Source organism: Paenibacillus sp. GM1FR (genome assembly GCF_002803315.1).
Classification (GTDB): Bacteria; Bacillota; Bacilli; order Paenibacillales; family Paenibacillaceae; genus Paenibacillus; species Paenibacillus amylolyticus.
The window spans coordinates 1-57,671 of sequence record NZ_MKZL01000020.1 but is presented as its reverse complement, the minus strand read 5'-3'; the positions used below and the strand labels follow the sequence as shown (position 1 = coordinate 57,671).

Annotated in this window: 58 protein-coding genes, 2 rRNA genes and 1 riboswitch (1 of these 61 running past the window's edge); of the genes, 4 read left to right on the top strand and 56 right to left on the bottom strand. The window is 47.0% G+C overall.

Annotated elements, in window-relative coordinates; translation table 11 throughout:
• The 25 genes from PAEAM_RS15295 to mfd all read right to left on the bottom strand — a co-directional run.
• Positions 1-689, bottom strand: partial view of an anthranilate synthase component I family protein gene (locus PAEAM_RS15295; RefSeq protein WP_100528135.1) — the start only. The gene continues 919 nt to the left of window position 1, outside the view; 689 of the gene's 1,608 nt are visible here — the first part of the coding sequence; the start codon lies at positions 687-689; its stop codon lies beyond the left edge, outside the window.
• A gap of 140 nt (positions 690-829) precedes the next feature.
• Complete coding sequence (cysK, locus tag PAEAM_RS15290; RefSeq protein ID WP_036668448.1) at positions 830-1,768, bottom strand: cysteine synthase A; 939 nt, start codon at positions 1,766-1,768, stop codon at positions 830-832.
• Positions 1,769-2,112: 344 nt separating this feature from the next.
• Complete coding sequence (locus tag PAEAM_RS15285; RefSeq protein WP_100528134.1) at positions 2,113-3,063, bottom strand: peptidyl-prolyl cis-trans isomerase; 951 nt, start codon at positions 3,061-3,063, stop codon at positions 2,113-2,115.
• Positions 3,064-3,086: 23 nt separating this feature from the next.
• Positions 3,087-4,007 carry an Hsp33 family molecular chaperone HslO gene (gene hslO, locus PAEAM_RS15280; protein WP_047844508.1) on the bottom strand — a complete coding sequence of 307 codons (921 nt, stop codon included), beginning with the start codon at positions 4,005-4,007 and terminating at the stop codon, positions 3,087-3,089.
• Between the two features lie 73 nt (positions 4,008-4,080).
• On the bottom strand, positions 4,081-4,851 hold the full coding sequence (locus PAEAM_RS15275) for a type III pantothenate kinase (protein ID WP_026081372.1): 771 nt from the start codon (positions 4,849-4,851) through the stop codon (positions 4,081-4,083).
• Between the two features lie 6 nt (positions 4,852-4,857).
• A complete protein-coding gene (gene nadC, locus PAEAM_RS15270) occupies positions 4,858-5,724 on the bottom strand; it encodes a carboxylating nicotinate-nucleotide diphosphorylase (RefSeq protein ID WP_100528133.1) in 867 nt (288 codons plus the stop codon).
• The gene (gene nadB / locus PAEAM_RS15265; protein ID WP_100528132.1) at positions 5,721-7,361 is read right to left on the bottom strand and encodes an L-aspartate oxidase; all 1,641 of its coding nucleotides are present in this window, start codon (positions 7,359-7,361) and stop codon (positions 5,721-5,723) included. Before nadB ends, nadC begins: the two co-directional genes overlap by 4 nt.
• Before the next feature lie 35 nt (positions 7,362-7,396).
• A complete protein-coding gene (gene nadA, locus PAEAM_RS15260; RefSeq protein ID WP_036606114.1) occupies positions 7,397-8,335 on the bottom strand; it encodes a quinolinate synthase NadA in 939 nt (312 codons plus the stop codon).
• A gap of 299 nt (positions 8,336-8,634) precedes the next feature.
• Positions 8,635-10,680: an ATP-dependent zinc metalloprotease FtsH gene (gene ftsH, locus PAEAM_RS15255; protein WP_100528131.1), complete on the bottom strand. Its 2,046-nt coding sequence runs from the start codon at positions 10,678-10,680 to the stop codon at positions 8,635-8,637.
• Between the two features lie 100 nt (positions 10,681-10,780).
• Positions 10,781-11,320 (bottom strand): hypoxanthine phosphoribosyltransferase, encoded by a 540-nt coding sequence (gene hpt / locus PAEAM_RS15250; protein ID WP_017691352.1) that lies wholly within the window; start codon positions 11,318-11,320, stop codon positions 10,781-10,783.
• 52 nt (positions 11,321-11,372) lie between these two features.
• Positions 11,373-12,812, bottom strand: a complete 1,440-nt coding sequence (tilS, locus tag PAEAM_RS15245) for a tRNA lysidine(34) synthetase TilS (RefSeq protein ID WP_100528130.1) — start codon at positions 12,810-12,812, stop codon at positions 11,373-11,375.
• A gap of 44 nt (positions 12,813-12,856) precedes the next feature.
• Entirely contained in the window at positions 12,857-13,804 is a 948-nt protein-coding gene (locus tag PAEAM_RS15240; protein ID WP_100528129.1) for a serine/threonine protein kinase, read from the bottom strand.
• Positions 13,788-14,540 (bottom strand): VWA domain-containing protein, encoded by a 753-nt coding sequence (locus tag PAEAM_RS15235; protein ID WP_036668461.1) that lies wholly within the window; start codon positions 14,538-14,540, stop codon positions 13,788-13,790. The genes PAEAM_RS15240 and PAEAM_RS15235 overlap by 17 nt, the downstream gene beginning before the upstream one ends.
• 85 nt (positions 14,541-14,625) lie before the next feature.
• Positions 14,626-17,133, bottom strand: a complete 2,508-nt coding sequence (spoIIE, locus tag PAEAM_RS15230; RefSeq protein ID WP_179088724.1) for a stage II sporulation protein E — start codon at positions 17,131-17,133, stop codon at positions 14,626-14,628.
• 473 nt (positions 17,134-17,606) lie between these two features.
• A complete protein-coding gene (locus PAEAM_RS15225) occupies positions 17,607-18,137 on the bottom strand; it encodes a S1 domain-containing RNA-binding protein (RefSeq protein WP_017691357.1) in 531 nt (176 codons plus the stop codon).
• A gap of 198 nt (positions 18,138-18,335) precedes the next feature.
• Positions 18,336-18,671, bottom strand: coding sequence for an FtsB family cell division protein (locus tag PAEAM_RS15220; RefSeq protein ID WP_076254642.1), 336 nt, complete (start codon positions 18,669-18,671; stop codon positions 18,336-18,338).
• A gap of 11 nt (positions 18,672-18,682) precedes the next feature.
• The gene (gene yabQ, locus PAEAM_RS15215) at positions 18,683-19,252 is read right to left on the bottom strand and encodes a spore cortex biosynthesis protein YabQ (RefSeq protein ID WP_100528128.1); all 570 of its coding nucleotides are present in this window, start codon (positions 19,250-19,252) and stop codon (positions 18,683-18,685) included.
• The gene (gene yabP / locus PAEAM_RS15210; protein ID WP_036606119.1) at positions 19,249-19,533 is read right to left on the bottom strand and encodes a sporulation protein YabP; all 285 of its coding nucleotides are present in this window, start codon (positions 19,531-19,533) and stop codon (positions 19,249-19,251) included. The genes yabQ and yabP overlap by 4 nt, the downstream gene beginning before the upstream one ends.
• Before the next feature lie 172 nt (positions 19,534-19,705).
• Entirely contained in the window at positions 19,706-19,984 is a 279-nt protein-coding gene (locus PAEAM_RS15205; protein ID WP_036606120.1) for an RNA-binding S4 domain-containing protein, read from the bottom strand.
• Entirely contained in the window at positions 19,984-20,256 is a 273-nt protein-coding gene (locus PAEAM_RS15200; RefSeq protein ID WP_017691362.1) for an HU family DNA-binding protein, read from the bottom strand. Before PAEAM_RS15200 ends, PAEAM_RS15205 begins: the two co-directional genes overlap by 1 nt.
• Before the next feature lie 308 nt (positions 20,257-20,564).
• Positions 20,565-22,058, bottom strand: a complete 1,494-nt coding sequence (gene yabN, locus PAEAM_RS15195; protein ID WP_100528127.1) for a bifunctional methyltransferase/pyrophosphohydrolase YabN — start codon at positions 22,056-22,058, stop codon at positions 20,565-20,567.
• Positions 22,059-22,207: 149 nt separating this feature from the next.
• Positions 22,208-23,956: a putative polysaccharide biosynthesis protein gene (locus PAEAM_RS15190; protein WP_100528126.1), complete on the bottom strand. Its 1,749-nt coding sequence runs from the start codon at positions 23,954-23,956 to the stop codon at positions 22,208-22,210.
• 166 nt (positions 23,957-24,122) lie between these two features.
• Positions 24,123-24,665 (bottom strand): stage V sporulation protein T, encoded by a 543-nt coding sequence (spoVT, locus tag PAEAM_RS15185; protein WP_036606123.1) that lies wholly within the window; start codon positions 24,663-24,665, stop codon positions 24,123-24,125.
• 331 nt (positions 24,666-24,996) lie between these two features.
• Positions 24,997-26,157, bottom strand: coding sequence for a peptidylprolyl isomerase (locus PAEAM_RS15175; protein WP_036668467.1), 1,161 nt, complete (start codon positions 26,155-26,157; stop codon positions 24,997-24,999).
• Positions 26,141-29,668, bottom strand: a complete 3,528-nt coding sequence (mfd, locus tag PAEAM_RS15170; RefSeq protein ID WP_100528125.1) for a transcription-repair coupling factor — start codon at positions 29,666-29,668, stop codon at positions 26,141-26,143. Before mfd ends, PAEAM_RS15175 begins: the two co-directional genes overlap by 17 nt.
• A 169-nt stretch (positions 29,669-29,837) precedes the next feature.
• On the opposite strand from mfd, the gene PAEAM_RS32490 reads away from it, so the two are divergent.
• The gene (locus PAEAM_RS32490) at positions 29,838-29,969 is read left to right on the top strand and encodes a hypothetical protein (protein WP_279303092.1); all 132 of its coding nucleotides are present in this window, start codon (positions 29,838-29,840) and stop codon (positions 29,967-29,969) included.
• Here the strand turns inward: PAEAM_RS32490 and fin are convergent.
• Positions 29,941-30,171 carry an anti-sigma-F factor Fin gene (gene fin, locus PAEAM_RS15165; protein WP_017691368.1) on the bottom strand — a complete coding sequence of 77 codons (231 nt, stop codon included), beginning with the start codon at positions 30,169-30,171 and terminating at the stop codon, positions 29,941-29,943. The genes PAEAM_RS32490 and fin overlap by 29 nt on opposite strands.
• Before the next feature lie 97 nt (positions 30,172-30,268).
• Entirely contained in the window at positions 30,269-30,829 is a 561-nt protein-coding gene (gene pth, locus PAEAM_RS15160) for an aminoacyl-tRNA hydrolase (protein ID WP_036606126.1), read from the bottom strand.
• A gap of 139 nt (positions 30,830-30,968) precedes the next feature.
• Between pth and PAEAM_RS15155 the strand changes: the two genes are divergently transcribed.
• Entirely contained in the window at positions 30,969-31,169 is a 201-nt protein-coding gene (locus tag PAEAM_RS15155) for a hypothetical protein (RefSeq protein WP_024633712.1), read from the top strand.
• Between the two features lie 105 nt (positions 31,170-31,274).
• Here the strand turns inward: PAEAM_RS15155 and PAEAM_RS15150 are convergent, their stop codons facing one another.
• The 14 genes from PAEAM_RS15150 to PAEAM_RS15085 form a co-directional block, all read right to left on the bottom strand.
• Entirely contained in the window at positions 31,275-32,228 is a 954-nt protein-coding gene (locus tag PAEAM_RS15150) for a ribose-phosphate diphosphokinase (protein ID WP_017691370.1), read from the bottom strand.
• Between the two features lie 101 nt (positions 32,229-32,329).
• Positions 32,330-33,730 (bottom strand): bifunctional UDP-N-acetylglucosamine diphosphorylase/glucosamine-1-phosphate N-acetyltransferase GlmU, encoded by a 1,401-nt coding sequence (glmU, locus tag PAEAM_RS15145; protein WP_100528124.1) that lies wholly within the window; start codon positions 33,728-33,730, stop codon positions 32,330-32,332.
• Between the two features lie 68 nt (positions 33,731-33,798).
• Positions 33,799-33,993, bottom strand: a complete 195-nt coding sequence (locus PAEAM_RS15140) for a hypothetical protein (RefSeq protein ID WP_133120450.1) — start codon at positions 33,991-33,993, stop codon at positions 33,799-33,801.
• Between the two features lie 83 nt (positions 33,994-34,076).
• Entirely contained in the window at positions 34,077-34,361 is a 285-nt protein-coding gene (gene spoVG, locus PAEAM_RS15135; RefSeq protein ID WP_017691372.1) for a septation regulator SpoVG, read from the bottom strand.
• A gap of 188 nt (positions 34,362-34,549) precedes the next feature.
• Positions 34,550-35,377, bottom strand: a complete 828-nt coding sequence (purR, locus tag PAEAM_RS15130) for a pur operon repressor (protein ID WP_017691373.1) — start codon at positions 35,375-35,377, stop codon at positions 34,550-34,552.
• Positions 35,378-35,474: 97 nt separating this feature from the next.
• Positions 35,475-36,329: a 4-(cytidine 5'-diphospho)-2-C-methyl-D-erythritol kinase gene (gene ispE / locus PAEAM_RS15125; RefSeq protein WP_036668482.1), complete on the bottom strand. Its 855-nt coding sequence runs from the start codon at positions 36,327-36,329 to the stop codon at positions 35,475-35,477.
• Positions 36,330-36,478: 149 nt separating this feature from the next.
• Entirely contained in the window at positions 36,479-36,655 is a 177-nt protein-coding gene (locus PAEAM_RS15120) for a small, acid-soluble spore protein, alpha/beta type (RefSeq protein WP_017691375.1), read from the bottom strand.
• A 257-nt stretch (positions 36,656-36,912) separates the two neighbouring features.
• A complete protein-coding gene (gene veg / locus PAEAM_RS15115) occupies positions 36,913-37,188 on the bottom strand; it encodes a biofilm formation stimulator Veg (protein WP_017691376.1) in 276 nt (91 codons plus the stop codon).
• 153 nt (positions 37,189-37,341) lie between these two features.
• A complete protein-coding gene (gene yabG, locus PAEAM_RS15110; protein ID WP_017691377.1) occupies positions 37,342-38,238 on the bottom strand; it encodes a sporulation peptidase YabG in 897 nt (298 codons plus the stop codon).
• A 59-nt stretch (positions 38,239-38,297) separates the two neighbouring features.
• Positions 38,298-39,200, bottom strand: a complete 903-nt coding sequence (gene rsmA / locus PAEAM_RS15105; protein ID WP_100528122.1) for a 16S rRNA (adenine(1518)-N(6)/adenine(1519)-N(6))-dimethyltransferase RsmA — start codon at positions 39,198-39,200, stop codon at positions 38,298-38,300.
• A 4-nt stretch (positions 39,201-39,204) separates the two neighbouring features.
• Positions 39,205-39,750, bottom strand: coding sequence for a ribonuclease M5 (rnmV, locus tag PAEAM_RS15100; protein ID WP_017691379.1), 546 nt, complete (start codon positions 39,748-39,750; stop codon positions 39,205-39,207).
• 155 nt (positions 39,751-39,905) lie between these two features.
• Positions 39,906-41,090 carry a 3D domain-containing protein gene (locus PAEAM_RS15095; protein ID WP_074092915.1) on the bottom strand — a complete coding sequence of 395 codons (1,185 nt, stop codon included), beginning with the start codon at positions 41,088-41,090 and terminating at the stop codon, positions 39,906-39,908.
• Between the two features lie 273 nt (positions 41,091-41,363).
• A riboswitch (cyclic di-AMP (ydaO/yuaA leader) is annotated at positions 41,364-41,617 on the bottom strand.
• A gap of 241 nt (positions 41,618-41,858) precedes the next feature.
• Positions 41,859-42,629: a TatD family hydrolase gene (locus PAEAM_RS15090; RefSeq protein ID WP_179087975.1), complete on the bottom strand. Its 771-nt coding sequence runs from the start codon at positions 42,627-42,629 to the stop codon at positions 41,859-41,861.
• A 332-nt stretch (positions 42,630-42,961) separates the two neighbouring features.
• Positions 42,962-44,239 (bottom strand): HD domain-containing protein, encoded by a 1,278-nt coding sequence (locus PAEAM_RS15085; RefSeq protein ID WP_100528121.1) that lies wholly within the window; start codon positions 44,237-44,239, stop codon positions 42,962-42,964.
• 317 nt (positions 44,240-44,556) lie between these two features.
• Here PAEAM_RS15085 and PAEAM_RS15080 point away from each other — a divergent pair, with 317 nt between their 5' ends.
• A complete protein-coding gene (locus tag PAEAM_RS15080) occupies positions 44,557-44,811 on the top strand; it encodes an AbrB/MazE/SpoVT family DNA-binding domain-containing protein (RefSeq protein ID WP_024633700.1) in 255 nt (84 codons plus the stop codon).
• 282 nt (positions 44,812-45,093) lie between these two features.
• Here PAEAM_RS15080 and rsmI read toward each other — a convergent pair whose 3' ends face one another.
• From rsmI to PAEAM_RS15020, 12 genes are all read right to left on the bottom strand, one after another.
• Complete coding sequence (gene rsmI, locus PAEAM_RS15075) at positions 45,094-45,978, bottom strand: 16S rRNA (cytidine(1402)-2'-O)-methyltransferase (protein ID WP_036606130.1); 885 nt, start codon at positions 45,976-45,978, stop codon at positions 45,094-45,096.
• Entirely contained in the window at positions 45,979-46,758 is a 780-nt protein-coding gene (locus tag PAEAM_RS15070; protein ID WP_100528120.1) for a tRNA1(Val) (adenine(37)-N6)-methyltransferase, read from the bottom strand. It abuts the gene before it with no gap.
• A gap of 95 nt (positions 46,759-46,853) precedes the next feature.
• Positions 46,854-47,222, bottom strand: coding sequence for a DNA replication initiation control protein YabA (gene yabA, locus PAEAM_RS15065; RefSeq protein WP_017691386.1), 369 nt, complete (start codon positions 47,220-47,222; stop codon positions 46,854-46,856).
• Between the two features lie 28 nt (positions 47,223-47,250).
• Positions 47,251-48,051 (bottom strand): PSP1 domain-containing protein, encoded by an 801-nt coding sequence (locus PAEAM_RS15060; protein WP_017691387.1) that lies wholly within the window; start codon positions 48,049-48,051, stop codon positions 47,251-47,253.
• Between the two features lie 117 nt (positions 48,052-48,168).
• Entirely contained in the window at positions 48,169-49,140 is a 972-nt protein-coding gene (holB, locus tag PAEAM_RS15055; protein WP_100528119.1) for a DNA polymerase III subunit delta', read from the bottom strand.
• 9 nt (positions 49,141-49,149) lie between these two features.
• Positions 49,150-49,593: a YaaR family protein gene (locus PAEAM_RS15050; protein WP_017691389.1), complete on the bottom strand. Its 444-nt coding sequence runs from the start codon at positions 49,591-49,593 to the stop codon at positions 49,150-49,152.
• 343 nt (positions 49,594-49,936) lie between these two features.
• On the bottom strand, positions 49,937-50,266 hold the full coding sequence (locus PAEAM_RS15045; protein WP_017691391.1) for a cyclic-di-AMP receptor: 330 nt from the start codon (positions 50,264-50,266) through the stop codon (positions 49,937-49,939).
• Between the two features lie 61 nt (positions 50,267-50,327).
• Positions 50,328-50,975 (bottom strand): dTMP kinase, encoded by a 648-nt coding sequence (gene tmk, locus PAEAM_RS15040; protein WP_017691392.1) that lies wholly within the window; start codon positions 50,973-50,975, stop codon positions 50,328-50,330.
• Positions 50,976-51,192: 217 nt separating this feature from the next.
• A complete protein-coding gene (locus tag PAEAM_RS15035) occupies positions 51,193-51,885 on the bottom strand; it encodes an LrgB family protein (RefSeq protein WP_100528118.1) in 693 nt (230 codons plus the stop codon).
• On the bottom strand, positions 51,855-52,283 hold the full coding sequence (locus tag PAEAM_RS15030) for a CidA/LrgA family protein (RefSeq protein ID WP_053061686.1): 429 nt from the start codon (positions 52,281-52,283) through the stop codon (positions 51,855-51,857). The genes PAEAM_RS15035 and PAEAM_RS15030 overlap by 31 nt, the downstream gene beginning before the upstream one ends.
• A gap of 509 nt (positions 52,284-52,792) precedes the next feature.
• Positions 52,793-54,619, bottom strand: coding sequence for an aminotransferase class I/II-fold pyridoxal phosphate-dependent enzyme (locus PAEAM_RS15025; RefSeq protein ID WP_100528117.1), 1,827 nt, complete (start codon positions 54,617-54,619; stop codon positions 52,793-52,795).
• 257 nt (positions 54,620-54,876) lie between these two features.
• Positions 54,877-55,062 carry a sigma factor G inhibitor Gin gene (locus PAEAM_RS15020; RefSeq protein ID WP_017691396.1) on the bottom strand — a complete coding sequence of 62 codons (186 nt, stop codon included), beginning with the start codon at positions 55,060-55,062 and terminating at the stop codon, positions 54,877-54,879.
• Between the two features lie 501 nt (positions 55,063-55,563).
• Between PAEAM_RS15020 and PAEAM_RS15015 the strand changes: the two genes are divergently transcribed.
• The gene (locus tag PAEAM_RS15015; protein ID WP_036606136.1) at positions 55,564-56,088 is read left to right on the top strand and encodes a hypothetical protein; all 525 of its coding nucleotides are present in this window, start codon (positions 55,564-55,566) and stop codon (positions 56,086-56,088) included.
• A 654-nt stretch (positions 56,089-56,742) separates the two neighbouring features.
• On the opposite strand, the gene PAEAM_RS15010 is transcribed toward PAEAM_RS15015, so the two are convergent.
• From PAEAM_RS15010 to PAEAM_RS15000, 3 genes are all read right to left on the bottom strand, one after another.
• Positions 56,743-57,183, bottom strand: coding sequence for a hypothetical protein (locus PAEAM_RS15010; RefSeq protein ID WP_017691399.1), 441 nt, complete (start codon positions 57,181-57,183; stop codon positions 56,743-56,745).
• Between the two features lie 212 nt (positions 57,184-57,395).
• Positions 57,396-57,512, bottom strand: a 5S ribosomal RNA gene (gene rrf, locus PAEAM_RS15005).
• Positions 57,513-57,593: 81 nt separating this feature from the next.
• Positions 57,594-57,671: ribosomal RNA gene (locus PAEAM_RS15000) — 23S ribosomal RNA — on the bottom strand; the annotation flags it as partial.

The window sequence follows — 57,671 nt, the reverse complement described above, 5'->3', positions numbered from 1 at the left end:
CGATTGACCTGCTTGTTGCGGCGTTCCAGTGCCTGCTGTTGTTCCTCGGCCTGTGCAGCCCCCATAATATGAAGCCAACGTTTCTGCATCGCTGTCGCTCGTGCTTCTGCCGCTGAATATAGACTACGGATATCCGTTTCGTTCCGGTTAGGCTCTATAGCCAGATGAACCATGCAGAAAAGTGCCTGCTGCTCATGGTCATACGCCCATATTTCTTCAAAGCGCATCCACCAATAATCCGGCAGAGCCGGGTTATCCTCAGCCAAATCTGGGAGCTTCTCCAATGATCTTGCTACATCGTAGCTGAGATAACCTGCGTATCCACCCCCAAAGTCTGGAGCCCCATTAACCTTGGGTGCACTATACGGGGCAGTCCATCTCTTCAATACATCAAGCGGCTTGCCGCTGTCCGTCGAGGTGGCTCCTTGCGTCACATCATGAATAACCGCTTCTTGACCCTTGCCGGAAATAACGGATACGGGGTCTAACCCCAGAAATGTATATCTCCCGCCTTTGCCATTCTCCAGCACAATTGCGTATGGTGATGCCTGCTCCCAGGCTGCCTCCCACGATAACGGTAAACCGCCATGATACGGTCCCTCATCCGACTTCGTCATATAGGGCATCATGGTCCAGCCTTGTTCAGCCCACTCCATCCAGTCGGCGTATGTTGTCATCAGGTGTGTCATTGCGGTGTGCCGCCCTCCATCTGTCGCTAGTTCTATTGTCTGATAGTATACTAAAGCGCCGCCCCTTTTAAAAGCATTACGCCAAAAATCCTCCATACCCGTCATACGGGCAAGGAGGATTGGTTTTGTCATTTGTAGACTTAGCCTTCGAAGTTGTAAAGAGGTGTGCTGAGGTAACGTTCGCCGTTACTTGGCACGATTACGACCACGCGCTTGCCTTCACCCAACTGTTTCGCAACCTGAAGACCTGCACGGATCGCCGCACCGGAAGAAATACCAGACAGAATGCCCTCTTCCTTCGCTACCTGACGAGCCGTCTCGAATGCATCATCATTCTCAATGTGAATGATCTCATCATAGATTTCCTGATCCAGAATCTCAGGGATAAAGTTGGCACCAATCCCCTGGATCTTATGTGGTCCTGGTTTGCCGCCCGCCAGAATTGGCGAAGCTGCTGGCTCAACCGCAACAATTTTAATACCAGCAAAAGCTTCTTTCAGCACTTCGCCTGTACCTGTAATTGTTCCACCTGTACCGATTCCTGCAACGAAAGCATCCAACGTACCGCCTACAGATTGAATTGCTTCAACAATCTCAGGGCCAGTCGTTTCACGGTGGATCTTCACGTTGGCTTTATTTTTAAATTGCTCAGCCATGAAATAGGAAGGGTTTTCTTTCAGCAGTTCTTCGGCTTTTTTAACAGCACCATTCATACCTTCAGCTCCAGGTGTAAGCACAAGCTCAGCACCATACGCACGAAGCAAGTTGCGACGCTCCAAGCTCATCGTCTCAGGCATTACAATAACGGACTTGTAACCTTTGGCTGCAGCCACCATCGCGAGTCCAATTCCCGTGTTACCACTTGTTGCTTCGATAATGGTATCACCTGGTTTTAGCTTGCCTTCTTTTTCCGCTTCTTCCACAATGCTAATTGCGATACGGTCTTTCACGCTTGAACCTGGATTCTGGTACTCCAGCTTCACGAATACTTCAGCACTGCCTTCAGGTACGATACGGTTCAGACGAACAAGCGGAGTACCTCCGATGAGTTCTGTTACGTTATTAACTACTTTAGCCATATGAATGCCCTCCTTAGTGGATGAATAAAACTTGAGTCCTGTTAACCTATACTGTGCGGCCGATAGCCTCTAGCTGTTATAGAAGAACTGCGGAAATCCTGTTGATCCTATCCCTTACTGCCAAGATTTCTAGCAGGGCGGAGGTTTCCGAAAGTTTCTTTGTTCATAAATAAATCTTTTATATCCGAGTAAACGAGTAGGTATTTATTATTTTCATCTTATCAACGTTAACCCTTATTGTCAATATGAGTACTCAAAAAAAATACTCTGCCTTTGGCCCTAAGACCGCAGACAGAGTATTTTTATCAAGATGCAGCAGTACTATACAATCTTCTCCATTGAATTCAGGAGGCAGGAATCTCGGACAGGATTACGGCTTCATACTTGTTACGCAGCATTTGCTCTACCTGCGGCAACGGATCAGCCTTACTCAGAGCCAGTTGCATTCGAATCTCCTCATGGACCTCTTCGGCCGATTGCACCTGGCGTTCTTCTTTATCATTAAGTCTGATAATAACATAACCTTCTTCCACTCGAACCGGTCCGGCAATATCGCCTACATCCAGCCCGGCAGCAAGTTGAAGGATTTCTTCTGACTGGAATGGATCATTCCGCTCAATCCATCCCAGCCTGCCACCAGCATCACGAGAGAAGCTGTCCGTCGATTGACTGCGAGCAGCTTCTTCAAAGTCCTCCCCCTTCTCCAACGCATCCAGTAAGGAATCGGCTTCATCTTCTTCCTTCACTACGATGATGGACAAGTCATATTTCTCGGGGGAAACGTAATCCTCACGGTGTTCAGTCCAGTAATGCTCAATATCTGCATCCTTGATCTGTATGCCGATCGTTGCGATTTTCTCAAGCAGCAGCCTGTAGCCGGCTTCCAACTCAAGTTCCTGTTTCGTCAGGCCCAATTGAGACTTCATTTCGTCAAAATATGATTTCTCTGAATCGTACCCATCCATCGCGGCGGCAAGTTCTCTTGCAATCTCTTGGGGAGTGACGATCAGCTTGCGTTCAATTGCTTCGGCAAATACTGCTTTACGGTTTAACATCTGGAGTAATAACTCGCTGCCATAGCGTCTTTTCAGCGCATCGGTCCACTCTTTGTCCGTGATAACTTCTCCGTTGATCGTCGCTACGGTGCTTCCTTCTTCCGTATTAGCATCATGGGATGCATCTGCCTCGTCTTTGCCCTGTCTGAGACCATGCATAGCCATCACACTACCCATGACCAGCATACCTAGCGTCAAGACAATTACAGCCGTCCACAACCCTTTTTCCTGTCTTGTCATTCCGCATCCCGTCCCCGCATAGATCAGTTCTTGGCTTGCTCTAGGATGGTCTCAAGTTGTTCTTTGTTAAAGTCATAGGCTTCATTACAGAATTGGCAGACCACTTCAGCCTGGCCCTCTTCTTCAATTAATTGCTCCATCTCCGTTTGGCCCAGGCTGATTAGTGTCTTCTCTACCCGCTCACGTGAACACTCACAGCTAAAATGAATATCCAATCCTTCCATCACTTGTACATCTGGCAACAATCGGCGAAGCAACTCTTCCAATTCAAGTCCCTGCTCCAGCAACGTCGTCACTGGCGGCAACGTACTAATGGCGTTTTCGATCGCCGTGATCTCTGGATCTGTCAATCCCGGCAACAGCTGCATAATGAATCCACCTGAGACAATAACGGAATTATCCGTATCAACGAGCACACCAACGCCTACAGCAGAAGGGGTTTGCTCCGATTGCGCAAAGTAGTACGTGAAGTCTTCGCCCAGTTCTCCTGAAATAATAGGCACACTGCCACGATATGGTTCTTTCAGTCCCAAATCCTTCGTTATGTTGATGAAACCTTCCGTTCCAACCGCGCCTGCAACGTCCAGTTTACCCACACTATTGCTTGGCAAATGTACATGCGGATTAGAAACATATCCTCGTACTTCGCCTTTCGCATTGGCATCAGCTACAATCTGTCCAATGGGCCCATCACCGTTGACTTGTACCGTTAACTTCTCTTCACCTTTGAGCATTGCACCCATAATGGCTGCTGTTGTAACCGTACGCCCCATGGCAGCTGTAGCCGTGGGAAACGTATCGTGTCTTCTGCGTAGTTCCTCAACCAGTTCCGTAGTCTGGATAGCAAAGGCTCTTACCTTTCCATTCATTGCTGTACCACGAATTAACCGGTCATGCTTGTTGTTGTTTTCCAAGTCATTCAGCCTCCTTTGGCGTATCGCCATAATAGTCGTAACACAGAAAAAACGGCACAACACTTAAGCTGTAATCTCAGCCCGCTGTATGCCGTCACTATGCTCACCTTTCCCGGTTCCGCTCATATATAATACGCAGCCCTTCAAGCGTAAGCAGCGGATCAACTTCCTCTATACTACGGGTTTCTTCTGCGATAAGTGTAGCGAGACCACCCGTCGCGATAACTCGGGGCTTCGCCCCCATCTCCTCGCGAATACGTTCTACAATACCATCTACCTGCCCTGCATAGCCAAATATAATACCCGCTTGCATGGCATGAATAGTATTACGGCCAATGACCTTTTTAGGTTTCTCCAGCTCTATACGAGGCAACTTGGATGCCCGCTCATAGAGCGCTTCAGTGGCAATCTGAATGCCAGGTACAATAGCTCCCCCCAGGTAGTGACCTTTCTCGTCAATACAGTCAAAGGTCGTTGCAGTACCGAAATCGACCACGACGAGAGGGCCGCCATACTTCTCAACGGCTGCCACTGCATTAACAATACGATCTGCACCCACTTCACGAGGGTTCTCGTATCGCAGATTCAAACCAGTTTTGATACCAGGCCCAACGAGCAAAGCTTTTTTGCCTACATACTTCTCACACATCGCTTCGATTACATTCACCAGTGGCGGAACCACAGATGAGATGATGACACCTTCGATGTCACTTGCCCTGATGCCGGACATATGAAATAAATTATAAATCAATACGCCGTATTCATCCACTGTTGACTGACGTGATGTACTCAGACGAAAGTGGTGCAGCAATTCCCGGCCTTGATATACGCCGAGCACCATATTGCTGTTCCCCACGTCTACAACTAGAATCAAAGAGGTTCACCCCTCTTTCTTTTCATTTAAATCCAGACTAATATCCAGGCTCTCAAAGGAATAGGTTAACCTGCCAACCGAAATTACATCCACACCACTCTCTGCAATACCACGAATGGTCTGAAGAGACACGTTACCGGATGCTTCAACCTTCACATGAGGAGCCTGTTCACGAATAAGTTCAACCGCTTCACGCATCCGCTCTGGATGCATGTTATCCAGCATAATGATATCTGCCCCGGCTTGCAAGGCTTCTCTCACCTGCTCCAGATTTTCAATCTCCACTTCAATCGTCATCGTATGTGGGATAACGGTTCGCGCACGCTGTACCGCCTCGGTGATTCCGCCTGCACCCTTGATGTGGTTATCCTTAATCATAACGGCATCGTACAGTCCAAATCGATGATTCGCTCCGCCACCCACGCGCACTGCGTATTTCTCAAGTAGTCGGTGGCCCGGCGTTGTCTTACGTGTATCCACGAGCCTGGTCTCAAGACCATCCAGCACATCCACGTAGGCACGCGTACGCGTAGCTATTCCGGACATACGTTGCAGCAAGTTAAGTGCCAGTCGTTCCCCCGTAAGCAGTGAATGTGTACTTCCCTCTACCTCGGCCAAAATCGTGCCATGGGTAACCTTGTCTCCGTCTGTTACCTTCGGTGTAAATACAAGATCAGGATCAACGACTTGAAATACAAGTTTAGCTACGGTCATGCCTGCAATAACACCATTGTCTTTGGCGTGTATAATGGCCTTGGATTGGTTGCCTGCTGGAATCGTCACACTTGTTGTAACGTCACCTGCACCAACATCTTCACGAAGCCAGTTTTTGATTGATTCGATAAGCCCTTCATTATATCCATTCAGTATCATGACATCAATTCCTCCACAATCGCTTGTTCTCGCTGCTGCAGACTATGCTTCTGCCACACGATATCATCACGTGCCGGGAAATCCTCACGATAGTGAGCCCCCCGACTCTCCTCGCGATGTAATGCACCGCTAGTAACTAACCAGGCACAGGTCAGAAGGTTGGCATACTCCAGCTCTTCCTTGTGCGTGAGTGTCTGATCAAAAAATTGCAATTCCTGTTGCAGCTTGTCCATGGCCTTCTGCAGGTCCTCACCATTCCGGCGCAAACCTACCTGACGAACCATCATTTTCTGTAGTCGTAAACGTCTTTCAGATATAGGTTTTTGCTCTTTCATGATCTTGCTATTCATGTTATTCATGTCCACAGATGAAGGCGTAGCCCCTCTTGCTTGTAATAAACCAAGCGGAGGGAGAGATTGAATACGATCAACAATTCTCCGGCCAAATACAATCGCTTCTGACAAGGAGTTGCTTGCCAGACGGTTGGCTCCATGCACTCCTGTAGAAGACACCTCGCCACAAGCAAATAATCGGGAGATGCTGCTCTCTCCACTTAAATCCGTTTTCACTCCACCCATCATGTAATGGGCAGCAGGTGCAACGGGAATCCAGTCCGTTGTCATGTCTAATCCATAACGCATACAAGTCTCATATATGGTAGGGAACCGATGCTTGATCATCTCTGGCTGTTCATGTGTAATGTCCAAGTACACAAAGGTACTGTTGGTGGACTCCATCTCACTAACAATCGCTCGTGCCACGATATCTCGTGGGGCCAGTTCAAGCTGGGCATGATAACGATCCATGAAGCGCTCACCCTTCACATTGCGCAAATATGCTCCTTCGCCGCGTACGGCTTCTGACACTAGGAAACGCGGGGCCCCAGGGTAACATAGAGAGGTGGGGTGGAATTGGATAAATTCCATGTCACGAACAATAGCCCCAGCCCGATAAGCCATGGCTACACCATCGGCAGTAGCTACATCCGGATTCGTCGTGTATCGGTACAGTTGTCCTGCCCCACCAGAACAAAGAACGGTTGCCTGTGCCTTCACAAACACTTGCGATCCGTCATCCTTCTGAACCAGAGCGCCAATGCATTCCCCTCGATCTCGATCTGTAATCAGGTCAACAACAAAATGCTCATCCCAAACTTCAATCCCGGGATGCTCATTCACTTCAACAGCAAGCGCACGTACAATCTCATATCCTGTTGCATCTCCGTTGGCATGCAAAATACGGCGGTGGCTATGCGCACCTTCCTGCGTCAACGCCAACTCGCCGTTCTCCAGATCAAATAAAGTACCCAAACGAATCAGTTCCTTCACTCCGTCCGGCCCCTCATTCACCAATACCTCTACCGCTTCGGAGCGGCATAAGCCCGCTCCTGCTACAAGTGTGTCCTGCAAGTGGTAAGCAGGTGAATCATCCTCAGCAATAACCGCAGCGATGCCTCCCTGCGCATATCTGGTGTTACTTTCAAGTAATGACTTCTTCGTGATCATTAATACACGTTGTTGTTCACTTGCCTTAATGGCAGTAAACAAACCAGCAATCCCTGAGCCTATAACCAGTACATCCGTCTCTACCATGGGTAGCGCAGACAGATCAAAATCAACTAAATATTGCGGTATCATGTTATTCACCTGTCTTGGAGCAAGAGTAGCGCATCCTACTTTACCAACAACATGCGCTCTAGCGATTCTCTGGCTTTGTCGGCAACGGCCGGTGGCACGTAGATTTGCGGCTTCATCGTTTCCAGGCATTTCACCAGTTTCTTCAAGTTGTTCACCTTCATGTTGGGACATACGAGGAACTTGGTAGCAAAGTGGAACTGTTTATCCGGACTATCCAGACGAAGCTGATATCCTGTACCATCTTCGGTACCTACGATAAATTCCTTCGCTGATGAATTTTTGCAATACTCCAGAATAGCTGTTGTGCTGCCTACAAAATCACCCATTTCTACAACCTCAGGGCGACACTCTGGATGGACAACAAACTCTGCATTTGGATGCTTGGCTCTCATCTCCACCACATCTTTGACTGTAAGCATATCGTGAGTGTTGCAGTAACCTTCCCAGATAATCATTTTCTTGTCTGTATGCTGCTGCACATAATGTCCCAGGTTTTTATCCGGTACCCAGATAATTTCGTCGGAATCCACCGATTGAATAACCCGGACTGCGTTCGCCGATGTACAACAGATGTCAGTCTCTGCTTTGATCTCAGCCGAGGAATTGATATACGTAACCACCTTGGCATTAGGATGTTGTGCTTTCAATTTGCGTAGTCCATCCACATTCACCATATCTGCCATTGGGCAGCCCGCACGTTCGTCCGGGATAATAACTGTTTTATTTGGCGCAAGAATTTTAGCGCTTTCACCCATAAAATGAACACCACAGAAAACGATCACATCCGCATCTGTCTGTGCTGCCTTCTGGGCTAACAGAAACGAATCTCCACGGAAGTCGGCAACCTCCTGTACTTCGTCACGTTGATAATAATGGGCAAGAATAATGGCATTACGTTCCTTCTTCAACACCATAAGCCGCTCACGCAGCTCGCGGTTCATCTCAGCCTTGCGCTCTAAAGCCAGAGCTTCCACCTGTGATCCTCTCCTTTATCGGGACAGCGTCATGCGCTGTTTCGTGGGCTAACCTAAGTCGTTATCTTCGCTTGAGAAACGAATCACAAGCGGTTTAACAACTAATTTACACAACGTTCACGACTCTGTCAATAAATGAAAAAGGCCCGGAACAGCGCTGTAACCACCTGTTTGCTAACTGGTTCGCCATCTAACTCCCGTTTATCTTTATCTATCCTCTTTTAAAATAATGGATAAAAAAAGAGAGCCTCGAGGGCTCTCTTGATTTCACCTGCTATCATAGCCAGATGTATTGTGTATTAAGACGTTGGCTTAGTTCCGCCATCATCCGGGTTATTGTTATTACCCTTTTCCAGATTCGGAGCTTCGTTTGGAATATCTCCGGCTGGTGGCTCAGGCGTTTCATCTTTACCTTGAATACGAACACGCACATCACCGATGGTGTCGATGATTGGCTCTCCGCCTTCAGTTGGTGTACCTTCACCATCATTGTCATTCTCTGCTTTTGGAGTCAAAGAACCTGTTTCGATCAATTGCTTGATCTGATCCATTTCCAAAGTCTCAACCTCAAGCAAAGTTTGAGCGATCAGGTGCATCTCTTTTGAATGTTTAACAAGCAAGTCCTTACACTTCTCATAACAGTCATTAATAAAGCGTTGCATTTCCTGATCAATCTCGTAAGCAATGGAATCCGAGTAATTCTGTTCATGACCGATATCCCGACCAAGGAATACCTGTCCTTGTGAACTTCCGAATTGCATAGGTCCCAATTTCTCACTCATACCGTATTCCATAACCATGCTACGAACAATACCTGTCGCTTGCTGGAAGTCACTGTATGCACCAGTACCAATTTCTCCGATGAACAATTCTTCAGCTACACGACCCCCGAGAAGTCCGGTTACTTTATCAAGCAACTCGTTTTTGGTAACCAGCATACGGTCTTCTTTAGGTAACATGATTACATATCCACCCGCACGTCCGCGCGGAATGATGGTCACTTTATGTACCATATCGGCATGTTCCAGGAAGTATCCAACAATGGTATGACCTGCTTCATGATAAGCAACAATGCGTTTCTCGCGATCACTGATGACACGGCTTTTCTTCTCCGTACCAACAATAACACGGTCAATCGCTTCGTCGACTTCTTTCATGGAAATATCTTTACGGTTACGACGTGCTGCAATCAGCGCCGCTTCGTTCAAGAGATTTTCCAAATCTGCACCGGAGAAACCTGTTGTACGTTTCGCGATAATATCCATCTTCACATCGTTGGTCAGTGGTTTATTACGGGAATGTACTTTCAGGACAGCTTCACGACCTCTTACATCAGGGCGGTCAACCGTAATTTGACGGTCAAAACGTCCAGGACGCAGCAAGGCAGGGTCCAAAATATCTGCACGGTTCGTTGCGGCTATGATGATAATACCTTCGTTAACTCCGAATCCGTCCATCTCAACGAGCAACTGGTTGAGTGTCTGTTCACGTTCATCGTGACCACCACCAAGACCAGCACCACGCTGACGTCCTACAGCATCAATCTCATCGATAAAGATGATACATGGGGCATTTTTCTTCGCATTTTCAAACAAATCACGAACACGTGATGCACCGACACCGACAAACATTTCCACGAAGTCGGAACCTGAAATAGTGAAGAATGGTACACCCGCTTCACCGGCTACGGCACGAGCGAGCAATGTTTTACCGGTACCTGGAGGCCCTACGAGCAATACGCCCTTAGGAATCCGCGCACCTACTGCTGCGAATTTACGAGGGTCCTTGAGGAAGTCTACAACCTCAACAAGTTCCTGTTTCTCTTCGTCGGCACCCGCAACATCTTCAAATGTAACCCGCTTCTTCTCTTCGTTGTAGAGACGAGCACGGCTTTTACCAAAGTTCATTACTTTACCGCCGCCGCCTTGAGCCTGATTAAACAGGAAGAAGAACAGCAGGAACATAATGATCAAAGGAATAAAGGAAGTCAGCAACGTCAACCAGATGCTGTCACCTTTCATTGGCTCCTGATGATATTGGAAATTGTTAGTTTCACTTGCAGCTACAAGCTCACTAATTGCCTCATCCGTAGGAGGAATATACGTTGAGAAATTTTCTGATTTGGCGCCATCAGGTGCCTTCTTGTATTGACCGGTCACGAGATACGTTTGACCGTTGAATTGAACCGTCAATTCAGAGACATTGTTGGCTTTGATCGCTGCACGCAACTGATCATATCTAGGATTATCGGTGGCTTCGCCGCCATTGCTGACGAACTGGACTATCCCCACCACAACTAAAAAAAGAATCAAATAAAAACCAGAATTCCGGATGAACCGATTCATCCCCTACCTCCTCTCGAGACACTTTAATTATTTTAACATAGCCCGACATGGCTTCTCAACAGAAGCCAAGAACAGCTCAAGGCTTGGGTCGGGCAGGATATTAGCTACTATAGACTTCCGGCTTCAAAATCCCGATATAGGGCAGGTTCCGGTACTTCTCCGCAAAATCCAAACCGTAACCAACGATGAACGCGTCAGGAATGTCAAAGCCTGTGTAATGAGCTTCCAACTCAACTTTACGGCCTGAAGGCTTGTCGAACAGCGTAACCACTCGCACCGACTCGGCACCGCGGTTTTCTAGCAGTTCAATCAGATAGCTGAGTGTAAGTCCGCTGTCGATAATATCTTCGACAATCAGAACTTCCCGTCCTTCTACGGATACATCCAGATCCTTAATGATTTTGACAACACCTGATGACTTGGTGGAAGCGCCGTAACTGGATACCGCCATGAAATCCATTTCAACAGGTACCGTTATGTTTTTAACCAAATCAGCCATAAATATAAACGCACCCTTGAGCACACAAATGACCAAAGGATTGCGATTTGCATATTCGGCACTTAGTGTTGCGCCTAATTCCTTGACTTTACTCTGAATTTCTTCTTCACTGATCAATACTTCCTGAATGTCGTTCTGCAACTGTGCGAACCTCCTAAGTTATACTATGAAAGCCTTACCTGAACCATAACCACTACCCCTGAATCGCTGAATCGCCTACAGTCATGTACAGGATTGCGGAAGTGCCCTCCCTGACAGGAGCCACATTGGACCGTCGAACACCCGGTAACCAGATGATATGACCTGCTCCATCACATACCACAGGAATACGTGGACGGACAGATGGGGGGATTTTCTCATCGATGAAAATATTTTTCACCTTTTTGCTTCCGTTTAATCCCATCACTTTCATGGTATCTCCAGGTAACCGTGAACGCACAACCAGCGGCATAAGCAGTTGATCCGCATCAAACGCGGCTTGATCCGCCGATTCCGGTACATGATAGTCCTCGGGACTCACCGTCATCAACCGAATATACCGGTTAATTGGGGTGAGTGAAAGCTCATAAGTTCCACTCCATTGCGCAAGACGATACTCGTAAGATTGATCCTGTACGTCCGTCCGTATGCCAAAAGAAATCAGATTATACTCCCGAGTGCAGGCGAGTGTCTGTCCTATATCCAGGCTCCAGGTCGTCACATGGGTCTCCATGACCTTGCGCCGAATGGTTTCTATACGGGTAAAGTCGACAAAATCACTGTCCAAAGGCAGATAATTCAATATTAGTTTAATCAACCTTCGTTGTAAAGCGACATGTAACTTCAAGAAGGAAGGCACCTCAAAGGTTTGCCTTCCGCCGTTCACCTGCACTAGACACCTGTATGTGTCATATGCACTCTGCTCCATGAAATCGTCTTCATCACCCACAATTTCGGCAAGCCGATTCAATGACGGCGTGAGTTGTCCATTATACTGCCCCAAAAAAGGAAGCACATCCAAGCGAATGGCATTACGCCGATATTTACGCAGGGCGTTGCTCTCATCATTGAAATACATAAAACCCTGGGTATTACAAGCTTCTACAAGGTCTGTCTTGTTTATACGAAGGCATGGACGAATAAGTTCCACATTTTTTTCTCGTCTTTTAAACTTCATTCCTGAGAGTCCCGACAAGCCGGTTCCACGAAGCAAATGAAGCATGACCGTCTCCGCCTGATCATCGGCATGATGTGCCAAAGCGATGCTTGCCGCATTATATTTGGAAGCCACTTCGTGCAAAAAGGCATATCGCTTGTTGCGGGCTGCTTCCTGTGGTCCTTGACCCGTCAGCTCCATATATGAAGGTACATCGGCCTTGGTCCATTCAAATGTAATACCAAGCTGCTGTGCCAGTTCCATCATTTTCTCCGCTTCGTCATCAGATTCGGTCCGGAAACCATGATGTACATGGGCACAAATTAATTCAAGCGGGACATGCCGTATGCTGATCTCGTGCATGATATGCAAAAAAGCTACCGAGTCCGGCCCGCCCGATACTGCGACGACAATCCGATCCCCGGGAACCCATAACTGATGCTCTTCCGCTGCATCCAGCACGTTCTTCACCAGCATGTTCCAGCGTAAAGCCTCCATACCTGTTCCTCATTCCTTACGTTATGTATATGCACTCTCACAGATCAGAAAAGTAGTGCATAGATGAGCACTCCAATAAGTAATATCACAGATACAGCAAATGCGTTTTTAAGCCAGCGCGGTGTTGTACTTTTGGAACGACGGCGGAGAGGCGTGGGGCGTGCCATCATTTCCTTCCACCCTTGTGCCGCATGGCCTGCATCACGAAACTGACCTCGTAATGCCTGAGTCGTCCAATTGCGAAAAGGACCCAGTCGTTCACTGCGCTCCACCAGTGCTACGAGCTGATTCACACTTCGCAGTTGCGGTAATCCTTCGGCTGCCAGTGCCTTGAGCGTGTCTGCTTCAAGTACATGAATCAACAATAATGCAAATGCAAATACATCATAGGTACCATCTGCCGTACGGCTGCCTGCATTCCAGAAACCCCGATCATACCATTCGGTGAACTGTTTGACGCTTCGACCAATCGACGTAACTCCGCCGTAGTCGATCAATTCCACCTGCCCATAGTCGGATACCAACACATTCTGAGGTTTGAGATCACCAAACACCCATCCCGCCTGATGCAATTGTGCCAGCTTCTGCAAGAGTCTAAGTCCCACCAGAAGTGTCCAGTCTGTCCCCTGACGCCGAATAAAGTGATGAAGTGCCTCACCTCTAACGTAACGCATCACATAAAAGGGAATATCCCGGCCACGAACGGCATAATCATCCACATCTTTAAGATAGGAAGGAATGCCGCTCTGCCGAAGGGCCTCATGATTACGCTGTAGTTGAAAAGATTTGAGCACATTGACTTCCGATTGCAGATCAACCGGATCAAATCCCATTTTTAACGCGTAGTGTTTGCCATTTTCACCCCGTTGGACAAGAAAAACGATGCCATTAGCTCCTTTGCCCAGTAGCTTCCGAATCGTGTAACGACTGCGATTCCATTTCCCTGTAACCACTGTTCCTGGCGGGAAAGAGGCGTCAGACAACGTTGTCACCGAGCATCCCTTCTCTTTCAATGCGATAGTTCCCTTCTATTTCCTGCTGTTTCTCCAGTGTACCATAACGGTAAAAATCAATCACCTTCTGAATTGCAGGACCTGTCGGCGTTGCACCCTTCATCTGCAACCTTCCAAACAAGGACCGAACACGGCCTGGATCCGTTGTCCAGTCAATATCCATTACCGCATCTTCTCCACTGTGTCGTCCCGGAAAATGAAATACGGAAAGCTTGCTCTGACCTATACGCGCCTGCAAACTTAACATTAAATCACGAATGCCTTCTTCTACCGCAGCCAGTTTGGGCTTCATGCTGGCACTGACGTCGATTAACAATATAACCTGTAAGGCTGTAGTTTCAGCCATATCATCCATCACTTCCACGACCCGGGCGCGTTGTGCAGGCTCCAGATCGGTTACCGTTTTGGGCTCCTTCTCTCCCAAAATTTGTGTTAACTCTCTATTAACCGCCTGCTGAATGGTCTGAACCACCGTTTTCCTTGTCATCATCTGCATCGTATGAGCAAGCTGACGTGTACCTACAATTTGGCTGATTCCACCTCCGGCTCTGGCAATATCCTCAATCTCCCGGCTACCCAACTCACCAATGGTTCCATAATCAATCACGCCAACCACATTAACCGTAATCCCCTCTTCCAGCGCTTCGGCCGCTGCCAGCACTGGACTTGGTCCTACATTGGAACAACCGTCGGTGATCAATAAGATTTGCTTCATCCGATATCCCTCCGTTATTCGTTACTCTCCAACTCTATGACTAGCATTGCCAGAATGAAGAGACTTCAAACAGAAGAATATGCAATTAACTGACGGTCCGTGGACGCTCCATCCGGTTGATGCCAGGCACACGCAGTGTGGCCCATTCAGGGCGGAAATGCTCTACTTTTCCAACAACGACGGTCATATCATCCAATATCTCATGCTGCTGATATCTTATGACACTTTCAAGCAGGCAATCGGCCAAATCTTGTGGATCATCTGTATCAATCTCTTGAATGAGCCGTTTCATCCATAACTCTTTGTTCACAGCATACCCCGGTGCATCATAGATGCCATCCGTCATCATAATGAGGATATCCCCCGGCTGAAGCTGTACCGTCACCAGATCCACTTCAATATCTTTAATAATACCGATTGGCAAATTGCTGGCTGAAACCTGAATAACCTCCTGTCCTCGTTTGATAAAACTTGGCGTCGATCCGATTTTCATAAACGTGGTCTCTGCCGTATATTCATCAATCAGCGCCATATCCACTGTGGCATACATCTCTTCAGGGGAGCGCAGCATCAGAACAGAGTTCACGGATTTGATCGCCAGTTTCTCGTCCATGCCGGACTGTAGCAACTGTTCCAGTATGTTCAGCGCCGCGCTGCTCTCCATGCGTGCCCGTTCTCCATTGCCCATTCCATCACTGAGCGCCACTGCAAATGTACCATTGCCTAACTCAACCGTACTGAAGCTGTCGCCTGACATCACATCTCCCCCTTTTGCGGCGGCAGCAACACCCGTGGTTACCTCGAACGTTTTGGCTGAACCAAACGTAACGGTTGCCAGTCCCTGACGAGGATCGGTCATGGTCTCATGCAAGACGGCAATATGCTCGTCCAGTACATCCGAGATCAGCGGAGCAATCATTTTCCGGCACTCATCGAATCCACGTGTATATGCATGTACAATCTCAATCTCTACATTGCCCGCTTCCAGATTGATGATCTCAATGGAGTGAATGGACAAGCCCAGTGACTCCAGTGCGTCCCGAATCTGCTCCTCCTGCTGTACCATCTCATCACTTTCCCGCTGAATTTCTTTGGCCAGGTCCTCCATGACCTGAGATACACCGGACAATTGTTCTGCAACCAGCTGCCGGCTATCAATAATTTGACGCTTCCATTGCATGTTATGTTGATGCAGTCCATACTGGGCACGCATGACTTCAAGGACCTCTTCCGGTTTCGCACACACCCTGTTCCAGTCGACTGGAATCTGCTTGCCTGAGATCTCCGGGTTTCCTTCAATCGTACTCATCACGTCCGTCATATATTTGTAGGTTTGAATAAACTTCGCATCCCAGCATTGTGTACGCTTGAAGCAGCTTGCACATGTGCCCTCGGCAACCGCATTCATGAAATGGTCCATTCCACCTTCTTTCTGTACCTGCTCCCCTGCACCGGACATCTGATCAAAGCTACGTGACAATTGACGGAATACCTGTGAGAACCGGGTTACCCGTTCTGCCGTGATATCCCGTATCCGTTTGGCATACTCATGCTGCGATTTGGTATGATCCTGCGTACCCGGTACATATTTGGATATCGCCGTCATCAGGCTTTTAGGTGTTAACATGAATAGTACGATAGCTGCACACGTCTCCCATAATGAGTTCATCACATCGCCCGGTCCGCCCAGATATATGGATAGAATGGACGAACCCAGCAGCATGCCCAGTGCAACCGCCGCACGTTTGCCTTCTCGAAGCATACCCGCCAGCATCCCGGCAAAAGCAAGCAGGCTCATCTGATACACCGCTGACATGTCAGCCAGACTCAGAATCAAGCCGGTAATAACGCCAACTGAGGCTCCAAGGGGGGCTCCGCCCACCAGCGCAAAGATTAATATGAGATAACGGGAGAGCATATGCTCGACGGATAAAGACTGAATGGTCCACCCTACGGCTCCCGTCATAACGGAAGCGAGCAATATGATCAGGCAGAGGATCTCCTCGTTCTTTAGGCTGAACTTTTTTTTGCGGTAGGTGAAGATCGGTATGGCTTGTATAAAAACAAGGGTGAGCACGAAACTTAGTACGGAATCCATCGTGAGCATCAGCATCGCGTACCAGCTGAAGGATGGTCCAATCACAACCGCGAATAACTTGACCATAAATGTAGTCGTAAACACCATCGTTGGTGCATAAGATAATTCAGCACGATCATATGACTCCAGACCGCGGAAGAGCAGATAAAAGATGGCGATCTCCGATGCAACAATGAGTGGTACCGGAAACGGTGCAAAGAGACTGCCTGCGAGAAGTGCAGCGCCTACCGGAATGATGTAATCCCTGCGCATGAAAGCAATTACGGCGAAGTAAGCAATGGCAAAGGGAGATAACTCATTCAGGATCATTGCCTTTCCGAGCAGGAACCCCATAAACGTAAGCAGCAGTACCCATTTGCGGGAAGCAACCATCTGGACAGCCTTGCGGGAGCCAAGCCATTGTTTCAGACGTACCGACAGCTCCTCCCGAGCTTCCGTACCTCCTTTACCTGCTTTCATTCCCGGAAATTGAATGACATTCCACTTTTCCATCATCCTCAAGGCACCCCATTCGATTAATTTGAATTTTCGTGTTTCGTTCTCGATGGTTCTGATTATAGATAGATTAGAAGACGTAGTTTGTCAGAATAGGTGGGCAGGGTCCAAAAAGTTTACGACAAAAGAAACAAGCCTGGCGCGGTGGAGCGAAACCCCCGGCCTTATTGTGGTTTCATTCATTCTCCTACTTGATTCCGACAATCGGAATGTCTGATTTTGAACCGGAGATGGTTTGGTCTCGCCACCATTTGAGCAGGATAACTGTGGAATGCCACGGAAACCTGTCGGTAAAAAATGGTAGACGACAAATGTTCTTATGGTTTCATTTTGCCGTGCAGAAAAACTGGGGATATGGAGCTTCACTTTACAAAAAAAGCTATTCAACTACTTATCTGTGAAAGAAACGCAAAAAAACCGTTAGCCCATGGGCTAACGGTTTTACTTATATGTTTAGATCAGGTTGTGACAGATTACACACGCTTGGCTCCACGGCCTCCGCGTTTGCCTTCTGTGTTCTTCTTAAGCGAAGAGATCCGCTCTTCACTATCTTTCAGGAAGCGTGACATTTTATCCTCAAATGAAGGTTTGCCTGCTGCGGGCTTGAAAGAACGGCCTCCGCGGTCACCACGGTTAAATCCACCGCCGCCACCACCACGACCTTGGCCACCACTTGGGCCTCCGCCGCTGAATCGTTCGCGATCTCCTCCACTGCGTTCCGGTCTAGGAGCTCTCGGGGGTCTAGATTGGGTTTGTTGCTCAACCGGTTTGTCAACAGCTTGCTTAATGGAAAGTCCGATCTTGCCATCCTTGTCAACGTTGATAACCTTCACTGTAACGAGGTCATTCAGCTTCAGGTGGTCGTTGACATCTTTGACATAATTGTCGGCGATTTCCGAGATGTGAACGAGACCCGTGACACCTCCTGACAGATCCACAAATGCTCCAAAATGCGTGATTCCTGTCACCTTGCCCTCTAACTTGGTGCCCACTTCAATTGCCATAGAATAAAATGATCCTCCCTTAAAAATATACAACCCGATTTTTTGAATGCCAAAATCAATGCTGCGCTAATGTAATTATACCTTATGCCATAAACCAAGGTCAACTGAACACTACCCCATCAGAGAGCCTATTTTTTCCGGTTTAACGGCTTCAGACACACGGATAACAAACCTAGCTCGGTAATAGACCGAATTCCATCAGTTCCCTGACTCTTCAACCTGAATCGGCGTTTCCTCAGGAAGATAATATCCTTTTTTCCGTGCCAGCTGTCCTATGTATTCAGGGTCATTCAACCGGCTGACTTCGTACTTCAACTGTTCCAGCTTCTTCAACGTATCTTCCTTTGAAGCTTGCTGAGTGGCCAGATGAGAACTCTTGTCCGAAATTTGTGCATTCTGCACAAGGAATGTATATCCTGCCCATATTACAAATACAATCATAAACGTCATCCAAAGCATGAGGCGCCTTTTTGCACCGGCAGATTTTCCTTGGTTAGTTGGAGCCTTTGATCTGCCCACAGGTGTTTTACCCATTACGGACCTCCTTAAAACCAGCGTTTCCACATCGCTGCAATTCTTGTACCCACACGGATCATGAAGCGTGGCGTTACCCAATGTTTCAGGAGCGCCCTAAACATCCAGCGGAACAACTTGCCGAAAGGTACCAAACACTGCAGCACCAGCCTGCCCAGGAATAATAGTATCGCAATTACAAAACCGAATAATACGCGAATTAACTTATAAATTCCTTTAGCCGGCATAACGATCAGGATGTTAAGGATATGTCCACACCAATGAATCAGCGTTCTTGCGAGTTTAATTAACATTACCACAAAACGCTGGGTTGTAACACTTAAAAGCCAAAAATAGAAGCAAACCCCTATAATCAGCCCCAAAAAGACATAAAACCGCAACTGTCCGTGGTTTCCGGCGTATAGCATCCGAAAAACGAACAGCGCGGAAGTAACCCAGTACAACAGATCGAACGTGTGTATACTCCATCTCGGAAACCGCAGCTGTCCGGACAGTACCCGGTAACTGTCGTAGGCCATTCCCATCACGACCCCCGAGGTAAGCATCCACATCAATGTGATCCATTGAGTATCCGGACTCATCGGAACATCTTGCCAAACAGGCCTTTACCATTTTTGGACTGGGAACCGGGGTCCAGATATTGGAGCGAACTGACTGTGCCTTCAATGGATAACAGACCTTCCTCCAGGCTCAGGTTTTTGATATGTAAATTGTGCCCCCGGATGGTCAGATGCCCAAGTTCAGTCTGCAGCAAAAATTCCTCACTGTCGAAGCTCTCCACGTTGGAGACACCCGTCAGATCCAGCAGTTTCCGATTCTGCATGCTCAGATGATGCTGTTTGGCCTTACCGTGCTCAACCATGGCATGTACCCCTCCTTCTTACACCTAGCTTATGGGTGTGGAGGTTGGAATAGAACCAGCGTTGTTGAACAAATAAACCGGCATCCAGTAAAAACAAAAACGCCCTTCCCTGTTACAGGAGGACGTTTCGATTCAACTTGCATTGAATGAATATTTAATACCAGATGTACTGTTACCAGTTCATTCCGTTATCCTTGGCGATCGGCTCTTCCTTCACCAAGGTGTAGAGGCTGCTCGCCTCATCCTTCTTGGTACTCTCGGCAATTCGTTCCACCTTCACAGTGACCAGTTTCTGACCGAACTGAACCGTCAGCTCATCGCCCACTTTGACAGCGGCGCTGGGCTTAGCTTCACGTCCGTTCACCAGAACACGTCCCTGTTCAGAGACGTCCTTGGCCACAGTGCGGCGTTTGATTAGCCGGGAGACCTTCAGGAATTTATCAAGACGCATTATTTTACGGCTTCTTTAAGTTTGTTGCCTGCTTTGAATGCAGGAACAGTGGACTCAGGAATCACGATTTCATTCCCTGTTTGTGGGTTACGTCCGGTACGACCGGAACGTTTGCGGGTCTCAAAAGTGCCAAAGCCGATCAATTGTACTTTGTCTCCGCTGGCAAGTGCATCTGTAATTTCTCCCAAAAAGCCGTTCAATACGGACTCAACGTCTTTTTTAGTCAAACCACTTTTGGTTGAAATGTTGTTAATCAGATCTGTTTTGTTCATTTTTAAAAGCCTCCCAAATTAAAAAAAAAGTATCTGCGATTCCTGACAATACATCGATTGCCACTGATTCGCGTTAGGTCACTACACATGTATTCTGGCTTGGTATCTGAAATCCTGCCTTAGTCCGCGACTTTTTTTAGCTTTTTGTCGATGGTCTGCAGGGGACAGTCTAAGACCAGTACCCGAAACCATCTGTCGCTAAACACCAACCTCAGTTTACACAGATGAACACATGTTCGTATCATCATAACACACTGCATAACATGATGGAATAAGGTTTATCGGTATTTCCCAGAAAATTGAACCCGTTATAATCCTGCCTTCTTCGCATCCTGCCAGAATTGCTCCATCTCTTCTACATTGCTATCTGCTGGTGTTCTTCCCTGTTCACGTAAACGCTCCTCGATGTACTGGAACCGCCCGACAAACTTGCGGTTGGTCGCAGCAAGTGCCTCTTCCGGGTCCGTATCGATGAATCTTGCAACGTTTGCGGCTGCGAATAATAAATCACCCAGTTCGAGCTTCCGTTCTTCCGCAGACTGGCCTTGTTGCACCGCTTCTTTCAACTCCGCCAGTTCTTCCTCGATCTTGGCAAACACACCTTCAACATCATCCCAGTCAAAGCCTACTTTGGCTGCTTTCTTCTGTAACTTGTATCCCTTCATCAATGCAGGCAAGTCGCGCGGTATACCATCCAGCACGGAAACCTTCTGCTGATCCTGGCCTTTGCGCTTCTTCTCCTCTGCCTTCATCTGTTCCCAGTTCTGAAGGGCTTCATTCGCATCTTCTGCCTGATTATCGCCAAAAACATGTGGATGGCGGAAGATCAGCTTATCATTCAAACCTTCGATGACATCATACACATTAAATGTGCCCACTTCTTCTTCCATCTGGGAATGCAATAAAATCTGCAGCAGCAGATCACCCAGCTCTTCTTTCATATGGTCGGGGTCATCCTCATCGATCGTCTCAATGACCTCATAGGTCTCTTCAATCAGGTTTTTGCGAATGGATTGATGCGTCTGCTCCTGATCCCATGGACAGCCGCCCGGACTGCGAAGAATATTGACGATCTCATGCAACCGCGCAAAGGAACGGCGACGCAGGGCATCATCGGTGTTCTTCGGTACATAGATCAGTGACAGATTGCCGTACCCTTCGATCCGGTCCAGTTCGTGCAATGGAATCTTGTGAATGACCTCCTGGCCCTGTACACCCAACGCGTGACCAACAAATACCGGATAATCATCCGGGTAAACCTCCATCAGGCATAGCTTCACATCTGAAGCAGTGAACACATCGTAGACTTGTCCAATCAATGTATGTAGCTGTGGTTGTACCAATTCCGTGTTCAGGCTGCTGGCATCCAGGAGTTGAAACCCTTCGATTGGATCGAATCCAAGCCGTATAAAGGCTTCGTCCAGAAAGCTCTCCCCGCCCATGACACGCAATGAGATACCCATCTGCGGACAACGTTCTTTGAGCAGGCGCACACTTGCTTCTGCTACCATCGGATGACCGGGTACGGCATACACAATCTCGGTTCCAGCCTCCCCCTTGCGAGCGGCCTCTATCAGTTGGTTCGCGATCTCATCATATACTTCGGGGAAGGAGGACTTCGCCTCATAGATGGCATCAAATGATGTCATCTCCAGCCCCCCTTGCTTCAGATCATTCAATACGGGATGATCCAGGGTACGTACATACAGCGTAGCTGCATGTTTCATTTTTTTGATAATACCTACAGTCAGTTGGTCTGCATCTCCAGATCCAAGACCCACTACGGTTAAAGCTGCACTCATTACGTAAACCTCCATCCGGACTATCCTGTCCAGGCTCAATGATCCATCATGCCTGAACAGGACTAATTACACGTATTATACCAGAATCATTCGATATCCTATAATTGCATATTAGCTGTGCTGGGTGTAGAAGCACCGTGAGCATGAAGCTAGCGCAGCACACGCAGTCTGCCCAGCAGCTTGGCAAGGCGAGGCCCCAACTTGGGCACAGCCGCCAGCTCCGCGGCGGTCAGTAGCCCTGTCCGGGCCGCCGCCAGCAAGAACACGGCCGAGCCTGCGGCAATGCCCAGCAGGCTCACGCCCATCGTGGCCAGCCTGCGGTCGGCCGTGACACCCATGCCGCCGAGCACGGCTTCGGCGGCCCAGGCCGTGCCTAACGCCGCCAGACTCATGGCGGCGATCACCAGCGCCGGCTTCGCCAGGACGGCGCCAGGGGCAGGGCGCAGGGCGACAAGTCGCGCCAGCAGCGCCACATTCAGGCCAGCCGCCAGCATGTAGGCGACTGCGCCTGCCAGAGCCGCGCCGCTGATGCCCAGCGCCGGCACAAGCATGACGTTCAGCAGCGCCTTGACGCCTGCGGCGGCCAGCATGCTGAACGCGGGTGCACGCACGGCGCCGAGGCCTTGCAGCAGCGCCGCCGCAATAATGCTGACGGTGCTGCCCGCAGCCGTCAGCGCCATGTACCGCAGTGCTTCGGTGCCTGCGGCATCTCCGTACAGCATGCGGTTAATCGGCTCCGCCAGCACCGCGAGACCCGCGGATGCCGCCAGGCCGATCAACCAGAACCAGCGCAGCGCGAGGCCTGCTTGCTCCCGCACGGCTTCTGGCCCGCCCTTTAACCGGGCTTCCGCCATCGCCGGAATAAAGAGCACAGACAGTGACGTGGCCAGCATCGTCACCAATTGAACCAGCGGCAATCCACGGTTGTAGATGCCGAAGGAAACCATCGACTGAAGCTCGTCCAGTCCTTCTCCCCGCAGCAATCGGGGTACAGTGAAGGTATCCACCAGATTCATCAGTGGCACAGCCAGCGACCCGAGACAGACGGGAATGGCGTACATGAGCAGCGTCTTGATCCACTCCCCATTGGATCGTGATCTTTCTGCCAGAGCCGGGTTAATAGCACTCACCGTTTTCTTCAGCGGCGTAACCGGTGTATTCTCCTGACGCTCATGACGATCTGATCCAACCTCTCCACTGTTACTGCTCCATTCCGAATTCAATTGCCCGTTGACCACTTCCCTGCCTTTTCGCCGGTGACGGACCATGTATCCTAACATGGTTAACAGCCCAACCATTCCACCAGCAACGGAGCCTATCATGGCACCAGCAGCAATAGTCTCAAGCGAAGCGTCCCGTCTCATCAACCACAGAAGCAGAACAATCATGACGGTGACACGTATCGTCTGCTCCACCACTTGTGATACCGCTGTTGGAACCATCTGCTGTAATCCCTGAAAATATCCCCGCAGCCCTGTCATCACCGGTACGAACAATAACGCCCATGAAGCTGCACGAATTGATGGAACCACATGGCGGTTGCCAATCATGTCAGCGATCAGCGGCGCACCTGCATACATCAAGAGCGCCATTATAATTCCAATTCCCCCGAGCAGTAGGGAAGATAGTCGAATAATTCTTCTGCTCTCGTCTGGTCTTCCGAGTGCGTTCTGTTCTGCTACGAATTTGGATACGGCCAGCGGCAGCCCTGCAGCAGCAAGCGTGATAATGAGCATATATAACGGATACACCGTATTGTAGATGCCAAATACACCGTCTCCCCCCAGATTCTGAAGCGGAACCTTCTGAAAAGCACCAATGATTTTAGAGATAATGGCAGCAAGCCCAAGTATAAATGCACCCTGTAGCAGCCTAGAGCCTGTAGACGGCTGTTTCATAAGTTCCTCCCACGTAATCCTTTTAAGCATACCTTGCTATTATAACTGCCTGAAGGCACACAGACTAACCCTCCCCCATCACAATCATCCGGATTAACTTCGTTGTCCCTTAAAATGCAAAAACTCCCGTATGCCCAAGACAGGGCACCAGGAGTTGATCTGCGGTCTATTGTTCCATTTGCTTGCCAAGGAAACCAGCAGCCGTCTCAGACATCTTCACTTCCATCTGAGACATCTTCACCGATTCATCCTTATTGAATAGGATAACCGTTCCGATGGGGTCACCACCTGAAATAATCGGCGCAATAACAAAAGAGGATAACGTCTCGTCATGATCTTTGCTAAGTTCATAAGAACCATTGTTTGTTTCCAGAATGGTCTTCCTGTTTTCCATACAACCTTCCAACAGTTGACCCACCTGCTTGTCCAAATATTCTTTCTTGGAGCCGCCTGCCACCGTGATAATGGTATCCCGGTCAGAAATCATCGTTACATGTCCTGTACTCTCATACAGGGATTCTGCATATTCTTTGGCAAAATCACCAAGTTCGCCAATTGGCGAATATTTTTTAAGGATAACTTCTCCATCACGATCCACGAAAATTTCCAGTGGATCACCTTCACGAATACGTAACGTACGGCGGATTTCTTTTGGAATGACCACACGACCAAGGTCATCTATACGGCGGACAATACCAGTAGCTTTCATTTCACATGTTGCCCCACTTTCTCGAGAAGATTTTTCAACTACTGTTCCTTAATGGGTAGAGGAAAGTCCCAGAACGTTTAGTGTGATATCTTGACCATAGTATTCATCTGTTCCCATTTCCTTATACATGCTTCGGAGAATATAGTTGTGTAACTTTCGAAGAAGGCGACCATGTACCCATATGACTTGAATATATAAAAGAAGAAGCAAGAAGGAGGTCCTAAGTCCTCCCCTTGCTTCTCTGTATGGTTGTCCATATTTACGAAGTACAAGGCATTCATTCGGGCGAATTTAACCCCTGAACGTATGCCAACACAGCAATTTTACCAGCTTACTTGCTGCTTGTACCTTCATCTGTAGTTGCATCTTTGTCTGTTCCAGTCGTACCTTGGTCAGTCTTGGTATCCGTACCTGTGGAGTCATCCGTTTTTGGTTCGGTTGTTTTTTCTCCTTCAGTTCCTGTACCCGTAGTGCCTTCAGTTGTGCCTTCAGTCTTACCTTCTTCAGCTTTTTCTGTTTTTGGCAGTTTAACTTCTTTTACAATTTTGTCCAATTCATTTTGCATGAACGTATCGATTTCGGCTGCAGCCAATTGGCTCTTCAGACTTTCTTTTTGTTCAGCCGTCAATTTGGCAAAGTCAGCTTCTGTACGAGCTTCCACTTTCATGACGTGGTAACCGTACTCCGTCTCTACTGGATCACTGATTTTGTTCAGTGGCAACGTTTTTGCAGCTTCCTTAAATGCCTCTACCCAGCTGCCTACAGGTGTATTTTCATACAGTCCACCCTTTTCAGCAGAACCTGGATCTTCGGAATATTTTTTTGCAATCTCAGCAAAATCAGCTCCGCCATCCAACTTGGTTTTTACTTCTTTTGCAATTTTAAGTGCATCTTCTTTTTTACGCTCTTTTTGCGTTTTTGGATCTGTGAAGTTAATCAGCACGTGACGAACGGAAGCCGTTGTGAACTGATCTTTGTTTTTCTCAAACTCAGCCTTGATTGCATCGTCCGTAACGCCTGTTTCTTTATCTTTGATTACTGTCATGATCCGAGTCATGTAGTCTTTAATGTTGTCGTCAGTCAGTTTCTGAGCTTTGAGCATTTCTGTCCATTGATCTGCCTGAACAGAAGCTTTCATTTTATCGAATTGCTCAGTTGCCGCTTTTGTACCTGCTGTTTTGGCTTCTTCACTTGCTTTGCCACTCAGATATTCATAAGCAACTTCCTGTTTCACCAGATACTCTTTGAAATCGTCCATATCCATCATTTGTGCATACTCCGGATAGAGGAATTTCATGACACGTTGCTCCATGTCGAATTCATTGGCTGTAATAGTACCACCATCATACGTAGCGACTACAGCACTTGTATCCGTCGATTCAGGTGTTTTTGCTTCTTCCTTCTTGCCACATGCAGCAAGCAGTGATAAGGATAGTACTGCGACCATGCTCACAGACAGTACTTTTCCTACTTTTTTATACTTTGGTAACATCCTTTAGTTCCCCCTTTGATTTAAAAGCAGTTTTCATGGACTCCAGAATTTTCTCTACCAGCTCCATCAGTTGCTTATCCCCAAGCCCCTTGCCTTTTGCGTGAATCAGCATATGGGGTCCTTGTTCAAATTGTACACGTCTTTCGAACTGATTTCCAATGTGCGCGATTTTCGAGAGTTCAAAGGCATGTTCACGCCCTTCATAGAACTTCACGGTAATGTCCTCACCACGTTGGGAAATGGACTCAATACCGTAGATTTTGCCGTATACTTTCATCCGCGCAACAGCCAGCAAGTTAATGACGGCTTCCGGAAGATCACCGAATCGGTCAACCAATTCGTCTTCCAATTCCATCGCATCGTCGAAAGATGCAATGACCGCCACTTTTTTGTAGATCTCAATCTTCTGAATACTGTCATAGATATAATCGGACGGCAAGTAGGCATCGATACTGAGATCCAGCGTTGTATTCCACTGGTCTGAAGGTACCGGCTCCTCGCCAAGCATCGTAACTTTGCGTTTGTTGATCTCCTCCGCAAGCATCTGGGAATACAGATCAAACCCGACGGAAGCGATGAAACCATGCTGCTCCGCTCCTAGCAGATTTCCCGCACCACGAATCGACAAGTCACGCATGGCGATTTTGAATCCTGAACCCAGTTCGGTAAATTCTTTGATTGATTGCAGACGTTTCTCAGCAACTTCAGTAAGCACTTTATCCCGTTGGTACGTAAAATAGGCATACGCAATACGGTTGGAACGACCTACACGTCCGCGCAGTTGATACAGCTGGGAGAGTCCCATTTTATCCGCATCATGTACGATCAGTGTATTTACGTTCGGAATATCTACCCCGGTCTCGATGATACTTGTGCTCACAAGCACGTCATATTCACCATCCAGGAAGTCCAGAATCGTTTTCTCCAGCTCTGTTTCCGACATCTGACCATGTCCTACACCAACTTTGGCTTCAGGCACAAGTTCAGAAATTTCGGCTGCCATCTCCTGGATTCCCTGAACACGGTTGTAGAGGTAATACACTTGCCCACCACGGGCAAGCTCACGCTCAATGGCTTCACGCACAAGCGCCTGGCTGTGTTCAACCACATAGGTCTGCACCGGGAAACGATTCTCTGGTGGAGTCTCAATAACGGACAGATCACGCACACCCAGCATGGACATATGAAGCGTACGCGGAATCGGCGTTGCCGTCAGTGTCAGCACGTCTACATTGGTTTTCAGCTTCTTCAGTTTTTCCTTATGGGTTACACCGAAGCGCTGTTCTTCATCAACAATGAGCAGTCCCAGGTCCTTGAACACCAGATCCTGCGACAGCAATCGATGTGTCCCGATGACAATATCCACTGTACCTGCCTTGATGCCTTTCGCTGTTTCATTCTGCTCTTTACGGGAGCGGAACCGGCTAAGCACATGAATGTTGAACGGATAACCGGAGAAGCGCTCACGGAACGTCTCAAAATGCTGCTGTGCCAAAATAGTTGTTGGCACGAGGACAGCCACCTGTTTGCCTTCAATAGCTGCTTTAAATGCAGCCCGAATAGCCACCTCGGTTTTGCCGTAACCAACATCCCCACACAATAAACGATCCATTGGACGGTTTTGTTCCATGTCCTTTTTGATTTCTTCGATCGCACGTACCTGATCACGTGTCTCATCGTAAGGGAACATGTCCTCAAACTCCTGCTGCTCCGCAGAATCCTTGTCGAATCCAAACCCTTTGGAGGTCTGACGCTCTGCATACAGCTTAATTAGATCATCAGCAATATCTTGTACAGATGTGCGGACTTTATTTTTAACCCGTGTCCACTCATTGCCGCCCAGCTTGTATATTTTCGGTTCTTTCTCTTCGGAACCAACATATTTCTGAATCAGATCGATCTGCTCAATAGGTACAGACAGTTTGTCTCCACCCGCATAGAGAATATGCATGTAGTCCTTATGAATACCGCCAACTTCGAGGGTGCCGATCCCCAGGTACTTACCAATCCCGTGGTTCTGGTGAACGACATAATCGCCCACTTTTAGCTCGCTATAGGATTTGATCCGTTCAGCATTATCTACATTCCGAATCGGTTTGCGTACTTTACGCTGTTTTTGCGAGAACATCTCACCCTCGGTCACAACAGCCAAATGAATGGATGGCATTTCAAATCCCGTTTGCAAATTACCGATCATCATCTCTGGTTCTGGAATATCATAGTCCATCAGTACCCGGCGCATCCGCTCGAGTCGCTCCTCACCGTTCGCCAGCATGAGCACTTTGACTCCGGCCTTCTGCCAACGCTCCATCTCTGCCTTCAGTACGTTCATCTGTCCATGGAAATCCTGCATGCCACGACTGATGAAGTTCAGAATGTTTTGTGGTTGAGTGTGTGGAACTTGGCGCAAAAAGATCGACATAAACAGCGTCTGGAATGGACGCTCATACAAGAGTTCATCACCGTCTGCGGATAATGGAAGATCCGGAAGTGTTTTTCCGTTTTGCATCAAATGCAGGTTCCACTCTGATTCATCACGGTCCAGCTGTTTCGATGTCTCCGATAGTCTGGCAGGCTCATCAAGAACCAGCAGGGTATCTTCTGGCATATAGTCATAGATCGTTTTGTTCTCCGGATAGAGCGGAGAAATATATTTATACATTTCGGAGAAATACACGTGTTCCCGCAAAAGCTCGATCTCCCGGTGAATTTCCTCACGAAGACGCAGCTTCGCCTGCCGGTCCGTCATTTTCTCCAGCTGTTGCTCCAGCAAAAGAGCAGCCGCATCGGCAGCCTTTTCCATACGTTCACGATCTGCAATTAACTCCTTGCATGGTAAAACCGTAATTTCTTCAATCCGTTCAATCGAACGCTGATCCGCTGGATCAAATGTCCGAATGGAGTCGATCTCATCATCAAATAACTCCACCCGATATGCGATCGATGAAGTAACCGGATAGAAGTCGATGATACCTCCGCGTACACTCATCTCACCACGAGATTCCACGCGTTCCACACGCTCGTATCCGAGCTTTACCATCTCCAGTAGGAAGGAGTCCAGTTGAAGTGTGTTACCCTGTTTGATCAAAATTCGAGCATTGGCCATCACTTCCGGAAGCGGAACATAACGTCTTACCCCGGAAAAAGGAATAACAACAACGCCCCTGAATCCCTGGGCGCAACGGACCAACACATCAATACGCTGACCCAATGTTTCCGGGCTGGAAACAGCAGCTTCCGCAGCGACAAGTTCGTTGGCAGGATAGATTAACACCTGATCAGGTGAAAGCGCTTCCTGTAAATCTTCTGCAATTTTTTGAGCTGAAAACATATTATGTGTTACTACGAGCAATGGTCGGTTCATTTCCTGATGCAAGGTAGCCAGCATAATCTGACGCGCCGAGCCGGATAAACCCGAAACCAATTGTTCCTTCATGCCGGACTTGATTCCGGCTGTAATGGATCCGAAGTCCGGATCTTTGGAAAAAGCCTGTATAAGTGCTTGTAACAAAAGGGGCACCTCTCTTATAACTTACTTGATTATCTCACGCATACGCGTAGCATCACTATTAAAATGGATACAAATTCCTTTTTGTCCTGTTTCATCATATCGGATTACTCGCAACATTGCCACATCTGTTGATGCGGCTGAGCCTGATTTCGAGATAGCCATGACTTTCATGCCAACTGAAAAGAAGCCTCAGCAGGCTGCCAAGGCTATAAAAGGTGGAGCGTTATTACGCAACCGCCCTCAACTGTCATTCGATCCTGTACAGGCGATGTCTACTGAAGCGGACTCGCGAGCAGGCTAAGCTCCGGATTGTGCTCCAGGGCTTCCTTACAGTAATCACATGTAATCCGAACGGTAATGTCACCACCGGAATTATACGCTATTATATCCCTCCGCTCGTCGGGGGTCAAGAAATGAAAGCCGAGCTCTACTTCCGTTATCCGGGCAGAATCGATTCGTCCAATAAAGGTACGGCAATGCCTACATACGTAATTCACTGACATGTTTATGCCTCCTGAACATGGTTTATACATCCAGTATGTCCAGTATGGCTGAATCGAACCCGTCTTTATGATCATTTTACCAGTATGTCTTACAAAATTAACCGTTAAACTTCGCCATTGTTTGTTCAAACGTATGAGTCAAGCTATGCTCCAGGGCATCACATGTTTGCTCAATGGTCTGATCAAGGGCTTCCTTTTCTTTCTTCATAAATGTCGACAGTACATAATCAACAATGGCATGTCCTGGTTCAGGCCGGGATATTCCCATGCGCACCCGGTTAAACTGCTGTGTACCGGTATGCTGAATAATGGACTTGATTCCATTATGTCCGCCTGCACTACCTTGGTAACGCAATCTGACTTTGCCAATCTCTGTATCCATGTCGTCGTACACTACAATCAGGTCTTCAAGACTAACTTTATAAAAGTCCATATATGCTCGAACCGATTCACCAGACAAGTTCATATAGGTCATTGGTTTGATCAGTACAGTTTTCACACCGCCAATATTGCCTTCTCCAATCAGCGCTTTACATTTATTCTGTGTAATGGAGATATTATGACGATCAGCCAACCGATCCAGTGCCATAAAACCGATATTATGACGGGTTTTGGCATAGTTCGAGCCTGGATTTCCAAGTCCGACAATCCACTTCATCTTGTTCCCTCCTTCGGATTAGCCTGAGGTGAGGCATAGACTTCGAATCTTATATTTCATATAATATCAAGAAAGTAAAGATCGATTTACTGTAGTGTTCACAGTTAATATTTTATCGACCCAGGAAGGTGAGCGGGTTTTGCGCGAAGACAATGGACAACTGACTCAACATAGCGATTTTATCTATCATCTCGAATATCACGTACCTGTACAGGTATACGACCGCGACACCCATATTGAGATTGGTCTAATCACACGTTTCGATAATCAATTCGTCGAAATTGCCGACACGCTTTTTCATCGGCGTCGTTTCCGATTTATCTCCCGCCCCGGGTATTAGCTGACCAGCGTCTGTTTCACTTTTAATAAAACGGCACGCCGACAGGGGTTACATTTTCCATTGAACCGGAAAACGTAACCCCTCTACTACTTTATGCAGACATCCTTATTCAATTTCAAACAGCTTGCTGATTGACAATTCCTCATGAACCCGGATAATCGCTTCTCCGAGCAAAGGCGCTACAGACAACACTTTGAGTTTGCTTGTCGGATTAGCATGCGTAATTGGAATAGTATCCGTTACGATGACTTCCTTCAATGGTGCATTCTCCAAACGTTCCATCGCAGGTCCGGACAATACCGGGTGAGTACAGCACGCGTATACTTCTTTTACGCCGCCTTCCATCAGAGCATTCGCTCCCAGTACAATCGTTCCCGCCGTGTCAATAATGTCATCGATCAGGATAGCTGTTTTACCCTCGATGTTACCGATAATGTTCATCACTTCGCTCACATTTGGCTCAGGACGACGTTTATCGATAATCGCCAGGGGTGCATTCAGGAAATCAGCCAGTTTACGTGCGCGCACTACGCCACCGTGGTCAGGCGACACAACAACCGGATTTTCGATCTGTTTCGACCGGAAATATTGAGCCAGAATTGGCACGCCAAGCAAATGGTCGACTGGAATGTCGAAGAATCCCTGGATCTGCATTGCATGCAAGTCCATCGCGATGACACGGGTTGCACCCGCTTTTTCAATCAGGTTAGCAACCAGTTTCGCTGTAATTGGGTCACGTGAACGTGCCTTGCGATCCTGTCTTGCATAGCCATAGTAAGGAATAACGACGTTAATCGTCTTGGCAGATGCCCGTTTGAGTGCATCAATCATAACGAGCATTTCCATCAGGTTATCATTAACCGGCAAGCAAGTGGACTGCACGATATAAACGTGACAACCCCGAACACTCTCGGAGAGTTTCACTTGAATCTCGCCATCACTAAAGCTGGTTGTGTGAGATTCACCCATAGGGATCCCGATATAATCAGCAATTTGATGGGCGAGCTTGGGGTTAGAATTGCAAGTAAATATTTTTAATTTCGAATCAAAATAAGTCATAAAATAAAAACCCTCCGTGCTGGTTCATTGGAATCAATAAGCGTCTGCGACATGTCGGCACCTCCCCGATCTTCGGGAGGCAATCTTGTTATCAAAACCCCTTATTGGGGTTTGGCATTTTGTTTCTTGGCTTTGGCACGTCCGCGAATCTTCTCCGCATAACCAGGTTTATTCTCCTGACGTGGACGAGCAATGGCCAGATCATTCTCGGGAACGGAATGGGTAACGGTGGAGCCAGCAACCACATAAGCGCCTTTTCCTACCGTAATCGGTGCAATCAGATTAACGTTGCTGCCTACAAAAGCATCATCTTCAATCGTTGTCACAGCTTTATTATAACCATCATAATTGACAGTTATTGCCCCGCATCCAACATTTACGTTTTTCCCTACTTTGGCATCCCCAATATAGCTGAGATGAGATACTTTGGAACCTTCATCAATTGTAGCATTTTTCACTTCAACAAAGTCACCAATTTTTACGTTGCGACCCAGTTTAGTCCCTGGACGCAAATTAGCAAATGGACCTACCGTTGCATCAGAACCAACCTCGGCATTGGATACTACCGAATGTTTAATCGTAACTCCGTCCTGAATAACGCTGTCTTCCACATCTGCCTGAGGACCAATATGACATGCTTCACCAATGGAAGTTGTGCCTTTGAGGATCGTCCCCGGATACAGAACTGTATCTGATCCAATCGTAACATCCGCTCCGATATATGTCGATGACGGATCAATGATTGTCACACCGTTCAACATATGGCGTACGGCAAGACGTTCACGCATGAAGGCTTCGGCTTGCGAAAGTGCAAGTCGGTCGTTAACCCCGATGGATTCTGCGATGTCATCCGACATGTAAGCTTCAATCACTTCTCCATCATTGCGGAAAATGCCAACTACGTCTGTGAGATAATACTCTCCCTGAGCGTTCTGGTTCGTCACTTTTTCCAAGGCAGCGAACAATTTTGCATTATCGAAACAGTATGTGCCTGTGTTAATCTCATTCACAGCATCTTCCTGCTCTGTGCAATCCTTTTGTTCCACAATCCGTTGTACAGATCCATCTTCTCCGCGAATGACGCGGCCATAACCTTTGGGATTGTCCAACTGAGCCGTAAGAACTGTGGCTGCTGCTCCGCTGCTCTCATGCAACTTCATCAGACCTTCCAACGTCTCACTGGTCACAAGTGGTGTATCTCCGCAGACCACAATCGTAGAGCCAGTTTCACCGCCAAGCAAGGATTTAACCTGCTTCACTGCATGACCTGTACCCAGTTGTTCCACCTGAAGTGCATACTCCGCTCTGGAACCCAAAAATGACTGCACCGCTTCGGCACCATGACCGACTACAACTACACTGCGTTCAACGCCTGCGCTGAGTGCTGCATCCAGCACATGTCCAACCATAGGTTTACCGCATACGGGATGCAGTACTTTGTACAATTTTGATTTCATTCGTTTTCCTTGCCCTGCGGCAAGAACGATTGCCATTCGTTTCAAAATTAACGACCTCCTGTTCTGAAAATCCCATTGAAATGCATTGCTGATATATATCCAATGAGTATCGTTCAGCCGGCTTCAAGCCGGTCCTGTTCATCGCCTGCTGTCTCTGTAATCACACGTAACAACGCGGACACCAACGAATCGTGACCTATATGTATACGCCGTGTACCTGCGAGCTTAACCGAATCCCAATAATTCCTAAGATGCCGCCCTGCCACCAAGCGCACGATGCGCTTTTTGTTCTCTGCTAATAAACTCAATACTGAATATATCTTATTCCGGTCAAAAAGAAAAGAGAGCCATAAGACATGGCTCTCTTTTCCTTCGAACCCCAATAATGTTCTCAGGCACCTTCTTCAATGACTTCTTCCTCAGTTGCCGCACGATCGTATTCAGTCAAAACTGCTGCCTGAATCTTCTCACGCGTACCGGAAGAGATCGGGTGGGCGATATCACGGAACTCTCCATCAGGAGTACGTTTGCTCGGCATAGCAACAAACATTCCGTTGTTACCATCAATGACACGAATGTCATGAACGACGAATTCGTTATCGATGGTAATGGATGCGATAGCCTTCATTCTCCCCTCCGAGTTAACACGGCGGAGTCTGACATCCGTAATTTGCATGTGTGTGTTCACCACCTTTTTCCATCAGAACTTGGTGTATAATTCCACACAGCATATACGAACTCCTTCTTTTTATAACCACAAAAATTTCCTAATTTCAGGAATTTTTTTATTTAATACACAATTCGACAACGTTCATGCCAGGTCGATGGAAAAGACCTTTTAACGACATAACATTCGTCATCTTTCTACAGGTCAAAATAGTTGCCAGGCTTGACGGAAATCTGTCTGCTCTTGGCATCAACCGCTGTCAGTTTCGCCAGAGATACGTAATCTGTTAACAGGCGTTCTTCTGAATCTACAGAACCAGATTCCACCAGTACCCCTACCCCGGCAACTGTAGCATTAAACTCGGCCAAAAGATCGATCATTCCTTGCACCGTACCCCCGGCCTTCATGAAGTCATCCACAATAAGTACTCTGGAATGCTCACGCATCGCCCTGCGGGACAGGGACATGGTATGCAGACTTTTGTGGGACCCGGATACATAATTGATACTTACGGCCGATCCTTCTGTAGCCTGATGGTCCCTGCGTACGAGCACGACAGGCAGGTTGAGCTGGGCTCCGGTCGCATAAGCCAATGGAATTCCTTTGGTTTCTACCGTCATAACCACATCAATATTCATATTGCCAAAGGCCGTTGCAAAAATCTTGCCGGCTTCATTCATCAATGCGGGCTGACCAAGCAAGTCGGACATGTACAGGTATTCTCCAGGCAAGATCCGATCAGGTTGCGCGAGCTGGGTCGAGAGCCGCTCCGCAAATGCCAATGCCAGTTCTCGGGATACCTTCGGAATCCATCTTACTCCCCCGGCTGCTCCAGCCAGTGTATGCAGTTCTCCTGACCCACCTTCTTCGAACACTTCCTTGATAATCGCCAAATCTTCACTAATTGAAGACTTTGCGGCACCATAACGTTCTGCAAATGTGGTCAACGGAATAACCGTATGCGGTCTGGACAATAAGTATTGCGTCATTTCAACCAGCCTTGCGCTTCGTTTTAACTTCTTCACAGAGATCCATCCTCACGATCACGGAAACATCCAAATCCGAATAATTATTTAAGAATATAACACCTTTATACGTGTTTGTACATTATAAAAGCGAATTTCACGTCAACATACGCACAGCGTAAACTTCTTTACAGAACCCACGCAGACCATTGTATATCCGGGCAACCTTGGATTCTTTGGAAACCAGGCCAAATACCGTTGGACCGCTACCAGACATTAACACGCCGTCTGCACCCAATCGAATCATGGCATCCTTCAGATGCTGAACTTCCGGATACAGCTTCAACGTTACATCTTCAAGCACATTGCCCATCTGGTCACAGACTTCCGTAAATGATTGATTGCGTATAGCCTGCTCCATTTTAGTTGCACTCGGATGACGAACAATCTTGTCACTGCGGAACCTTCCGTACACATCAGCTGTAGACACATTAATCGGAGGCTTGGCCAGAATTACCCAGCACTGCGGCGGATTAGGAATGGGAGTTAACTTCTCACCACGGCCTGTAGCGAGTGCAGTCCCTCCTGTGATACAGAATGGAACATCCGACCCAAGTTCAGCCCCAAGCTCCTGAAGTTCGTGATCCGGTATATTCAACCGCCATAGACGGTTCAATCCACGCAGCGTTGCTGCTGCATCACTGCTGCCGCCGGCAAGTCCGGCGGCAACTGGAATCTTTTTATCCAGATGAATATGGACACCCGTACGCACGTTATAGCGCTCCTTAATAAGTCTGGCTGCCTGAAAAGCCAGATTCTTCTCGTCGAGCGGGATATAACCCGCCTGACTGGAGATGAAAATAGTATCTCGCGGCAGCTCCGACATTTCCAGCCGATCAGCCAGATCGACCATGGTCATGATCATTTCAACTTCATGGAATCCATCGCTTCTTTTATGTAAAACGTCCAGCATCAAATTAATTTTAGCAGGCGCTTTTTCGTAAATTTTCAAGGCGTTCACCCGTCCTCACCTTTTCCCTAAGACAACTTAACATATTATATCAAAATGGGGCTGTCAAGTCATTTGTATTCCGCATCTAAGGGGAAAAAGCGGGGTTGTTCCTGACGGATTTCCCCGCTTTTCAGTCTGCTTGAAACGGATTAAGATTTGCGCGCAGCCTGTTCAGCAAGTTGAATTGCACGTTTTACCATGTTTCCTGCATCCTTGGCTTTAATTCCGCCCCAGCCTTCCTGTTGCACAGTATCATAGAAGCCCAGATCTTTCGCGAGCTCATTCTTCAGATCCTCTGACATGACACTTCTTCTTCTGCGACTCATGAACCATCCTCCTCCAAAGTATCCTTCATAATGTGATGAGTTCGTTGTTCGTTCACGTTTTGGACATTTTGTCACCAGGCCATATTCAGTTTCCTACATTGCTTAAGAAACTGTCCCTTCACCTGTCCATATAGTATGCCGCGACCGTTCCTCGCTCATTCCTGAGTATGTATGGGTTACGTTAGAGGGAGAATTGGTGTTTAAAGAAAACAAAAAAGCGATCCGCCTTGTGGGGCGAATCGCCTGTAAATCGATACTTACGTCTCCATATAGGAGCTATGCGTCTGGCTGCCCGGGTCATAAACCATGACTTCCACCGATTCCGTAAGTATATCCGCATAACTATAAGATACTCGCTTGAAGGTTTCTTGCTCCTCATCAAGCTTAACAATAAAAACAGAAGGGTACGTTTCTTCCAATACACCCGTACGCTCAATGGTCTTACGGCGGCCACCATTAGCCCGCAACATAATTTTCTGACCAATATGTGCATCGAGATTGCGTTTGATATCCAACAGCGTGTTTTTAGCCATTGTCGACGACCACCTCTTTTCTTGTCCATTATACCGGATTTTACAGTCATTGTCAAATCAAAACTAATTATTATATCAGCATCAAAAAGTTGTTGTCAATGAATTTTTTTGCAAACAAAAAAAGCCCCAAATTGGGACTTTAAATGGCCTACATCAGACTGCCGACGGGTTCACTTTTAGCGTAGATAAATCATTCAGCCCAGGCAGACCTACCCGGTAACTCCCCCGTGTCTCGACACCACCCACACCCTGGCTACCACTGATGGTATTGTGCAGAACATCACTCATGTTGACCGTATCGCGCACAGAGGTAAAGGAGGCCTTGGCTGCCACATAGACCGGATCAAGTGCATGAATGAGAATTCTGCCTGGGGAACTGGCAAAGTTCGCTCCAGCGCGCAGCAGTGCCTCAAAATGGGACTGACAGGCTCCTGCCACAATAGTGAGTGCGTCCAGATGGCGTTCATATTGTCTGGCCACCTGAATGGCCGATACAAAATTTTGCGAATTCTTGTAGCTACCAAGACTATATAAGTCATAGGGCTGACGTGTCTTTAGCACCCCATCATGACCCGTAATAACTACGATATCCGGACGTACTTTGGGTAATAAGCGGTATAAGGTATCTGCCATTGCCGATTCATGGACATACTGTCCCTCTGCGGGCACACGAAGTTGCTCATAGAGATCCATACTTTTTTTCAAATAGTTCGGATCTCCATCCAGATGAAGCACCTTTCCAGGCATTTCAAAATAAGCTGGTTCCTGCTGGGCAGACCAATCCTGTACCAGACCTTCACGATTCCGCTCAGCCTGTTCCATACGATTCTGCTGCAGACGGGACAGGGTCTGATGTGCTTTAATATGCGCCTGTCTGGTCTTGGCGCTTTGTGGTTCGTAGGGAACCTGTATCAAATCGTCCACCGGGGAATCGGCAATCAGCCGGAACTCAGTCCCTTTAATGACCGCAGCATCCAACTGGAGGCCTTCCACCCGAAAAGTCACATCGCCGCCGTATGACTTCCGAACGACCAAGTCTCCGATATTCATCAACGTAATCACCTCTACCCCATCGTATGGGCAGAGACCCGGTTTGGTTCATTCAAATTTTACAGCGCTGCACGTACCCCTGCTTCCCACATTACGGTGCTGAGTGTGGCATACTCTTGCAGACTCAACGTCTCTCCACGCCGGGACGGTTGAATACCTGCCTGCTCCAGCAGAATGTCTGCCTGTTCCCGGTTCTCCTTTGTGAAGAAACGTGCCTTCAAGTTGTTTGAGATTGTTTTTCTCCGCTGGGCAAAAGAAGCCTGTACCACTTCGAAGTAGTGTGCTTCATCCGGAATCTCCACTGGCGGCTGCTCACGCACTTTCAGCTTAATGACAGCTGATTCCACATTAGGTTGCGGAATGAAGACCGTAGGAGGCACAATACACACAAGTTCCGGCATACTGTAGTACTGAACTGCGATGCTTAGACTACCGTAGTCTTTTGATCCTGGTGCAGCAGCCATGCGTTCAGCCACTTCTTTTTGGATCATGACAACAATGCTGTCTACCGGCAGCTTCTCTTCCAGCAGTTTCATCATGATTGGAGTCGTTACATAATAAGGCAGGTTAGCTACGACACTGACTTTGTCCACGGATGCAAAATCCGTATTAAACAACTCAGCCAGATCAAGCTTCAACACATCCCCATGATGAACACGTACATTCGAATAAGGCTGCATCACTTCTCCCAGGATTGGGATCAAGCGCTGGTCAATCTCTACGGCTGTGACGGGACCGGCTACCCGAGCCAGTCGCTCCGTGAGGGCTCCAATACCCGGCCCGATCTCCAGTGCGCCCTTGGACTCGTCCAGATCGGCTGCATTAACGATTTTGTTCAGTATATTTTGATCGATCAGAAAGTTCTGACCCAGACTTTTCTTAAATGAGAATCCGTGTCTTTGAATAATCTCTTTCGTACGCTTGGGCGTTGCAATTTCAATCGTCTCTTCCATGTTCTTCATATGCTCACAATCCTTCACGTTCAATTTGCGCTAATGCTGTAGAGAATTCTTCCCGTGTAATCTGAAATACACTGAGACGTTTGTGGAACTGCTTCCCGTTACAATAACCGATGCCCAGCAGATTGCCCATCTCCATGCGACGTGCAGCAGCCTGCGGATGCACGATAAGTCCTGCCGCGATCAGGTCCTCCCAATCGATCAGGCTCGGAGCACCTTCGTATGAAGTATGTACGCGCGCCAGAGCATGACGGATCGCCTCTGGTGAGGCATTCTCCACCCCAATGTCCCCTTTGCGCGTTGCATCGGCTTCCGGAATGAAGGCATGCTTGCAGCCTGGCACCTTGTTCGCAATAATTTTTCGAATGCGTTCGCCAGCATGATCCGGATCTGTCAGTACAATGACTCCCCGTCTCTCCTGAGCAAGCGCAATCCGCTTCAGAATGCGTTGGTTGATGGCTGATCCACCTGTTTCTATGGTATCGGCCTCCACGGCCCGACGGATAGCTACCGTATCGTCACGGCCTTCCACCACAATGACTTCTTTTATCATGTTCCATTTCTTCCTTTCTAACGCAAAAAGAAGAGGAATATCCTCTTCTCTGCCAAACGGCGGGGGAGACTGAATTCAGACTCCTCCGCCGCATATTCCGCATGAATCATTCATGCAACTATTTTATAGCATTCCCATTTCAAAGTAAAACGATTTTAGTTCGCTTCCGGCTTCACCGGACCGATCACGTAGACCGTCTTGCCTTTCTTACGTCCAAAATTCAGGGCATGCTTCACACTGTCATAATACACATCAATTTTGTTGCCTTTAATGGCACCGCCTGTATCTTCCGCACGACGGAATCCCAGACCTTCGATATATACCCACCAGCCAATTGGAATGACTTTGGGATCAACCGCAATGGTGCGTCCTTCCGTTACACGAGTACCGGAAGCTGTTTTAGTTCCAATGCCAGGCTCTTCGGAAGAGTAGGCAGTCATGGATACATTTTTAAGTACTTTGGAGTATTTAAAAGAAGTCCCGGATACGGTAATCACTTTGCTGCCCGAGGCAGATGTTTTCTTCGAGTTCGTTGTTGTAGCCTTTTTGGTTGTTGACGTTTGAGCCGATACGGTCTGAATCTCAGGTTCTTTCACGACCGGTTTTGCTTTGGTGCCGACAGCGATCACTTTATCTACACGATTATTCGCGACAGATTTGCCGACCATTTTTTTGGAGACCAATTCTCCATCCTGAAATACCTTTTCGATATGCTGTACAATTGTGCCTTCTTTGCCGTTCACAACGACACGGTTATCCCCTTTGTACAAGCTAGGGTCAGCCGTTTTAATGACTTTGTAAGCGATCGGTTGCTCTACGTCCACTGTACGCTTTGTTACGCGCACTACACGGATCTTCATCTCCGCTTTGATCGCAGTTCCAAGCGCCGGATACACTTTATCATTACTTTCAACTTGAATACCTGATTTTTGAATTGCATCTTCTACCGATGAATCGGTTGTATACAGAGTCTTGGTGTCTCCGTCTGCCGTAATGTTAACTGGAACGGCCCGCTCAATAACGATTCGGTCTCCATCTGTTAACGCCCCATTCATGGACATGGATACCTTATCGTGAGGGCTGACTGTGATCGACTGCTCCTCCAGCATTTCCTGAAGCATTCCTGTACGAGTCTCTACCACCTGAGCTTTGCCATCAATAACCAGTGAAATTTGTTTCCCGGCCTGACCGTAAACGACTAACAAGATCATGATTGTAAGCGCAATTGAGAAAATCGCGATCAATGCCATTTGACGCATGTTCTCATGCTTCCACCGCAACGCGAAAGACTTACTGGATGATCGTGACTCATGGGTCTCTTCTGGTTGGAATGTGCCCACTTCTCCGTCCTCCTTCATAGCCTCGCCGTCTAAAGTAATGCATGATGTCTTTGACGTGACTATACCAAATTTTCTACAGAACACAGATTGGACCAACATAATCCGGTTCTGCACCATGAATCAATCTTCGCAACATGATGTCATCCTCCTGAATACCTACCGTATGATGACAATATTTCTTTTATTCAAAAACAAAAAAGCCAAAGAAAGAGTGTAAGAGGAACTCTTTCGTGGCTTCCGAATGATTTTGAATATCGGAAATTCATGCACGAGGTTGCCTCTCTTTTTCCGCTTGCGAGGTTAGCTGTCGGGTTCGGGCGAAAGAGAGCCGCCCTATCTTGGGTCACCCGCTCATGGCGGACGCCCTTGAATTCACCCCGAGACCCAAAGAAGAAATCAAATACGGCTTCGCAGTTCCCTTCGCTGCTTTTGGGTCAGCGAACGTTGCGCATCGGCCAAATACACCGATGTTTAAGCCCTATTGGTTCCCCCGCTCTCCGTTAACGGAGACTCAGCGAGACTGATTCATGAAAGTAATGTTGTTTCATCGGAAAGTGTCCCTTTGTTCATCCCCCGAACATCTGTCCAGTTTTCCGCACAACAATTCACTGAAAAGATGATATCCTGTTTTGATGCATGTTGTAAAGCGTTGATCAAGTACGTTTTTCTGAATATTTGGTTAAAATATTGTAATATTCTTGATTTATTTGGATCAAAGGGCAAATTACCTCCGCTTACCTGCCTTTTTCACCTCATTTGCTCGTTTTTTTAACGAATCCCAAATCGTTCCATGGCATTTTTGGTTGTTATTGCAGCAATTTCCTCCACCGAAATGCCTTTAATTTCCGCAGCTGCCTCTGCAACCAGACGTACATGCGCTGTCTCATTTCGCTTCCCACGATAAGGGTGAGGTGTCAAATATGGAGCATCTGTTTCAATGAAAAACCGGTCCATAGGAACCTTCTCCAACACCTCTTTAGGCTGCTTTGCATTTTTGAATGTGATCGGTCCTCCGAAGGAGAGGTGGAAGCCCATATCGAGACAACTTTTTGCTGTTTCCCAGCTGCCCGAGAACGAGTGCATCACACCACCAACTTCACCCGCCTTCTCTTCACGCAAAATTCTTATGATATCCTCATGTGCATCCCGATTATGGATGACAATTGGCATGTTCACTTCACGCGCCAAAGCAATTTGTTGTCGTAATACGCGATGCTGTATCTCTTTTGGTGAAGTATCCCAGTGATAATCCAATCCAATCTCACCAATCGCAACCACTTTTTCATGCTTGCATAAAGATGCAATCCACTCCAAATCGCCCTCCTGCATTGTGATCGCATCTACGGGATGCCACCCTACAGCTGCATATATAAAGTCATATGTTTCGGCGAGTTTCATTGTGGTTGGAATCGTCTCCCGGTTAAAGCCAATGTTGATCATGCGACCAACTCCTGCATCCACAGCACGCTGAATCATGTCCTCGCGGTCCTCGTCGAATTGTGGTGCATCCAGATGTGTATGTGTGTCGAACAGCATCATGTCTGTATCTCCCTTCATGTCGAAATAACGACTATCTTCTTTTTCAAAATCCAATTTGTAAAATTCAATAATTCAATGACTCATACATAAAACATTTTGGGTATCTGTGTATTACATCATTACGTTTGTTTCTTCACAAATACAATATATAGAAGATATACGGATATTCTGATCTATATATTGTTGATTGTGCTCATTCTGTCTACTTGCATTTACAAAATTATGTCGATCTACATATACTCCCCATTAAAGCAGATTACTGTATCATGGAAAATAGCTCTTTTAGAAAGTGTTTTGATATCGAAATTCTTCATCGGATTATACCCACACGATTACAAGAAATAGGGGCGTATATGTGACGGTAATTCGTGAATAATCGCATCCACCTTGTTTTGCGGGTAATACAAATGATGTTTCCCTCGGTGAAGCCCACTGATGGAACGGACAATGTCAGATACTTCTGACAACTCACGTAAATTGTCCTGTCGATCCAGAAGAAGAATCTGCTTATCTGTGGATTCATCCGGACGAAACACATCATACGGATTATCCGAAGGAAAATCAATTTCAAGATCGTATTCGGGATCGAGGCCAGCCTGTACAAAAGCTTCCCGAATCTCTTCCATCATTGTCAAGTCGACCTGTTCAAGCTCTACATACTTATATAACTTGCGATCCATAAAACGTTCGCATAACTCACTCAGAACAGTATCGTCCTCCTTGCGCCACTGCGTAAATGCCGTCTGAATTAATGCTTCATCCAACTGCAAATATTCATTCACGGATAATTCTCCTTCAAATAATTGAGGGAGTGGATCAATCATGAAGCGGAATTGAAAACCATGTTGTAGGAGTGTTTTCGCTCGCTTGAATATTTGCCGCAATATAATTTCAGAACTACGAGTTACCGGATGGAAGTAAATCTGCCAATACATCTGATACCGAGACATTAGGTAATCCTCCACAGCATGCATGCCTGACTCCTTGACTACAATCCGCCCATGATAAGGACGCAGCATCCGAAGGATACGATCAAGGTCAATCGTGCCGTAATTTACACCTGTAAAATAGGCATCCCTGAGCAAATAATCCATTCGGTCTGCATCAAGCGGACTGGTCACCAAGTTCACCACAATCGGCTTTTCATACGTTTTTTGAATGACAGACGCTACTTTCTCAGGAAAATCAGGAGCATACCGTCTTAAGATCGCCCCTACTTCGGTATCACCTGTAATAATGCGACAAGTCCAATCTTCGTGATTCATGTCAAAAGCTTCCTCGATGGAGTGAGAGAATGGCCCATGCCCGAGATCATGAAGTAGAGCTGCACACAGAGCTACAATCTTTTCTTCCTTCGGCCAATCCGAATAATGACTTCTTTCAAATTGAGAGATGATCTTGCGTGTGATCTCATAAACACCTAGTGAATGTGAGAACCGACTATGCTCTGCTCCGTGAAAGGTAAGGTAAGAAGTACCCAGCTGACGAATCCGGCGTAAACGCTGAAATTCCGGGGTGTTAATTAACTGCCATATAACCGGATCTTGCACGTGGATATAATTATGTACCGGATCTTTGAATACTTTCTCTTCCGTTAAACGTTGTTCCATGTCGACTCACTCCTTTAATTTCTTTTATATTAACGCTTTGAGCTCTGCGATTCACCTAAGATTCGACACCATATGACGAACTTTGTCGAATGAAGTAGTTTTGTCGTTTTCCAAATCGACAAAGCTGACATTGAGGTTTAAATGCGAAAAATGGCTTCCAATCCCTTACCACCAGTAACCTTGTGAAAAACAGCCTTAATTTTAAGCTAATTTTAAGGTTGACTGATTTGGGAATCGTTGGTATGATGAGTATCATAAAACATAAAATAATGTCGAATAATGACAAAGATAGTTAGCTGAGAGGAGCACTGATTATAATGATGAAATCAACAGGTATTGTAAGAAAAGTGGACGAACTGGGACGGGTAGTTATTCCAATTGAATTGCGCCGTACGCTCGGTATTGGTGAAAAAGATGCTCTGGAAATCTACGTTGACGGCGAGCGCATCATGTTGAAAAAATACGAGCCTGCTTGTATCTTCTGTGGTAATGCAGAGAACGTTACTTACTTCAAAGGTAAAATTGTTTGTAACGAATGTATTTCCGAAATCCCTGCACCTGTGACAAAATAAGAAAAACCAGGTATACTGGACTTATCTAAATTGTTATTTCTAACCTTTTTAATATTCCTTAATGACCTTCCCGGTGTGAACCCCACCGCGGAAGGTATTTTTTTTCCTTGTTATGGGTTCCATTACCCAAAATGATTCTGTCACACGCGAACTGGGAGAGAACGATGAAATTTGTTCGGAATTTTTTTTAGCCACTCTGCTCTTTTTAATATTCCACTAAGGTTGGATATAAGCTTCTTTTCAGGTTATGTTCCCCACAACAGAAGATATTTGGTTAGATTACTACTCGATTAATGCATTATATACATCACGCTTCGCCAGACCGCGATCGGTAGCCGTTTTTTTCATTGCATCTTTGCGGTTATGTCCTTCACCCTCATAATGGCTGACATGATCCGCGAGTGACATGAGCTGCCACCATGCTTCGCGCTCAGCCTTACGCTCCTCTTCCTTAATGCCTTCTACCAGCAAGCAGTACTCGCCAAGAGGTGGATGTTCTTCAAGCCAGTCTATGCATTCCCTCACAGTACCCCTTGCGAATTCCTCATGACGCTTGGTTAGTTCACGAGCCAGGACAATCGAGCGATCACCCAGAATTTCTTCAAGGTGGACTAATGTTTTCCGAATACGGTGAGGCGATTCATAAAATAACAAAGTCCCGTTGGATTCGTCAAAAGCCTCCAGCACTTTTCGCATGTCCTTTTTCTCCCGCGGCAAAAAACCGCCGAATGTAAAACGCTCCGTCGGTAATCCGGACACGATCAGAGCAGACAACGCAGCATTGGGCCCCGGGATGGGAATGACCGTTATTCCGGCTTCCAATGCAAGCTGTACAAGGTCAGAACCAGGGTCCGAAATGGCTGGCAAACCGGCATCGCTGACGAGTGCCAAATTTTTTCCTTCTATTATATAGCGTATCAGTTCAGGTCCACTCGCCCCCTTATTATGCTCATGATAACTAAACAGCATCGAAGGTGTAATTTCAAAATGGGTAAGCAGCTTTCGGGTCTGGCGTGTATCTTCTGCTGCAATGATGTCACAACTCTGCAATGTCTTGATGGCACGGAAGGTCATATCCTCCAGATTACCAATGGGTGTTCCAACCAGATAGAGCTTGCCTGATCCTTCAGGCTGCTCCGCATAGCTTTTTTGAATATGCAAAGTCATCTAAAGCCCTCCTTTCGTAGTACGCTCAGCATGTTGCTGACCATAGTATATATCCATAATCTCTTCGCAGTATTTCCCCTCTTCATTGTAGACAATGAGTGGAGGAAGCATCCTAACTTCCGGTTTACCATCTTTCATTCCTTCAATTAACACCATGTTGGCTTCCAAATGAGCACGGGGATGTACCATCCGAATCCGTTTTGGTTCCAGCTTATATTCGCGCATGAGTGAGATAATCTCTGCAAGGCGCTGTGGACGATGAACCATCGATACTTTGCCGCCATTACGTACAAGTCGACTGCACGCCTGAATCACTTCTTCCAGGGTACATCCGATTTCATGACGTGCCATTGCCTGATGTGTGTTCATCTTGAGGTCACTGCCATTCAGAGGCATGTATGGAGGATTAACCGTTATTGCATCGTATACAGCATGTCCTGTTTCTTTCACGAGTTCTCGCAAATCACCTTCACGAATCATAATCGACTCATCCAATGCATTTAATTGCACACTGCGACGCGCCATATCAGCCAAACGTGGCTGAATCTCGATCCCTTCCAGACTAGCCTGCGTACGCGTTGTAAGCAAAATGGGAACCACCCCGTTACCTGTACACAAATCAAGTATACGACCCCGTTTAGGTACGGAAGCAAACCGGGCTAATAATACGGCATCCATCGAAAAACTAAACACTTCATCACTTTGAATGATTCTCAGATCATGAGAGAGCAGATCATCAATCCGCTCTGACTCATGTAACACAACTTCATTTGCTTTCATATGTTACGCTCATCCTCCGGTACTCTATATCTCATGTTCGTTTAGTTTAGGTTTATAACCTTGAAAAAAAACCGTAGGGGATCCCTACGGTCACTTCATTTATTCAAAAAAGACAGGCAGAACAGACAATCGCCTTCCGTCCGCAAATGTCCATAATAGACGTTGCAGATATGGAAGCCTTCGTGATACAACCGAGCCAGATTATCATACCCTTCACCCACAACATCCTCGCCTGTAGCCGGACCTGCTGGTCTTGCTACAGGAGCGAGTGCTGAGGAGATCGGCAGATCTGCCGGAGCCTCACGTTTGAGCAGTTTGCGTAACTGCTCATTCTCGATGGTAAGCCGCTGATTATCCTCAAGCAGCTCCTTCACAATCATTTTTAACTCTCCTAAATCACCGTGCAACTGACCCAGTTGGGTTTCCATTTCATGAATGTGCGTAAACAGATTTTTCTTTTCCAAGTTTCCACCCCGAAGCAACCTTTATGGTTTACTTGATAACGACGTCATCCAGCGGAAGTTCTTTGACTTTACTGATGTCGAACAGTTGAACATGGACTGTGCGGCTACCGGCATTAATTCCGACAACTTTTCCTTCACCCAATGAGGTGACGACCAATTTGCCTACAGCTGGCAGTTCTTCTCTCACACTTTCATAGTTATCATGCTCAAATTTCAGACAGCACATGAGTCTTCCGCACAACCCTGAAATTTTCGTCGGATTCAGTGACAGGCTCTGATCTTTAGCCATCTTGATTGATACCGGCTCAAAGTCTCCCAGCCAGGAAGAACAACACAACACACGGCCGCAAGGTCCGATTCCGCCAAGCATCTTCGCTTCATCACGTACACCAATCTGTCTCAGCTCGATTCGTGTACGGAATATGCTTGCCAGATCCTTGACCAGCTCCCGGAAATCAACTCTTCCTTCAGCTGTAAAATAAAATATAATTTTATTGCGATCAAACGTAAATTCCACATCGACCAGCTTCATTTTGAGGCCATGGTCTTTGATTTTATTTAAACAAGTACCGAATGCTTCTTTGGCTGCACGTTTGTTCTCATCAACCACACGGGCATCTGTATCGCCCGCAACGCGGATGACTTTCTTCAGCGGCAACACCACATCGGACTCGCCCACTTCCTTCTTACCTACGACAACCTTACCGTACTCAACCCCCCGCGCTGTCTCCACGATAACGCAGTTTTCTTTCTCAATGGGAAGGTCCAGGGGATCGAAGTAATAAATTTTGCCCGCTTTTTTGAAACGGACACCCACTACACTGTACAAAAAATTAACCCCCTTGTAAGCCAACCCCACTTCGTCTGAAGCCCCGTCTTCTTAGGGAACCGGCCGAAGTTATAACCGTTTGCATATGATTGGAGCTAACTTTGCCCTCTCCCAGTCTTATGCCAAACCGATCAAAAATTGCTCCAGACAAAGCTGGCCATTGACGTTGAAACGCAATTTTTTTCTGCATGCTGCGGCCATATCCATATAGGAGACCCACTGCTCTGTGCTGCGGGTATGTGCCAACTGAGATAACATGTCTAACTGATCTATAAAAACGATATGTTCATGCCTATCGTACTGAACATACAGCATGTCCCTAAACCATAGATGGAACAAACTGAGTAACATGTCCAGGTGTTCAGAGAGTCCGGTTTTAAAAAGCTTCTGCTGTGCAGAGATCAATGATGTACTTCCTCTACCCAGGGACTCCTTCCCTAATTGTAACATTACGTTTCTAATTTCTGCAAACCAATTCTGCTGGAGAATTTCTCTACATGCTTCCAATCCTGACGCTAAATGGACGGCAGAGCGAGCCAGATTGGCAGGGTGCCCTTCCTCGATCAGAGATTGCAGCATCTCTTCCGGATTCAGTGCGCTGAACGGCACCAATTGGGAGCGTGAGCGGATCGTTGGCAACATGGCCTGTCCATTATCTGTAATCAGGATGCCGACTGCTGGTACCTGCGGTTCCTCCAGAAATTTGAGCAAACTGTTTGCTGCCTGCACCGTCATTTTCTCGGCTTGTTCTATAATATATACTTTGGGATCGCCTGCCTCTGATCGGTATGAAAAGATACGCTGCAGATCCCGGATTTGATCTATTTTAATGTTGTTTCCATCTGGTGCAAGCATGGTTAGATCCGGATGGTTACCATGATCTACCTTACGGCATTCAAGACACTGCCCGCATGCGTCATCTTCAAGCTCTGTACAGAATATTGCCTTGGCAAAGGTAATTGCCGTCTTCCGTTGCCCGCTACCAGCTGGACCGCTAAACAAATACGCATGGCTTATTGCCTTACGTCTCAAACTGCTTTGTAACATTTTCTTGGCCGCTTGTTGACCCATAATCTGTTGAAAGGACATACTTCCTCCTCAGAAGCTTAAATTAATAAGCATCCCCCGAATTTCCCCTACTTGTTGTAATAGAGAGATTTTTCCTTCTTCTGTATCCAGCAATTCATCAGCCATGGATAACAGAGCGGAGTCAATTTCATCAATCAGCTTATACCGCTTACCTCTGCCACGACGATCCCAACCCCTTGTCTCTTTCATGGATACACCGCGACGAACGGTCTCTTCCAGGAACCTTTTAACAAGTTGCTTATACGCCTTCAGTTCACGAATCGTCATGGAACGTGCCAAGCGATCTCCCTGAAGCTGGATTTCACTAAACCGGCGATTCAGTTCAGCTTGTGAGGCCCGTTCACCCTGGTGATTCATCATATCAGAGAAATTTTTGGATTGAACCGGTTTGGAACCTGAATCAGTAGAACTGATCCCGCTCTGAATCGGTCTGAATCCAGGATTGATTTTCATGGATACGCCCGCTTTCTATCATAGTTAGCCAATCGCCCATCAGCACAGTGCGCATTGCGCCTGTGCGTGAGAATGAGGCTTTTATATATGCTGATCACACTCTATATATAATGGTAGATACACATCACCATCAAGGACTTGTTCTTTGTAGTCAACCTCTTTCCGAAATGAACCATTCCCCAGCTGGGAAATGCTCATCCGGAAAGAGTATGCTGATTCTTCTCGTCAAGAAAGGCGTTCCGTAAGTGGCACGCACGAACTCTGTTAACTCTTCTTGCATCCATCGTTTCCAACATGCTATCAATCATGAAGGACCCTCATGGGATCCATGCAATAGGTTTAATTAGAAATGTTCGAAGCGATCTACCGGGAGAACAAATACAGTAGCTCCGCCTACTTGAACTTCAACAGGTAGCGGCAGGTAAGAGTCGGTTGTTCCACTCATCGGTGTGACCGGAGTCACGAGCTGTTCACGAACCTTACAGCTGCTGCGAATGACGTTCATTACGGATTCGACTTGACCATCATCGACACCGATCATAAACGTCGTGTTGCCTGCCTTCAAAAATCCGCCCGTACTGGCAAGCTTCGTCGCCCGAAAATTTGCTTTGACCAATGCGCTGGATAATCGGTTGCTGTCTTTATCCTGTATAATCGCAACAATCAGTTTCATCCTGCATAACCTCCTTTAGAATAAGCACCTTTATCAAATGCCCTGTCTATATATTAGACAATTACTCGTCAAAATCCTTCAAAATCCCTGTCTCCAGCGACAAAATCATTGCTGCCAAGACATCCTCCTGCTTCATGGAAGCATCGATAACTCTGATTCGTTCCGGGAACTGCTCTTTTAATAGGAAGTAACCCTCTCGCACTTTACGGTGAAACTCCAGATTTTCCAGATCCAGACGGTTCACTTCGCGGCCATCATGAGCATCGATCCGGGCAAGCCCCACTTCAGGCTCAATGTCCAGATATAAGGTCACATCCGGCATGAGATCACCAATCGCAAAACGGTTAATGGCCCATACATTCTCTATCCCGAGTCCACGGGCGTAGCCTTGATAGACCAGACTGCTATCGACAAATCGGTCACAGATGACTGCTTTTCCAGCTCTCAGCGCAGGCTCTACTTTCTCCGCCAGATGCTGGCTGCGTGCAGCTGCATACAATAGCGCTTCGGTTCGAGCATCCATTGCCGTATGAAGAGGGTCCAGAATAATTGAACGTATTTTCTCCGCAATCTCAATTCCACCAGGCTCTCGCGTAACTACGTAAGGTATACCCCGTTCTTCAAAATAAGAACCTATTCTACCGATCATCGTTGTTTTACCGGAACCCTCTCCCCCTTCCAGCGTAATGAATTTACCTCTGCCCTGCATATGCTTCCCTGCTTTCTATGTCGATAATTGCATCTATTGCTGCTGTAATTGAATATGCTTAGACCCTCTTGCTACAAGATATGATATCCCCCGCCCAGAGGTGTATAGCTACAGCTATATCGGTACGTATTAATAACACCAAGATCATACAAGCTTGTTTCTTTCTATCATACTATAGGTCAGCGGTTACTCCAACATGAACAACAAAGTAAAGCGTTCAACCGTAGATAATCCATACCCATAATGGAAGCATAATTGATCCGGCAATGGCACTGACAATCATGGAAACTGAACTGAGGGCTACCGCATTCTCTCCATATTCAAAAGACCTTGCCATGCCGAGGGCATGAGATGCTGAACCCAGTCCAATCCCATAGGCATGTTTACTGCGGACTTTGGCCCATTTCAAGAGCATCGGCCCCAATAATATCCCTGAGAATCCTGCAATCATCACAAACAGCGATGTAAATGAGGCATTCCCTCCAACCTGATTAGCGAGTTGAATAGCCACAGGAGTTGTCACTGATTTTGGCAATAAAGCGATGACCATCTCTTGAGGATAACCAAGCAGAATGGCGATTAAAGCACCTGTGGAGACACCTGTAATGCTACCTCCAATCGTTCCACCCACAATGGGAATGATATTTTGCTTCAGCACATGCAGATGTCTGGACAAGGGAAAAGCGAGAGATACAACTGCTGGACCCAAGAGCTCCTGTATCCATTTGCCACCCAGCATGTACGTATCCAGCTTTATACCGGAAATCACCAAAATCAGGATCAGTATGGCAGTCGTTGTGAGTACAGGCATAAGTATCGGCCATTTCAGCCTTTTATATAGACGATTGGCTGGAATATATACAGTGATGGTTAGCGCGATCATTCCAATTCCGAGGATGAATGCTGACAAGTGATCGCCTCCTTTTTGCCTGAATGAGACGATCTCCATGTCATAAGCCACTCACTTAATTTGGCAGATATCAGACATGTGATTAATGTGCTAACGATCAAACCCAGAACCAATAACAAGGTGTTCGCTCTAAAAAAATCAAAATGATTAATAATGCCCACAGTTGGCGGGATGAACAACAATTGCAGATGAGATTGAAGCCACGTCGACCCTTCTTCTCCCCAGCTCATTTTGATCCATCCCAGTTGAATGGCGACAAACAATACCAGCATGCCCACAATACTTCCTGTTAACGGCAGATGTAGTACAGCTTGAATCAAGTTTCCAATCCAATAAAAACCGTACATCAACAAAACTTGCAGGACTATTCCTGTATATTTTTTTAGCGGAATACCCAAAGTGTTCCCTTCTTTCTTATGTCTATCTGTATAAGTTGAACTAGAGCGTGTCTTCAAACTGAATGTGTCTGGAGCAGGGCACGGAGCAGGAGGGCTAACGACCCTGTGACGTCTTATTCAGCGATTTGAAGCGCCCGCAGCAATCTAAGGAATCTGAAACACGGTATATTGGAATAACCAGCCGTTTACAGCGTGTTTGTTAGGTCAATATGGTTAATAACGTGTCTCAGGTTCCTTACAAAATAAAAGGAGGACTCGAAGGCTAAATAAGACGTCCTCGGTTTCTTAGAAAATCGTCTGGACAATTCGCCAGGATCAGCAATCCTTGACTTCAAGCTGTTGGACCCTGACATCCTTCAACGTATTGCATGCCTGATTTTGAAGACACACCCTAGCAACTAGATTAATGACCAAGAGACCCTCACATGTGTAGGGTCCAGTATCGCTATCCGTATTGGTCATATTGCCTACCTATTGGTGAATGCAATTCAGATCCTCATGTGTTCCCTTCATTCCTTCATAACCTTCAATGACTGTAGAGATGCATCGGATACCCCATGAAACTTTGCACCCTCATCCCGCAGGAGTTGTATACGAGCCACCATCGATGTACTAATACGTTCACCCGGATATACAAGCGGAATCCCTGGAGGATACGGGACTACCATCTCAGCTGATCGACAGCCTACGCTTTCTTCTATCGGCACATTGATCGTATCCGTCTCCACAATCGGTTGCAGTGTAAAGGAGATCGGTTCTGAGTAGCGAGTGGTTTCTTGTAAATTGTTCCACGTGGAAATATAATGTGCCGAACCTTTCGCAATCTGTTGCGATGGCTCTGCATTAGATTGTACCTGCTCATGCCCGTTGGCAGAGCTGATATGGTGTAAAGCCTGCAACAGGTGCTGAGCATCTTGCACCGTTGAGCCCAGGCTGAAGAGCAAGACGACGTACCGTTCGTCGCTCATCTCGGGCACACAGCCGCACGCTTCCAGCTGCTGCTGTAGCCTATAACCGCTCAGCACCCCTGCGCCGTCATAGATGACGGCCTTGAATGGGTCCTGAGCGGTATACCCCGCGGCAGATGGCATCGCCGCCGCGGTCAGACCCTCCCGTGTCTGCTGCGCAGCGGACACGGACATGCCAGCCGGCTTCGCTGTTCCGGCTGGCGGTTCTGGCTGCAGCGGCTGTGCAGGCTGCAGCAACTGGAAGCGCGGTAGCTCCGCGAGGCCGCGCTTAAAGGCATTCACGGCGGCGAGTCCCGCCGTGAAAGTGTTCGCGCCCTGCACGTGCAACAGCCGGCGCGCCAAATCAAGCGAAGCCATCACCGGGTATGATGGGCTTGAGCTTTGCACCATGGCCAAGCGCTGCCTTAATAGGGACCGGTTTAACAGTGGTCCCTGAATGTGCAGCATGGCACCCATGGTGAAGGCCGTCAGCATCTTATGTGTCGACTGCACTACACCGTCTGCTCCGCATGACAGTGCAGAGACAGGCAGCTCCGGATGCTGCCCATAATGCGCGCCATGCGCTTCATCCACGAGCAATGGCATGCCAGCGGCGTGGCATACCTCGGCTATGGGCGTCAGATCTGCGCCCATGCCGTAATAATTGGGCAAAGTGACCAATACGCCCTTTGCCTCAGGATAGGACTGGACAGCAGCCTGAACCGTCTCCACCGACGGCATGACCGCAAGTCCAGACACAGGATCGACCCACGGCTCCAGAAATACAGCTCTTGCACCTGCCAGCATTAAACCGTGAATAACGGATTTGTGCACATTCCGTTGCACCAGTACAATACTGTTTGGCTCATCACACACAGTTAGTAATAGAGACAAATTACCTGCCGTACTGCCTCCCACAAGGAAGAAACTCTCCTCCGCACCAAAACAATCTGCCGCAAGCTTCTGTGCTTCCTGGATCACACCTTCTGGATGATGCAAATCGTCGGTGCCCGTGATCTCCGTAACATCCATCTCCATCATTTCCAGAAATGAACGCACTGGTGTCAGTTCTATTTCCAAACGAACCCCTTCGTCACCAATATGTTTCCCGCTCTCCAGATCAGCCCCATGTTCATCCACCGAACTGAAACTCTCTACCTTCTGGTTAACATTCTTTTCTCCATTATTCTGAATCTCACCGTTGTGCTGGTGTTCCTCATTGACGATATCCTTAACAGGAAATTGTCCTGCTTCTGTTTGTTCCAGCAAATGTCGGTAAGCTTGTCCATTCTTATGCCCAGGCACATGAAAAGAACGCTGCTTCGAATCACGATACGCAAGCAACGCTTCATATAAAGGGGCACTACTTAATTTATTTTTATGTTCCATGAAATAACCATCCTGTACATATATTATGTGCGTCCTATGCGCTTTAAAATGCTTCCTAATCCAAGGAACGCACTTCTTCCCCATCTCCACACGCGTTATTGCAAATGATCTATACCATTATATCAGCATACCCCTTCCCAAGATGGCAAACAAGACAATCTCTCCTCTTAAAAACAGAAAAAGGCCCAATGGGCCTCTATACACATCAGCATCGTTACAATGTGATGTTTCGCTTCTACTTCTATTAGCAACATTCATTATGCGTTTTTTTGAACCCAAATTTGCTTCATTTGATGAATAAAATAATTGTACTTGGCATCCTGCGCGTCGGTATGAACCATTTCTGCTTCACAAGTGTCACATATGAATTCAGATACAATAAAAATGCCTTCTCTTTTTCTTTGCTCGCAGATAATACATGTGTGTTCGGCATGTTCTTCCATGAACCATCCCACCTTGTTTTACGTTTACTATCAGTATTGCACAGTTTCTATTATTTTAAACATTTTCATAGTGCTTTCTTTCTATAAAATATATATATTCGCCCACCCCCTCTTGGGTGTCTGTACCGAAAAATACATTCATTCTCCCTACAAGAACATTCACCTGCTTATGTATATACAGTACTCCTACATTCCATCGCATTTACCTCTACATCACGTATCCCTTGGCCTGACTCAAACTTATATTCAATTTCCTTAAAAAAACTTGGAATCCCAGCCGATATATAATACATGATAACGATATCAAAGCCTGACAGTCCGTTTATTCGGGAGTATACTGAGATAAGCTCCGTCGAATCTCAATATCTTGTACAATCGTCATGGCGTGAGATACAAGGTTCATATATACATACATGTATGATTCATTCCCTTTTACTCGTGTAAGAAAAAACGAATACCTACCCCACACAAACGTGAATCCGAAGGAGGATATATAATCGTATGATCGCCGAACCGGAGAATAAAGCAACATTTTATCAATACCGGCTTCTGAAAAAAAAGGCTATCGCCCGCAGTGTCATTTACAGCTATCTGTGTCTGCCGGTCATCATGCTCTTATTCAATCTACTCGCCTTCTCCTGGACTGGCCTCTTCTTTTTTGTACTGGCAGGTCCAATCACCATCTGGATTCATTATGTCATCGCCAGAACGATATTACTTCTGGTCCGTACCTCTTACGCTAAACGCTGGCGCTGGAATATGCGTATGCCCTGGCTAGGTTATATCCCTGATCAGCATTTTAGCTTCCGTATGTTTGTCCGGGTACACCTTAACATGAGCTGGATTGGATTATGTATCATTACAGTATGTTTGATATGGTCGCCATTGTCCTTCACCCTCTCGCTGATCTTCTGGCATTTGTGGTTGCTGGGTCCTCGCTTGTATGTTGTAATGGTACTCTCCCGTGAGCGCAAAGATGGACTCATCAAATTGAATGAACAAGATGTCTCATATTATCTGCAATAACACTCCCTCATTTATGCAATACTCAATGTACCTTACTTACTTGTAATACATAACCGCTGAGCCCTTCGAATAATCTGATGCAAAAACATAATCGTGTATCGTTCAGTTGACTCAGCCTCATATGCTCAAATAAAGGTTATCCACTGTGGATAACCTTTATTTATTGTTCCCTTCTCATCCATTATCCACAGCATGGGCATAGTTAAATGAGTTATCCCCACTCGTGGCTCCGTTCTTCTCCTCTTTTTCGCCTCTTGTTACATATCTCATAACCCCATTTGTTTCGTAGAACTTACGCCTTGAGCGATCTCTCATTCAGTCTCAGCTCTATAAGCCCTCAAGCTACTTTCCATCAGCCATTCATTACCTCAATACCTTTATGCAACTTATATCTCTCCCCCTCTACTTTTAGCGCTCTACACTCCCCTATGCTTCAAGCACAATACCACCTATACATGGTACGGAAGAAACTACTCATTCCTTCCTTCTGTACCTTTATGACCTCTGATCCACCATACGTGATAGCTTCTTCCACCATTACTAAAGCCTACTTCGCTAAATAACAAAAAGCCCCCGATCGTACACGGGAGCTTTACTATATTATAAGGAACATCACAGCGTTAATTAATCATACCAAACCATACTTGAACCAGCTTAATCATCTTCAGCCAATGATTTAACTGTCGTTTGAGTAGCATCATTTCTAGGAACCATTAGTGTAAAGGAACCATCATGTACTGCTAAATGCACAGTATGTCCTTCCTTTGCAAATACACGCAAGGTACTGGATTCATTGGATGTACCCTTGGCTTGCCTCTCTGTCCAACCCCAGCTTTTAATCTCGTCTAGATATACCTCAGGCAAGCTAGTACTCTCACTAATACCAGACAGCGTATATCGAACATAATCCATATCCGAATTATTTTCAGACTGGTCAGATTTATTCGCTACTTTCGGCACCGGAAAACTCTTCTCGTTCACCGCACCTTCATATGAAGTCCATACAGATCCTGAAGCTTCACCGCATCCTGCTAGAACAACGGTCAGACAAAGCAACAGAAATGATTGTAGTCCAAGTCTCCGCCAACTTAACACACACACCCTCCTTTTCACAGCTGCACATTCCAGCTCTGTGGTCAGGTACTTTTAGCATATTTAACATAGTCCTATTATACTGGTTTTGCCGCTGTTATCCGTAACAAAAATGTTACCTTCCAGTATCGATCATGTCAGAGCTTCCACTTATCATATTTAATTCTTATAAACAAATAAAAACCACCACCGAATAACATCGGCAGTGGTTCTTTGCTTGGCGGCGTCCTACTCTCCCAGGACCCTGCGGTCCAAGTACCATCGGCGCTAGAGGGCTTAACGGTCGTGTTCGGGATGGGTACGTGTGGAACCCCTCCGCCATCGCCACCAAACGCATAGCTTAGCTTACATTTCAGAGTGGTTGTTCTCTGAAAACTAGATTCGAAACGAAACATGCGAATTATCACTTGCTATTGGATAAGCCCTCGACCGATTAGTACTGGTCAGCTCCATGCATTGCTGCACTTCCACCCCCAGCCTATCTACCTCGT

Excerpts from the sequence above, each read along its gene's own strand:
- cysK (WP_036668448.1), bottom strand. The coding sequence starts at position 1,768 with ATGGCTAAAGTAGTTAATAACGTAACAGAACTCATCGGAGGTACTCCG.
- PAEAM_RS15285 (WP_100528134.1), bottom strand. The coding sequence starts at position 3,063 with ATGACAAGACAGGAAAAAGGGTTGTGGACGGCTGTAATTGTCTTGACG.
- hslO (WP_047844508.1), bottom strand. The coding sequence starts at position 4,007 with ATGGCGATACGCCAAAGGAGGCTGAATGACTTGGAAAACAACAACAAG.
- nadC (WP_100528133.1), bottom strand. The coding sequence starts at position 5,724 with ATGATACTGAATGGATATAATGAAGGGCTTATCGAATCAATCAAAAAC.
- nadB (WP_100528132.1), bottom strand. The coding sequence starts at position 7,361 with ATGATACCGCAATATTTAGTTGATTTTGATCTGTCTGCGCTACCCATG.
- ftsH (WP_100528131.1), bottom strand. The coding sequence starts at position 10,680 with ATGAATCGGTTCATCCGGAATTCTGGTTTTTATTTGATTCTTTTTTTA.
- tilS (WP_100528130.1), bottom strand. The coding sequence starts at position 12,812 with ATGGAGGCTTTACGCTGGAACATGCTGGTGAAGAACGTGCTGGATGCA.
- PAEAM_RS15235 (WP_036668461.1), bottom strand. The coding sequence starts at position 14,540 with ATGAAGCAAATCTTATTGATCACCGACGGTTGTTCCAATGTAGGACCA.
- spoIIE (WP_179088724.1), bottom strand. The coding sequence starts at position 17,133 with ATGATGGAAAAGTGGAATGTCATTCAATTTCCGGGAATGAAAGCAGGT.
- PAEAM_RS15225 (WP_017691357.1), bottom strand. The coding sequence starts at position 18,137 with ATGGCAATTGAAGTGGGCACCAAGTTAGAGGGCAAGGTGACAGGAATC.
- PAEAM_RS15220 (WP_076254642.1), bottom strand. The coding sequence starts at position 18,671 with ATGGGTAAAACACCTGTGGGCAGATCAAAGGCTCCAACTAACCAAGGA.
- yabQ (WP_100528128.1), bottom strand. The coding sequence starts at position 19,252 with ATGAGTCCGGATACTCAATGGATCACATTGATGTGGATGCTTACCTCG.
- yabP (WP_036606119.1), bottom strand. The coding sequence starts at position 19,533 with ATGGTTGAGCACGGTAAGGCCAAACAGCATCATCTGAGCATGCAGAAT.
- PAEAM_RS15205 (WP_036606120.1), bottom strand. The coding sequence starts at position 19,984 with ATGCGTCTTGATAAATTCCTGAAGGTCTCCCGGCTAATCAAACGCCGC.
- PAEAM_RS15200 (WP_017691362.1), bottom strand. The coding sequence starts at position 20,256 with ATGAACAAAACAGATCTGATTAACAACATTTCAACCAAAAGTGGTTTG.
- yabN (WP_100528127.1), bottom strand. The coding sequence starts at position 22,058 with ATGAGTGCAGCTTTAACCGTAGTGGGTCTTGGATCTGGAGATGCAGAC.
- PAEAM_RS15190 (WP_100528126.1), bottom strand. The coding sequence starts at position 23,956 with ATGAAACAGCCGTCTACAGGCTCTAGGCTGCTACAGGGTGCATTTATA.
- spoVT (WP_036606123.1), bottom strand. The coding sequence starts at position 24,665 with ATGAAAGCTACTGGTATTGTCCGCCGTATAGATGACCTTGGTCGTGTG.
- PAEAM_RS15175 (WP_036668467.1), bottom strand. The coding sequence starts at position 26,157 with ATGTTACCAAAGTATAAAAAAGTAGGAAAAGTACTGTCTGTGAGCATG.
- PAEAM_RS32490 (WP_279303092.1), top strand. The coding sequence starts at position 29,838 with ATGCCAACTGAAAAGAAGCCTCAGCAGGCTGCCAAGGCTATAAAAGGT.
- fin (WP_017691368.1), bottom strand. The coding sequence starts at position 30,171 with ATGTCAGTGAATTACGTATGTAGGCATTGCCGTACCTTTATTGGACGA.
- pth (WP_036606126.1), bottom strand. The coding sequence starts at position 30,829 with ATGAAGTGGATTGTCGGACTTGGAAATCCAGGCTCGAACTATGCCAAA.
- PAEAM_RS15150 (WP_017691370.1), bottom strand. The coding sequence starts at position 32,228 with ATGACTTATTTTGATTCGAAATTAAAAATATTTACTTGCAATTCTAAC.
- spoVG (WP_017691372.1), bottom strand. The coding sequence starts at position 34,361 with ATGCAAATTACGGATGTCAGACTCCGCCGTGTTAACTCGGAGGGGAGA.
- PAEAM_RS15120 (WP_017691375.1), bottom strand. The coding sequence starts at position 36,655 with ATGAGTCGCAGAAGAAGAAGTGTCATGTCAGAGGATCTGAAGAATGAG.
- veg (WP_017691376.1), bottom strand. The coding sequence starts at position 37,188 with ATGGCTAAAAACACGCTGTTGGATATCAAACGCAATCTCGATGCACAT.
- yabG (WP_017691377.1), bottom strand. The coding sequence starts at position 38,238 with ATGAATATCGGAGACTTGGTCGTTCGGAAGTCATACGGCGGCGATGTG.
- rsmA (WP_100528122.1), bottom strand. The coding sequence starts at position 39,200 with ATGAAGAACATGGAAGAGACGATTGAAATTGCAACGCCCAAGCGTACG.
- rnmV (WP_017691379.1), bottom strand. The coding sequence starts at position 39,750 with ATGATAAAAGAAGTCATTGTGGTGGAAGGCCGTGACGATACGGTAGCT.
- PAEAM_RS15090 (WP_179087975.1), bottom strand. The coding sequence starts at position 42,629 with ATGATGCTGTTCGACACACATACACATCTGGATGCACCACAATTCGAC.
- PAEAM_RS15085 (WP_100528121.1), bottom strand. The coding sequence starts at position 44,239 with ATGGAACAACGTTTAACGGAAGAGAAAGTATTCAAAGATCCGGTACAT.
- PAEAM_RS15080 (WP_024633700.1), top strand. The coding sequence starts at position 44,557 with ATGATGAAATCAACAGGTATTGTAAGAAAAGTGGACGAACTGGGACGG.
- rsmI (WP_036606130.1), bottom strand. The coding sequence starts at position 45,978 with ATGACTTTGCATATTCAAAAAAGCTATGCGGAGCAGCCTGAAGGATCA.
- PAEAM_RS15070 (WP_100528120.1), bottom strand. The coding sequence starts at position 46,758 with ATGAAAGCAAATGAAGTTGTGTTACATGAGTCAGAGCGGATTGATGAT.
- holB (WP_100528119.1), bottom strand. The coding sequence starts at position 49,140 with ATGTCCTTTCAACAGATTATGGGTCAACAAGCGGCCAAGAAAATGTTA.
- PAEAM_RS15050 (WP_017691389.1), bottom strand. The coding sequence starts at position 49,593 with ATGAAAATCAATCCTGGATTCAGACCGATTCAGAGCGGGATCAGTTCT.
- PAEAM_RS15045 (WP_017691391.1), bottom strand. The coding sequence starts at position 50,266 with ATGAAACTGATTGTTGCGATTATACAGGATAAAGACAGCAACCGATTA.
- tmk (WP_017691392.1), bottom strand. The coding sequence starts at position 50,975 with ATGCAGGGCAGAGGTAAATTCATTACGCTGGAAGGGGGAGAGGGTTCC.
- PAEAM_RS15025 (WP_100528117.1), bottom strand. The coding sequence starts at position 54,619 with ATGGAACATAAAAATAAATTAAGTAGTGCCCCTTTATATGAAGCGTTG.
- PAEAM_RS15020 (WP_017691396.1), bottom strand. The coding sequence starts at position 55,062 with ATGGAAGAACATGCCGAACACACATGTATTATCTGCGAGCAAAGAAAA.
- PAEAM_RS15015 (WP_036606136.1), top strand. The coding sequence starts at position 55,564 with ATGATCGCCGAACCGGAGAATAAAGCAACATTTTATCAATACCGGCTT.